Consider the following 56224-nt stretch of genomic DNA (forward strand, 5'->3'; position numbering starts at 1 on the left):
CATCGGGCAGCGGCGCGGTCGCGTCGGTCGCGTCGGTCTCGTCGGTCGTGTGGGCAAGAGACAGGTCGTTCATCGGCGTTCCATCGGTTCGTTCAGGAGCGCATCCGCGGCCTTCTGGCCGGAGCGGATCGCTCCTTCGATCGTCGCGGGCAGGCCGGTAGCCGTCCAGTCGCCCGCGAGCATCAGGTTATTCCAGCGAGTGCGCGTGCCGGGGCGGCGCATCTCTTCTTCAGGCAGCGCGGCAAACGTCGCGCACTTTTCGCTGACGATCTGCCAGGTCGGCATCGGCTCGACCGGCAGGTTCGCCGCCTGCGCCACCTCGGCCCAGACGATCCGCGCGAGTTGCTCGCGCGGCATGTCGATCAGCCGGTCCGCGCCGCTGATCGTCACCGACAGGCGGCCATCGAAGGCAAACAGCCACTCGGCCGTCGCATTCAGCAAGCCGAGCATCGGCGGGTGGCCGATGGGGGGATCGACAGCGAAATGCACGTTGACGATCGCCGTGAAGCGGCCGGGCGTCTGCACGCCGGGCACCAGCGTCTGCGCGACGTTCGGCGGTACCGCGAGCACGACCGCGTCGCCGTTCGCGAGTTCGACGCGCAGGTCGCCGAAATCGAGCGCGGCGGCCCGCCCCGTGTCGGCAAATTCAATCGATTTCAACTGCGAGCCAAGCCGGATCTCCGCACCGCCATGCTGCAGCAGGCGCAGCGCGGGATCGATGAAGGCGCTCGCGAGGCCGTTGCGCGCCACCAGCGGCCGGCATGCCTGGCCGCCCGCGACCAGCGTTTCGCGGACCACCGCGCCCGCCAGCTCAGCAGTACCGTCGCGCGGTTCGACGTTCAGCACCGCGAGAAACAGCGGCCGCAGCAGGCGATCCCACAACGCGCCGTTACAGCGCATCGTTTGTGCCATCGTGCGGCCCGGTCTGGCGAACAGCAGCGGCACGAGCGACAGATAATCGGCGGCACGCGTACCGGGCACCCGCGTGGCGCTATCGAAGATCCACAGCGGCACGCGCCCCGGCGAGAGTCGTACGGTCCAGCGCGCCTCGCTCGCCAGATCCATGAACGCATACTCGGGCTGTGCGGGTCCGACGAGTTCGTCGGCGGCACCGATCGCACGCACGTAGTTGAGCGTCGCGTGATTGCCGGACAGCACGAGGTGATTGCCGTTATCGATCGTCGCGCCAAGCGTGCGGTCGTAATACGAGCGGCAGCGCCCGCCCGCCTGGGCCGCCGCTTCGTGTAGCACCACCCGTGCGCCGCGCCGCTGCAACTGGACGGCGGCGGCGAGACCGGCAAGACCTGCGCCGATCACGTGTACGAGTTTCACCATCAGAAGAACGCGTAGCGGGCGACGATCCACAGTAGCCGCATGCGCGGCTTGCTGACCTTCGTACGCGGAATGTCGAAGCCGCGGTCGACCGTGCGCTCGAGCAGACAGCGATACACACCGGACATGATGCGCGGCGCGCGAACGTGGTTGCGCGAGGCGGCGTCCATGATCGCGTCGGCGGCTGCGAAATGCTGCTTCGCGCGTTCGACGAGCGGTGCGCAGACACGCGGGATCGCGGGATCGTCGGCAATCGAGGTCGGGCTCGCAGCCGCGATGCCTTCGCTCGCCAGCAATTCGCGCGGCAGGTAGCAGCGATTGATGCCCGCGTCTTCGTCGATGTCGCGCAGGATGTTCGTGAGCTGCAGCGCGCGCCCCAGGTGATGCGCGAGGTCGCGCCCCGGTTGCTCCTGCATCCCGAATATCCTCACCGATAGCCGTCCCGCCGAACTCGCGACGCGGTCGCAGTAGAGATCGAGCGTGGCTTCGTCGGGTGCGCAGATGTCTTCGGCGGCGTCCATCGCCATGCCGTCGATCATCGCGTGGAAGTCTTCGCGTTGTAGCTGGAACGTGTGAATGTGCCGCGTCAGCGCCGCCAGCGAGGCGGGCGGTGCACCGGCATAGCAGGCGTCGATGTCGGCGCGCCAGCGCTCGAGCGCAGCAGCGCGCTCGGCGCGCGGCAGATCGCCGTCGGCGATGTCGTCGACGGCGCGGCAGAACGCGTACACCTGATACATCGCGTCGCGCTGCGCGGCCGGCAAGATGCGCATGGCCAGATAAAACGAGCTGCCGGATGTGACGGCAGCGGCATCGGTTGTTTGTGTATCGTCCACGACGAGATTGGAAACGGCCAAGACAATCTCCGCTGAAGCGCCCAAAGGCGGTGAAGAAGTCATGCCTACCCGCAGGGCAAGCCGCCCGCGCGCGCGGACACGCGCGAAACCGGCTGGGATACCGGAAGCGGCGAAAAGTATACCAATCTTTGCCCTGACCCGCAGTTTGGGGGTGCCATCGACGGTTTTTGCGCCGACGACCCGCGCTCAGGCAAACGCGATCGAGCGGTTGCGTCCCTGCCGTTTCGCGCTATACAGCGCGGCATCGGCTTCGTTGATCAGCACCTCGTAGGTCGGCACACCCGCGCGCGCCGCCGCCCCGCCAACGCTAGCCGTGACCGGCACGCTCAGGCCCTGCACGTCGACTGGCGCATCGCCGATCGTATGGCGGATCTTCTCGGCGACCTGCATCGCGACACCCAGCGGCGTGCACGGCAACAGCAGCGCGAATTCCTCGCCACCGAAGCGGCCGAACGTGTCCTCCACGCGCACTACGTCCGCGACCCGCTGCGCCATTTCGCGCAATACCCCATCGCCGACAACGTGGCCGAACTGGTCGTTGATCGTCTTGAAGTGGTCGAGATCGAACAGCAGCACCGACAGATCGCCACCGTAACGCTGCCAGCGCGTGTATTCGTCGCTCAGCTTCGATTCGAAGAAACGCCGGTTCGCGATGCCGGTCAGGCCGTCGCGATCCGCGTATTCCTGCAGCTTCGCTACCGCTTCTTCGCGTTCGCGCTGCACGATGCTCACGTGCGTCACGTCGGATACCGTGACGCACACCGCCACCACTTCGCGCTCGCGCATGAGCGGCATGAAGGTGCAGTCCTGCTGCATGAAGTCGACGCCGCCGGTGATCGGCCGGTCGTGATCGAATCTGAACAGATACGGACGCTGCTCCCACGAACTGAACGCGAAGCTGCCCAGCTGGAACACGCTCTCGAGCTTGCGGCTCAGCCATACGCGCGGCAGCTCCGGGAAATGGTCGAAGATCGGGCGTCCGACGACTTCCTCCGCGGCGAGGCCGCTGTGGTCCTGCATGAAGCGATTCCACATCAGCACGTTCATGTCGCGGTCGAGTACGAAGATGCCGAAACCGACACGTTCGACGACCAGGTCGCTGAGGGAAAGCGCCGGCGCATTCATAAGCTGGACAGCAGCGCATCGAGCGCGAGGTTCATCTGGCGGATCGACTCTTCGGCCATCAGCATGACGAGGTGCGCGCGAAAACTCTGGTCCTCGAGCGCGAAATTCACTTCGACGAGCAGCGCGACTTCCCACGCGAGCACGCCGGGCTGAAACACTTCGTCGAGCGACAGCGCCAGGCCCAGCATGCCTGGCGCCGAAAACACCGGCGTCCGGCCCAGCTGATCGAGGATGCACGACACGCAGGCGCCGGTCAGCGCGTTCGCGACGTCGAAAGTCAGTTCTTCCTGGGTCGTCGCCTCGTAGGCCGAGCGCGGATAGGGATCATTGACGAGCCCGCACAGCTGCTCGATGCTGCCGCTGCGGCACAGCACCAGCGCCTCGCCCTTAATATCCGAACGAAAGCCCTGACGCACGGCCGTAACCGGCTCGTCGATACCGGTCATCTCACGCAGCGCGTCGGCCGCGTCGCTCACCGCCACCACCCGCACGCGCGGCACCGACAGCTCGATGAATGCATCGAGCAGCCGGGCAAGACGCGTCGCCGCCTGCCCCATCGCCAGGTTGGCGACCTCCTGCAGCGCGTCGCGCTGATCTTCAGTGAGGACTGGTTCAGACATACAACCCGTACTCCTTGAGGACGGGCAGTACCGCCTCGGGGCTCACCGGCTTCGCGATAAACGCCGCCGCGCCGAGTGCGCGCACGCGTGCCTGGGCCATCGGCTGGACGTCCGCGGAAACGACGATCACGAACGTATTCAGATCTTCGTGCTGCAACGCCTCGAGCACCTGGTAGCCGGTCATGTCCGGCATCGTCAGATCGAGAAACATCACCGACGCCTTGCCTGCGCGGTATAACGCCAGCGCTTCGCGACCATTGGCCGCATAGGTGATGTCGACGTCCCACTGCGGCGGCAGTGCTCTCGTGAGCACCTTGCGGGCAAGCAGCGAATCGTCGGCGATCACGATGGGCAAAGGCATGGCAGCAGATCGGAATACCAATTGGGTTGGCGCACTGGGTCGTGCACGTTAACGGCGTCGGGAGGAGATTTCTTTAGCTAGCCGCAGGAGCGGCGAGGAACGGCTTCCGTTAAGTCCAGACGGGAATACCGCTTGCGGCGGGTCAAAAGCAGCCCATGTAATATCCGGTGCCCTCGTGGCAGAGGCGTCCGGACACAACGGACGCGTTATTTTATGAGTAGAGGAGATTTTCAAAGCAAACTAGCGGTAATGCAACTCGTCGATTACTTTCTACGAATAGAATTGCCTTTTATCCGGTGCCTTCATGGAATTTTCAAATTAATCTGCCTGTTAAATACGCCGTTTATACTTTTGTGTACGTTTGCGCTTCTGGATTCGTCGCTGTTTCGCCGTGCTTTGCCTCGATACGCAAGGGGGTGGTGCGCTTCACCCGGCGCGATACGTACTGTAAGGACCTTCCGGTCCTTGCCGTAAGATGAAAACCGGCCATACTTCCTGTGGATTTCAGCGCTACTCACGATGACACCTGACCGGCCCGAACCGTCTCCCGCGAGCCGTCTTGCTTCTGCCAGGCAGGAGGACGCGCCGTTTCCGACGGTGCCCGAACACAACTTCGCCGTCCGGCGCGCAACGCTGATCGCCCTGCTGGTCGCCGCGATCGTGTTGCCGTGCATCTACGTCGCGACCATGGCCTTCAACGATCTGCGGGCACGCGAAGCCGATGCCACCGACGTCACATTGCGTACCGTGCGCGTCGCCGAAGAGCACGCGCTGAAGGTGTTCGACATGAACGAGGCGCTCGACGCGCGCGTCGTCGATCTGGTCCAGGACCTCGACGACAAAGGTATTCGCGAGGCCGAAGGGGTCATCCACGAAAAACTGCGCGTGATGGGCGGCGGCTATCCGCAGGTTTCGGCGGTTTCGATCTTCGGCAGCGACGGCGCGTTGCTCGCGAGCAGCCGCCACTTTCCGGTGCCGCCGGCGTCGATCCTCAACCGCGAGGATTTCACCGGTATTCGCGATGGCCACGTCCTCGACCATGTCTCGCGCGTGATGGTCGGCCAGGTCGCCGGCGAACAGGTGTTCAACACCGGGGTGGCGCGGCGCGACGACAACGGCACCTTTGAAGGTGTCGTATCGGTTGCACTGCGACCCGGCTATTTCAGCGCGTTCTATCGCGAACTGCTAGGCGGCAGCGACGCGCCGATGACCATGTCGCTGCTGCGCAGCGACGGCGCGATCCTCGCGCACTATCCGGCACACGTAGGCGCGTCCGCCACGGTCGAGTCGCAATCGCCGTTCGCCGCGGCGCTCGCGGAAGGCCGTCGCGATGGCGTGGTGCGAACCCGCTCGATCGCCAACGGCGACAATCTGATTCTCGCGTTCCGCCGCGTCGGCGCCTACCCGGTGTACGTGTCGTGCGGCTATCGCACGTCCGCGATCTGGGCCGACTGGTACCGGCACTTGAGCGTGCTGATCCTGTCGATGTTCACGCCGTCCATCGTGCTGTGGTGTGTGATCTGGCTGTCGCTCAAGCGCCTCGCCGCCGAAGAGGAAGCGTGGGAGCGCTGGCAGGCGGAAGCGTCGATGCGCCGCTCGATCGAATCCGCGTACCGTCAGTCGCGCAAGATGGAGGCGCTCGGCAACCTGGTCGGCAGCGTCGCGCACGACTTCAACAATCTGCTGATGATCGTCTCGGCGAACGTGCAGATCGTCCGGCGGCGCGGCGTGCAGGGGCTCGAACGCGAGCTGTCGGCGGTCGAGCGGGCGCTGAAGAGCGGCCAGTCGCTCACGCGGCAGTTGCTCGGCGTCGCGCGCAAGCAGCCGCTGCACAACGAGACGCTCGCCGTCGAACGCTGGCTGCCGTCATGCCGCGAGTTGCTGCATGCGTCACTCGGCGCCAAGGTCTCACTGGTGATGGATATCGGTATCGATGTATGGCCGATGCGCGTCGACGTTGCCGAACTCGAACTCGCGCTGATCAACATCGCCGTCAATGCGCGCGATGCGATGCCGAACGGCGGCCGCTTCACGGTGCGGGCTGCCAACATCAATTTCCGCCATGAAGACGGCTTTCCACTGATCGGCGACTTCGTCCAGTTCTCGCTGGAAGATACCGGCGTGGGCATGCCGCCGGATGTGCTCGCGCGTGCCTTCGAACCGCTCTTCACGACCAAGCCGAAGGGCATGGGCACGGGCCTTGGGCTACCGCAGGTGTTCGCGTTCTGCGAACGCTCGGGCGGCCTCGCGGCGATCGACAGCGCGATTGGCGCCGGCACGTCGGTGCGGCTCTATTTGCCGCGTGCGGCAGCTGCGCCGGAGCTCGAGCGGCCGCGCGAGGCACCGGTCGAGCACACCGGCGCGCCGCACGGTTTGCGCATCCTGCTGGTGGAGGACAACGACGAGGTGGCCGCCGGCACCGAAGCGCTGCTGCAGATGATGGGCCACCAGGTGACCTGGGTGTTCAACGCCGACACCGCACTGCGCCTGTTCGACGATGCGCACGCGAAGCAGGCCCGCACGGGCGAGCCGCTGCCGTTCGATCTGGTGATTTCCGACATCCACATGCCCGGCGCCATGAACGGCATCGATCTCGCCGAAGCGGTCCAGGCATTCGAAACGAAGCTGCCGGTGATTCTCGTCACGGGCTACGCGGAGGAACTCGACCGGGCCCGTCACGTGGATGTGAAGGTACTGTCGAAGCCCTTCGATATCGCGTTGCTCGAGCAGATCCTGCAGGCGATCCAGCGCGATCTGGCGCACGCTCATCCCGAGACCTGAGCAGCCCTGTCGTGCAACACGGGCCGTCGATTGTAGAAAATACGTCTGTCGTGCCCGGCGCTCTTTTGCTGTGTCATCGCACGGCCTTGCTGCGCAAGGCTTGCCGGGCCGGCGGCCGAAGCACCATGTAACCGGCACGATGATTGCAGCCCGCTACCGGAAGAGGCGCGCCTCGCGCTTCGTTCCATTGCCGGGAGACAGCCATGAAACACATCGTGATCGGCCTGTTCGACAGCTACGCCGACGCCGAAGGCGCACGCAATACCCTCGTGCGGACCGGCTTCGCGCAAGCCGATATCGAGTTACAGGCGAACCCCGAATCCACGCCCGGCGAAACCGCTACCTCCGGTGGCGGCGCGGGCGTGCTCGCGAACATCGAACGATTTCTGGCCAACCTGTTCGCCTCGGGACCACGCACGGCGCAAGCGGAGCGCTATCGCGATGCGGTGCAGCGCGGGGCGGTGCTCGTGTGCGTGAACGCCGCCAGCGAAGCGCATGCGGAACTCGCCAGCCGGCTGCTGACGAAGCTCGGCGCCACCGATGTCGGCGAACGTGCGCCGGGCTGGGAAGCGGCGCTGGCCGATCCGGACATCGGTCGCGAACATTCGGTGCTGGATGAGCTGGGGATCGGTGGGATGGTTGGCATTAGCAGGACGTCTGCTGTCGCGCCATCTGCGCGCTCGCCTTCCACCAACGATGCCGCCGCCGTCAGCGTTATCGCCGCTGGGGCCGCACCGGGTTCGGGCGCGGTGCTGCGGCCCGATCTACACGACAGCGAGCCGGCGGTACGCAGCGCAGTACCGTCGAGCCCCCCGGTCACCGCGACGCCCGACGAATTCATGGAGTACGAAGAGGACTTTCGCAGTCACTACGACGAGCAATACGCCAGCGAGAACGCGCGCTACGAGGACTACGTACCCGCCTATCGATACGGCGCAACGCTCGCGCGCGACGCGCGTTTTCACGACCGCTCATGGGACGAGCTGGAATTCGAGGCCCAGCACGATTGGGAAACGAACGGCACGCCCACCGCCACCGACGAACCCGGCGAAACATGGGACCGGGTCAAGGCAGCCGTGCGCCACGGCTGGGAACGCGTGACGGGTCATCATCACGTGTGACGCACGGGAGCGGGCGGATGCCGCCCGCCCGCTTCAGCCTGCGTGATTAGCCTGCATGACGCGCGACCCACGCGACATAGCGATCCACGAACGACTGCAGGTACGCGCGCGTGTCGTCGTTGAGGATCGCGCCGCTCTCGTCGATCCGCGAGGCATCGTGCTTGATGAACATTTCCGGTTGCCCCAGCGTGGGCACGTCGAGATAGGCAAGCACATTGCGTAGATGCTGCTGCGCCAGCGCCGTGCCGATCGCCCCCGGCGACGTACCGATCACCGCGCCGGGCTTGCCCGCCCACACGCTCTTGCCCCACGGGCGCGAACCCCAGTCGAGCGCGTTCTTCAGCACGCCCGGCATCGAGCGGTTGTACTCAGGCGTGACGAACAGCAGGCCGTCGGCGGCTTCGATGCGTCGTTTGAAGTGCTGCGCCACCTCGGGGAAATCGGCGTCGTAGTCCTGGCTATAGAGCGGCAGCGCGCCGATATCGAGGAACTCGAACGAAAGATCGTCGGGGGCCAGCGATGTCAGTGCGTGGGCGAGCTGCCGGTTGGTCGAGTCGCGGCGCAGGCTGCCGACAATAATCGCGATGTGGTGAGCCATCTTCGTTTCCTTGAGGGTGGAGCGCTCGAAGCGCGGGAAGGCGAACTGTAATCATAGGCAAAGACAACCCGGATCGGGCGGTCGACGATGCGGGTTGAGTTGCCTCGGTGGATAACCTGAATGCCACTGAAGATATCCACAATTTCGCTGAATAACCTTGTGGATAAGTTAGTGCGCGACCTTGTCCATCAAGCCAGGCTCCGGCCTCCACAGGTTTGCAGCACGGGGATTGATTCGTGGCGATGGCGTGACAGTCCTGTGAAAAACGGGCTTCTCGAAGCCGCCCTAAGGGAAATTGAAAGAAAAACTGCCGTCGCTGTCATCTGGACGCCCGAAGCCCGACCAATCACAGAAGCTTTCAGGAAAACAGACTGAACGCGGATGGTCGAAAGCGGCAACGTGCGGGAAAATGGGTGACGAACCGGAAACAGGCACCTCACCCACCCCGCCATGAACACGATTGATCATACGAAGCATCCGTCCGGACACCACGACATCGGCGCGGCGTCGTCACGCCGACTCTTTCTGCTGGAGTCCGCATGACCGCCGCTGCGGGTCTGGCATTCGACGATCCGGTCTATCTGGCGCAGTTGCGGCGCGATCTGTTGCGCTTTGCGCGCCTGCAGCTACGCGACGCAGCCGCGGCCGAGGACGCGGTCCAGGAAGCGCTGGCCGCCGCGTGGACGCAGGCCGACCGGTTCGCCGCGCAATCGGAGCACAAGACATGGGTATTCGGCATCCTGCGTCACAAGCTGGTCGATACGCTGCGGGCCCGTCAACGGACGGTCAATCTGTCGTCGCTGGAATCCGAGCTCGACGGCGAGTCGGTGCTGGATCGTGAGCTCTTCAAGGAGAACGGGCACTGGTCGCGCGAAGCGAAGCCCCGTCCGTGGCCGACGCCCGAGCATGCGTTGCGTCAGCAGCAGTTCTGGACGCTGTTCGAGATGTGTCTCGATCATTTGCCGGAACAGATCGGGCGGGTGTTCATGATGCGCGAGTTCCTCGACCTCGAGACCACCGATATCTGCAAGGAGCTGCAGATGTCGGCGAACCACTGCAGCGTGCTGATTTATCGTGCGCGTCTACGATTGCGCACCTGTCTCACCGAGAAAGGTCTTTCCAGCGAGGATGCGAATGGGGAAGTGTAAGAACATCACGCGGCTACTGTCCGATGCGCTGGATCGACCGCTGGGGGTCGGCGAATGGCTCGCGATCAAGGTTCATCTGCCGACCTGCAGCGGCTGCCGTAATTACCGCAGGCACATTGCGCTGCTGCGGGCGGCGGCGCGGGAAGCGAGTGGTATTGGCAGTGCGGGTGGTGTGCAAGCCGATGAGTGATGCCCGGGAACGAGCCGCGTGACGTCAGCGCTCGGCAGGCGGTGTCGTGCGATAGCGCTCGAAGAACGCTGCGTGTGTGTCCTGATTGATGGACGCAGGATGCCGCTGCGTGGCTGCAGGATGCTTCGCGAGCATGGCGCGTGGGCGGATCGGTCGATGCTGGAAATTGCCGCCGCAGTTCGGACACACGTTGCGTAGCGTGCTCAACGCACAGACCTCGCAAAATGTGCATTCGTAGCTGCAGATCATCGCGTCGGGCGCATCCGGCGGCAGCGATTTGCCGCATCCTTCACAGGACGGTCTCAGTTCGAGCATCGTGGGCTCCGGGTGGGGTTTTTGACTCTGACGCACGTTCGCGTTGCGAGCCAGTTTACCTCGCTCATGCGTGGCGACTGCGCCATCACGCCATCAATTGCTGCCAGTTGCGGCGCCCATGCCGGCGTCAGCGTCAGGTCAATAGCCCCCACAGCGCGAGTGTCATCACGAGTCCGACAACTGAGACGATGGTCTGCAGGATCGACCAGACGAACACCGTCTGCTTCAGTTGCAAACCGAAGTACTCGCGCACCATCCAGAAGCCCGCATCGTTCACGTGACAGAAGAACACCGAACCGGCACCGATCGCGAGCGCCATCAGGGAATTGTGCGTCACGCTGAGACCGGCGACGACGGGCGCCACGATGCCCGCCGTCGTCGTGGTCGCGACCGTGGCCGAGCCGGTGGCCTGGCGCAGGGCGACGGCGATCAGCCAGGCGAGCAGGATCAGCGGCAGATGCGCGCCGATCGCGATCTTGCCGATCGTCGTACTGATACCGGCGATGACGAGAGCCTGCTTGAGGCCGCCGCCGGCGCCGATCGTCAGCAGCAGCGCGGCGATCGGCGGCAGGCTCTTGCGCAGGATGCCGCCGACGCGCTCACGCGGCATGCCGCGCGACCAGCCCAGCGCAACGATCGCGAAGAGCACGGTCAGGCCGAGGGCAACCAGCGGCTCGCCGAGAAAGTCGAGCGCGTTGGAGAGGAAGGTATCGGGTGCGAGCCACAGCTTCGCGACCGTGCGGCCGAGCATCAGGACGACCGGCAGCAGGATCGTGATCAGCGAGATCGGAAAGCCTGGCAATTCGCCATCTGGCGCTTTCGCCGCGAACAGCTTGCCCATCTCCTCCGGCTCGACGACATGCATCCGCTTCGACAGCCACATACCGTACAGCGGACCGGCCAGAATGACGGCCGGCACCGCGACGATCAGACCGAGGCCGAGCGTGACGCCAAGATCGGCGTGCAAGGCGCTGATCGCGATCAGCGGACCTGGGTGTGGCGGTAGCAGCGCATGCAACGTCGTCAGGCCGGCCAGCGCGGGAATCGCGATACGCAGGACGGGCTGTTGCGAACGGCGCGCCATCACGAAGATGATCGGCACCATCATCACGAGGCCGACCTCGAAAAAGAGCGGCAAACCGATGATGATCGCGACAAGCGCCATCATCCACGGCAGACGGCGCGGTGTGGAGTGATCGAGGATCGTCGATACGAGCCGGTCTGCCGCGCCCGATTCGGCCATCAGCGCGCCAAGCATCGCACCCAGCGCGATGATGAGGCCGACATCGCCGAGCAAGGCACCCGCCCCTTTGCTAAACGCGCTCGCAATGGCTTCGAGCGGTAGTCCCGCGCTGAAACCGGCGGCGAACGTGCCGACGAGGATCGACAGGAACGGTGCCAGCTTCAGTGCGCTGATGAAAACGATGATCAGCACGAGCCCGAGCGCGCACGAGAGGATCAGCCGGGTATCGTGGGAGGACCACGGAGTGAGTGTTGTCGTCAGATGCACAGCGTCCCTTTCTGGTCGATCTTGTTGTGAATTCGATTGTGTTGCTTGCGGATTGCGAACTGCGGATTGCGGTCTGCGGTGGTTCGTGGTGGTTCTGCTTCATGCAGGCGCGCGCTTGGCGCAGATTGTAGCGGCACGTCGTGTCGTTGCGGCGGCGAACCCGGCTGTGGCGAATGCGTGATTCTTCGTGTGGCCTTTGCGCTTGCCGTAGCGGTGCGTTGGCTGCGGGAAAGGCGGTTGTGAAGAGAACAAAGGTCTGTCGGCGCAACGCCTCGCGGAGAATCCTGGCAGTTGGTGAAGCGGCTGCTTGACGAGCGGACCTTTGGGTTTGAAGATTTCGGAGTTCTTTTCGATTTTTTAGTCGAATAATATTTTTATGTTCTCCGGCGGTCGGCCGATCACGGCACGGCCGTCTCGTACGACGATGGGACGTTGCAGCAGGATCGGATGTGCTTCGATCGCCTGGTATAGCTGGTCGTCCGTGATATCCGGATATCCAAGATTCAGCGTCTTGTATTCGGCCTCGGTCGCTCTCAGCAGATCACGTGGCGAACCGTTCAGCATCCGGACGAGCTTCTTCAACTGAGCGGTCGTCAATGGATGCTTCAGGTACTCGACGATTTCGACCGGTTCATTGGTCGCGTTATGGGTCTGCTCGACCAGCTGGCATGCTTCTCTGGATTTCGAGCAGCGGGGGTTGTGATAGATCGTGATCATCGGCGTCGGTGGTTCTTTTGTCGGATTTTCGGTGAGAGGCGCTGCGGGCTCGTGCGAAAGCGTGAGTTAGCGGGTGGGTCGGGCAAGTAGGCCCTTTGCTGAGTAAATCGAGCTGGATCTGCCGATCAGCGACTGGGGCTTTGATCAAGCACACGGGGCCGTTGCGACAGTTGGCTCTGCTTCACTCGGGTCCACTCGAGCCGAATCGGGCCTTGCCCCAGCCGGCGAGCTATTTTCTCACTTTCCCGCAAATGCCTTCCGTTAGCCAGGGCGCTGCGACTTTATGCGCATAAAACCCTGCCCCCGAACAGGCATCCGTCGCTACCCGACGTGGCGCAAGAAATCCCATTCCACGATCAGATTGACTTCACAGAGCCTGCGTAGCCTCTGGGCCGGGGCACTTTATGCGCATAAAACCTCCCCCGAATGGCCAGTTCGTCGTGTCCTGGCGACAAAAAGATTGATATTGAAAATCCTCACGGTAAAATCCATCAGCTTCTAAAAACGGAGGTGAACATTGGCTGCAGAAATCATCGCGGTAACTCAGCAGAAGGGCGGGGTCGGGAAAAGTACAATCGCGATGCACCTTGGCGCTGCCTTCCATGAAAAAGGTAAGCGAGTCCTTGTAGTAGATGCCGATGGACAAAACACCCTCATCCATTGGGCTAGTGCGTCATCTGACGGCGAATCCGGCATTCCATTCCCGGTCGTCAACCTCTCTGAAGCCGGTGGCCAGATTCATCGCGAGATCAAGAAGTTCGTCGGCGATTACGACCTGATCGTTGTCGACTGCCCTCCGTCCATCACTGAAAAAGTCTCTGGCGTCGTCCTCCTCGCCGCCACCATCGCCGTTATTCCCACTTCTTCATCCCCAGCGGATTATTGGTCGAGCGTGGGTCTCGTCAAACTGATCCAGCAGGCACAGGTGATGAACGAAGACCTGAAAGCCGTTTTCCTGCTGAACAAGACCGAAGAAAAGCGGATGTTGACGCGCGAACTCAAGCGTGCGCTCGAAGAATTAGGCTTCCCTCTGCTTAAAACACAAATCCCCACCCGCGAAGCCTACAAACAGGCGATGGCGCTCGGCCAGACCGTTCTGCAAATGAACGACCGTGGCGCAAAACTCGCGAGCCTTGAAATCCGGGCATGCGCCGACGAGATCGCCGCCTTGCTCCCCTGAATTTATGCGCATAAAGGACCCTGAATGAAACCCTCCCAGTTCGCCAAAGGCTTTCAAGCGCGTCCGGACACGACCAGCAGCGAGAAACGGACCGCACTCGATCGTCTGAATGCAATCGACGGCCTCGTGCAGCCAGGTTCGACAAAAAACAATGAAATCGCTGGTCGCTCGAGTCAGCCGGCCAGCGTCTCCGCTGTTGCCGCTATATCCAGCGACGCAGCCGAGTCCGCCGAGCATGCTAATGAATCATCCGCCTACCGGGCATGGCGTCTTGAGCACGGTTATCGTCCTGGGCAAGTTATCGAGCTTGCACTCAAAGCAATCAAACCGAGCCCGTTTAACCCGCGGCACTTCTATTTGAAGTCGTCGATTGCAGAGCTGGCGGTCAATCTCGCCAAGCAGGGACAGCAACAGGCCATTCATGTCATCCCCGACTACGACAATCCCGGCAGCTATTTCGTCAGCGATGGCGGCCGCCGCGTACGCGCGCTCAAGGAAGCCAACAAGGAAACGGTGAAGGCGATTGTCGTAGATCTGCCTATCGGCATAGAAAGCTACAAACTCGGCTACGACCTCAACGTCCAGCGCGACTCGCAAACGGTCTTCGATAACGCCGTAGTCTGGAAACGCTTTCTCGATGACGGACATTTTCAAAGCCAGAAAGAACTGGCCGAACATCTGGGTCTCGATGAATCGACGGTCGCGGTCGCACTGTCGATCGCCAAGTTACCCGAAGTCGTGATGCACGAAATGGTCTCGCGGACAGACCGGTTCGGTTCGAACATGGCCTATCAAGTCGGCCGCTACCACTCGGCACGCGGTGCCGACTCGACGCTCCGTCTGATCAATAAGATCCTCTCCGACGATCTGAGCACGCGTCAGGTCGCCGATATCGTGAAGGGCAGGGCGAGCCCGCAGGAAAGCACCAAACCGGCCGGCCGCCAGCGCTACGCGCAGCGGCTCGAAATCAAGCTGGAAGGGGTGTCGGTGGGGGATCTGAAGTCGTATGGCGACGATCGCCTCGAACTGCGGCTGCGCGGTCTGTCGAGGGAGAAACGGGATGACATCCTGAAGCAGATCGAACAGATTCTGCTACTCAAATAGACGTGGGGGCCGCCGCGGTCAGCGATAACCGCGGATTCAGGCCACCCGGGATTGACTCAAGGTGAACGCGAGCAGATCGCCGTCGGTCGGCTCACCCCACGTCCTGCGCGCCAGCCAGTCGAAAAAGGCGGTCTCGCCGAGCTTCGAATCCAGACCGCGCCGGCGCCAGTCGTCACGCATGTGGCCACCCAGCGTCGGCAGTTCGTCCTCTTCGAACGACTGCCGGGCTATGTCCCGCTCCGATTCACCCTGTTCGTCATACAGCGCCCGCGCTTCCTTGCGGCGGTAGGCCGAGTATTCGCCGAGCAGGCGCGCCTTCAGATCGTCGGCAGGTGCGCCGGTCAACGCCTTGGCGCCACCACCGCTGCTCACCGCCTGCAGTTCCTCGACCGGCGGCGCATAACCCTTCTTCAATGCGTCCTTGAAGAGCGCCGGGGCACTGCGGACCGGCGGCAGCGCGGTACTGCGCATCCGCTGCTCGGTCATCTGGAGCGCCGCACGAATCCGGTTCTCCTCGCTGTCGGCGTACAGGCTCTGCGCTTCCTTCAACGGAATACCGATCTTCACCATCCGGTCGACGAGCGTACTGTCGAAGACATTCGGGTGCTCGTCGAGCGCGAGCATCGGCTGTTTGCGCTCGGTGACGCGGAACTGGATCTCGGCCACCCGGCGGCCTTCGCGGTGCTCGATCAACTCGACGAAGATGTTGGTCACCGCGTTCACCTCGGCGATGGCCGGCCTCAGGTAGTCGCGCTTGAAGTACTTGTACTCGCGCTTGGCTTCGTCGCCAGCTTCCGTATCGGGCGTACCGGACAGGATCGGGCGCCACCATTCCCACGATTCACGCATCGTCAGATGGCTGGGATTGGTCAGGTAGCGTACGCAGATTTCGTAGAGCGCGAGGCCCGCGCTGCTGCGCAACTGGCTCTGGAACTGCAGGCTCAGACGCGCGTACTGGACCGGGTCGAGCAGCTTCTTCTTGATCTTCGGGGCAAACGAGAACTCAACCCAGACGCGGCGTGTAGCGGGATCTTCGAGAATTTCCGCGTCCGCGATCAGCGTCGAGATGCCCCACTTGCGGCCCGGCTTCTGGCTCGATGTCCCCGTGCTCCATTCGACCTGCACCGACACCATGCGCCGCAGGTGTTCCTTGACGAGCGCCGTATCGTTCGAATCGAATGCCGAATTGGCCACGATGTCCGACAGCAGCGCCCGGTAGGTATCGCCGGACTCATCGGCCTGCTGGGCAACGGCGAGCAGCACGTTGAACAGCTTTCTGGTCAGCAGCGTGATCTTGCCGCTCTTCGGCTGGATGGCGATCGCCTCGACGGCCTTACGCAGTTCCGCCGAACTCGGACTCACCACATCGGTTTTCTTCGCGCGCTTCGTAGCCATACCGTCGGGTCGAGGAGAGATTGTTCGAGAGAATACCGACTGGGGTGATGTGCGTCTATAGGGCTGATCTCACCATTTCGGGTGAAGCGGGTTTACGGATCGTCACTCACCTCGACCGTCTCCCGAAGATCCTCACCTTCAGGATTTTGAGTGGTCCGCCGATTCCGTTGTGCCTCGGACATTCCGCAAATTCCGCATCGATTACCAATGCGCCCGACCTCGTTATGTCCATCCCGTATCGGCTCACCGATCGATTTGTCGTAATTCTGCGACGGAAAATGCGAACGGAAATGGCGGCGTTTTCCTGGCAGCGTTCCGGAGGGCTGCCCTGGAGGCAAAACCGTGAGATATATCGAAGTCGCGCGCAGGCCGACGTCGCATGCCGGCTCAGCCACCTGCGTCAAAGGTCCCGCCAGACAGGACGCAGCCGCCCCAGACAGCCACCGGGCGCCACTGCCCGGGCGCTGTCGGGAATTCAAAGGGGATCCCCTCTCTCGCCATTTCCAGAGCAGTCAAGGCGCCTCAGTGATCACGTTTCTTCGGTGCCTGCCGGGAGAAATCTCGATCACCAACCCCGAACCCGCTGCAGGCAGATAGCACCTCTCCCGCAAACCCTCACCTTAAGCATCCAGAAGTGCGAGACGGCACGAAGGAACGATCCCGTGTTCACAATGGATAGACCGCGCAGGGGTCCCGAAAACCCTCACCTGATGCGCAATCGACCGGTCTCGCCAGAGCGCCGCTACCAGGAATCCGTGCTCCCGGAAACGCTCACCATTCGAGATACCTGGGAAAATATCCAGTCATTTCCGGGACTTATGAAGGAAACGCAACACGCAACATGAGCCCTTCGATCCCGAAAACTCTCACCTTGAGCGCATTCGAGTGCGCAGAAACGATCATTTCGCTGCCCCCGCAAAGCCTCACCTCAGCGGATTCATGTGTTCGTAGCCGACCCTCACCATCCAGTTTCCAGCGTGCTTTCCCCGTAAGTGACCGCAAACTTGTTCCCGTATTCGCTCACCCTTGAGCCTTCACAGGACCAAAACACCTCCCGAAAAGCCTCACCAATCGCCCGTTTTCAGCCATTTCGATGCAATCGAATCGCGTCAATGGTGCTCCCGAAATCTCTCACCTTTGGCATTTCAGCATCGCCATCGATGAACGACCCTTTGTCAAACCCGAGCCCGGCAGAGAGCGCCAGCTCCCGAAAAACCTCACCTGAACCTCTGAAACCCTTGTTTTTCGGGCCTTTCAGCCCATCGACTCCCGAATAGCCTCACGTCCGTGCCCCGTTTTGTCCCGGTAAGGCTCACCTTGACTATCCAGGACCTCCCATTCACGGCCAGAATGGAACCAGAAACACCTCCCGAAAAGTCTCACCGTCAGAACTCGATGCATCGAGACGAGGATTGGACAGCTCAAGGGAGAGCGGGAGCCAGGTCCCGCAAAACCTCACCTTTAGAAATCAGGATCACCCAGACCACCCCTGAACCCGCTCACCTGGTGTCCCGGAGTGGCTCACCCACACTCCTGAACCTCATCACCCGCCCATCCCGGATGGACTCACCATCTGTCCCGCAAAGCCTCACCTCATGTCGCTGGAACCCTTACCAGGTAAGGGTTTGCCATGGCGTTAACGTTTTTAACTAGGTTCAAGGGTGTTTACTTTTATTACTCTCAAGCAGTAGAGAACCGTGCTTCAGTAAGAAAGCACTCCCTGCTGCGTGAAACAGTGTCAAAGCATTGGGAAGTCATAAAAATCAAACCAAAACAAATACTTAACTGCCATACTTCGCTTTGTTTCACGGAAAACCTTAGCTCAGAGAGGTATAAGGTGAACCGCAGCCACGGTATATGACACGTATCCAGGATAGATCGCACTATCACCGTAAAAAGTAGCATTTACTACGTAATTTGTTATAATTCATCATGACCGAGCACGGGAAAGGCATATGAATCTAGATCAGGAACGTCAGGCAATCCGCGAAGAACTCAAATCACTACGCGAAAGCGGAGCCCGGCGGCAGGATCTTTCCCTGCACGCGTGCAAACGCCTCTTTTTCGATCTGGGCATCCGTCCGTCCATGGCGGCAGTACGAGATCTGACCCAGACCGGCAGTGCCAGCGATATTCCCAAGGACATCGACAGCTTCTGGGAACGCATTCGTTCGACATCACAGACTCGCGTCGGAGCCGGCGCCATTCCCGAAGCGCTTGAGGCCCGCGCCGGCGAACTGCTCGGCGCGCTGTTCGACGAAGCCCTCAATCAGGCCCGAGCGACGCTCGACACTGAGCGCAGCGAAATGCACGCCGAGCTTGCCGCCGCGAAACAGGCTGTACGCGAAGCGGAGATTCGCCGCGAAGCGTCTGATGAGGCGGTGCAGCGCAGCGAAGACCGGGCGCAGGCCGCGAGCGAACGGATCCGGGCGCTCGAAGCCGGCATCGCTGCCGCCAATACACACGGCGCGGTCCACCACGAAGGGCTGCAGACCGCAGTACGCCGGCTGGAAGCCGAAAACGAAACGCTGCAAAAGCGCCTGGACACCGAACAATCGACAAATGCAGCCCTGCGCGACCGAATCGACGCTTTACACGTCGAAATGCGCCAAAGTACCGAGCATTATGCGCAACAGATCAAGGACGCGATCGCCGAAGCGGAACGCCGCGTCAAGCCGATGCTGGTCGAACTGGATTCGTTGCGCAGCATGGCCGCGACCTATCAGGCGGGCGTCAGGGACAACAGCCGGAAAGAATTCGATTTCATCCAGCAGCTCGCAGCAGCGAAGGCGCGCGGCGATCGGCTCGACGCCCAGTTGCGCGAGCAGTCGGATGAAATCGATCGGTTGACCCAGGAGACTGTGCAGTTACATGCGCAGCAAGGGATCGACGCGAATGTTGGCGGACTGCTCTGGTCGCTCGCGTCAGCGGGACGTTTGAGCGCCGGGGAGCTTGCCCGGATTGGGACCGCGGCCGATGGGCACGTTGCGCTTCCGCTGCATTGCCCAAAGTGTTCGGAGGGTGAGCCGGAGCTGTCGCAGGTCGATCACCGGTACGAACTCTTCTGTCCGGAGTGCGAGCATACCTCCGGGCCCGGCGATTCCCGGCTGGAGGCGGTTACCCGCTTCATTTCCGCTGCTATCGATACCTCTGCAGCCTGATTTTTGCCCTGCTTGACTATCCGGAACCCTCAAAGGTGAGGGAATTCGGGACCTGGAAGGTGAGGCAGTTCGGGACGCGAATCAGGCCGGTGGTTTGACTGACGGGGCATCGGCGGGAGCGCCTGGGTTCGGTTCACTGGCGCCACCTTCCACTGATTCCTGCTTTTCCGCCCACGCTTTCCACGCCCGATGCAGCCGGTTTGCGGAAACCGCCTGCGCGAACCCCAGCCATTGCCCGACCAGTTCCGGCGCAACCCCGCTTTCGAAAAGATCGGCGGCAAAAGTATTGCGCAGCGTATGCGGACTTGCCCGCGCGGCTCTTGCCTCTGCGATTCCAGATGCTTCGACCTGCGCATCCACCGCGCGGAGCATGGTTGCCTTGTGCATCGGCCGGCCGGCCGGCGACGCCGGAAAGACCAGATGCCCGGTCTGACCGGAAAGCCGACGCTCCGCCAGCCACGCATCCAGAATGGCTACGGCAAACGGCGACAGCCGGGTGCGTCGCGTCAATGATGGATCGGGCGAGTCGACCGTGACCCATGGCGAGCCGGGATTCACGCAACTAACCGAGAGCGTCGCTGCTTCCCCTGTCTTGATTCCACCGCCGAGAAAGAGCGCAGTGAGCGCGCGGTCGCGGTGTTCGCGCCAGCGTTGTGTGCCCGACAAGGTCACGACCGGTGAGAACAGCTGGGCGATCAGCGTTGCCCGTTCGGCGGCATTCAGAAAACCGGTGGGTTCATTGTCGCGTGCATCGCGCCACGCGGCCTCACCGTCCTGCGCGATGAAGCGTGCGGGATTGGTTGATGCCAGCTCGATCGAACGCACGTGATCGAGAACCCGCTCGATCAGTCGTAAATAGCGGACACGCTGTGGCTTTCGTACCGGCAACTGCGCGACGAATTCCGCGATGGTTGGTGTATCGACAGTAACCAGATGCGTGTGCCGAAGTTTGAGCCAGTCGAGGAAGAAGCCCCATTGGGCACGATACACATCGGCGGATGAACGGCGCAGATGCTGACTGGCAAGCCATGTATCGAATGCGGTGTGTGGATCGCGACGCCACGCCTCACGTTCCTGATCGAAGAGATCGGTTGCGTGCGGACGAGGGTGCCCGGTGTTCGAGGCGGTCGGCGAGGACATGGTCTCTATTTCAGTTAGTTGCGTAATGTTAGGCGATCCGTGGGACGTAAACCAAGGAGCTCAACAGATATCGCCATCAAGATGAGCTGACCGGTGAGACTTTCCAGGAGATCGCTCACATGCGTCGTCCGCACGCAATTCGTAGGTAATTTGCACCGCATCCGACCGTACGCTAACCGCCCCAGGGCCGGCCACGCCTCGGCTGCTTCGGGCGACCCGCTTGTGACGACGCCAGTTGCGTCGCCGCCCGGCGCTCCGCTTCCTCATAGGCCGTGACCGCAAACGCAAACACCGCGGGCAGTGCATTCGACGCGCCGAAGCTCACCGGATCGTCCGTTTCGGGGTAAGACAGGCCGCTTGGCCGCTGAAACAGGCTCAACATGATGTCGTCATGCCGGCTAGCCAGGCCGAGATCGGCGAGCGCTTCGGCTTCGATTGCATGCAGCAGCCGCCACGTGAGCGGCACGCCGCGCACAATGTAGCGTGCTGAGATATTGCGGACGATATGTTCGAGGTCGCGCGCCGCGGTCTGGAAGCGCCGGGCGGCCAGGTCGTGATCGGTGGGGTTGTTCATGTTCGGCTCCGGTCGTCGGGCATATACTGTACAAACATACAGTGATTGCCGCAACCTCGGCTTATTGGCTAATGCATGATGCGTGACCGGCCCTGCTCACTGGAGATGCTTATCCATGGATCACGATCAGCAACGCCTTGGCCTCCCCCTTGCCGGCATTGCGGATCGCATGCGGTTCGTCCGCGACATAACGGGCGGTGTCCGCCGTTTTCAGGCGCTTCGTCGTGCCGGCCGCTTCTACCTCGATCGTGCCGTGCAGGACCGTGAGATGCTCGCGGGTGCCCGGTTCGTGTGCGTTCGACACCAGCGCGCCCCCGGCCTGCAGCGTCAACTCGTACCATTCGAACTTCCCCGCCAGTTCGATTGGCCCCCACACGCGCAGCTGGTAGCCAGCATCGTGGCCGCTCAAGGTTGGGATTTCGTGCGGGCCGGACACAGCAATCGCTTCGGGCGCCTTCTGCACGGCGAACAGCGAATCGAGGCTGACGCCGAGCGCATGGGTCAGTCGCCAGGCGACGGCGATCGTCGGATTGGCCTTGTCGCGCTCGATTTCCGACAGCATCGATTTCGACACACCCGCCGCGCGCGACAGATCGTCGAGCGTCATGCGGCGCTCGCTGCGCAGGCGCTGGATCTGCTCGCCGACGCGCGGCGGCGCCGCGAGCGAAGCAGCGGCTGTTGGAGCGGCGGGCGATGCCGGACGTCGGCTTGCCGAACTTGCCATTTGCTGACCTATCGTTTAGAGTTGTTCGATATACCGGATTTGCGTTCGGAAAACCGAAAAAATTCGATAAAACCGACAGCCGACTATAGCAGGACACGACGCGGACGAATACGCTCACTTTCGCCATCGCAGGTCCAACCTGTCGTGCCGCCGGCCCACCCTTTCAGGAGCCCGATACATGCGTGACGCCTATCTTTCCCATTTGCGCGGGACACTCGAACAGATCCGCGCAGACGGTTTTCACAAGACTGAACGCGTGATCGCGAGCCCGCAGTCGGCGGAAATCCGGCTGGCCGCGGGCAACGGCGTACTGAATTTTTGCGCGAACAACTACCTCGGTCTTGCCAACGACGCACGTCTGATCGAAGCCGCCAAAGCCGGTCTCGACAACGATGGTTTCGGTATGGCGTCGGTGCGTTTCATCTGTGGTACGCAGACCGTGCACAAGCAACTGGAACGCGCACTCGCGGATTTCCTCCATACCGACGACTGCATTCTGTATTCGAGCTGCTTCGACGCGAACGGCGGTCTGTTCGAAACGTTGCTCGACGAATCCGACGCGATCATCAGCGACGAACTGAATCACGCGAGCATCATCGATGGTGTGCGTCTGTCGAAAGCGAAACGCTTTCGCTACAAGAACAACGATCTCGCCGATCTCGAAGCGAAGCTGCGCGAAGCCGATGCAGCGGGCGCGCGCTTCAAGCTGATCGCCACCGACGGCGTATTTTCGATGGACGGCATCATCGCGGACCTCGCCGGCATCTGCGATCTCGCCGATCGTTACGGCGCGCTCGTGATGGTCGACGATTCGCATGCAGTCGGCTTTATCGGCGAGCACGGCCGCGGTACACCCGAGCATTGCGGCGTGCTGTCGCGCGTCGACATCATCACCGGTACGCTCGGCAAGGCACTCGGTGGCGCGTCCGGTGGCTACGTTGCCGCGCGCAGCGAAGTCATTGAACTGCTGCGCCAGCGCTCGCGTCCCTACCTGTTCTCCAACACGCTAACGCCGAGCATCGCAGCCGCGTCGCTGAAAGTGCTCGAACTGCTCGCCAGCGATGAAGGTGCGCAACTGCGCGAACGCGTACGCGCGAACGGTGCCCACTTCCGTGATGCGATGAGCGCACTCGGCTTCACGCTCGTACCCGGCGAACACCCGATCATTCCCGTGATGCTTGGCGACGCGCAACTTGCGTCGCGCATGGCCGATGCACTGCTGCAGGAAGGCGTCTACGTGATCGGCTTCTCGTACCCGGTCGTGCCGAAAGGCCGCGCGCGCATCCGCACGCAGATGAGCGCGGCGCATACGCCCGCACAGATCGACCAGGCTGTCGATGCATTCGCCCGTGTTGGCCGCTCGCTCGGCATCATTTGAAGAATCAGAGGCACATATGAAAGCACTTGCAAAACTCGAACGCGGGCCAGGCCTCACGCTCACGCGCGTGAAAAAACCTGAAGTCGGCCACAACGACGTGATGATCCGCATCACGCGCACGGCGATCTGCGGCACCGATATTCATATCTGGAAGTGGGACGACTGGGCGCAGAAAACGATTCCTGTGCCGATGCACGTCGGTCACGAATACGTCGGTGAAATCGTCGAGATGGGCCAGGAGGTACGGGGCTTTTCGATTGGCGACCGGGTGTCCGGCGAAGGACACATCACGTGTGGTTTTTGCCGCAACTGTCGCGCGGGCCGGCGTCATCTGTGCCGCAATACGGTTGGCGTCGGTGTGAATCGTGAAGGTGCATTCGCCGAGTTTCTGGTGATCCCCGCGTTTAACGCGTTCAAGATTCCCGCCGATATCTCCGACGATCTCGCCGCGATTTTCGATCCGTTCGGCAACGCGACGCACACGGCGCTGTCGTTCAATCTTGTCGGTGAAGACGTGTTGATTACCGGTGCCGGGCCGATCGGCATCATGGCTGTCGCGATCGCCAAGCACGTCGGTGCGCGCAACGTGGTGATCACCGACGTCAACGACTACCGGCTCGAACTCGCGCGCAAGATGGGTGCGACCCGCGTGGTGAACGTACTGCACGAATCGCTGCGCGATGTGATGGACGATCTGCACATGACCGAGGGCTTCGATGTGGGCCTCGAAATGTCCGGTGTGCCGAGCGCGTTCACGAGCATGCTCGAGGCGATGAATCACGGCGGCAAGATTGCGCTGCTCGGTATTCTGCCCTCGCAGACCGCGATCGACTGGACCCAGGTGATCTTCAAAGGCCTTGAAATCAAGGGTGTTTACGGTCGGGAGATGTTCGAGACCTGGTACAAGATGGTCGCGATGTTGCAAAGCGGGCTCGATCTTTCGCCGATCCTCACGCACCGCTTCCCCGTCGACGACTATCAGCAAGCCTTCGCCACGATGCTTTCGGGCGAAAGCGGCAAGGTGATTCTCGACTGGACTGCCGCGTAATAGCCATTTGGCCGCGGGCTGGTTTAGTTGCCAGCCGGCGGCCGCACGAACTCCGCCTGAATCCGCACGTGCACATCGTCGCCGACCGCGGGGTACCAGGTCCCCAATCCGAACTTTGAGCGGCTAAAGCGGCCTTCCGCCGAAAAGCCCAATGTGTCCTGCTTCGTCAGCGGATCGGGTGAGAAGCCGTTGAACGTGACATCGAGCGTGACCGGTTGCGTCACGTCACGAATGGTCAGATTGCCGGTGAGTGTGCCGCGCGCGTCGCCGGTGCGCTCGAACCGCGTGCTGACGAAGCGGATCTGCGGATGATTCGCGGCGTCGAACATATCCGCGCCTTTGACGAGCCGGTCGAGAATCGGCACATTCGTATCGACGCTATTGGCATCGATCGCGACCGTCACCTGGCTCTTGTCCAGTCCACCCTCATTCCAGTCGAGTTGCGCGTCCACACGATCGAACCGCATCGTGAAGCGCGAATATTTCAAATGGTCGACGTCGAAGATCACGCTCCAGTGGTGCGGATCGAGTGTGTATTGCCCGGCAGGCACGCGGGCTTCCGTCTGGCTGACCGAATGCGTCACGACCTGGAGCGGCGTGCAGGCCGCGAGCGCAGCCACTGCGGCCACCACGGCCGCTGAAAACGTGCGTGCGAAAACAGCGCGGACTGAATGCGGGCTCATGAACGGGTATCCGGTGAAGGGGGCGATGCCACGATAACCGATCTGGCGCAATCGTGACGGCACCGCGCCAATGTGCACCTGCACGCAGCAGCAAGACACTACGTCGAACATGGGTTGCTTGACATGGTGGAATGATCGTTCTACCGTTCGCACATGACGACTTCCACTGACCCACAAACCACCGCCGGCGCACGCGAACGGCTGCTCGACGCAGCTGAAGCGCTGATTTACGCAGACGGCATCCATGCCACCGGTGTGGACGCGATCGTCCGGTTGTCCGGTACCGCACGCAAAAGCTTCTATACGCACTTCGAATCGAAGGACGCGCTGGTAGCGGCTGCACTGGAGCGACGCGACGAACGTTGGATGAAGTGGTTCATCGCCGGTACCGAACAGCGTGGGCGTACCCCGCGCACCCGTCTGCTCGGCATGTTCGACGTGTTGCGTGAGTGGTTCGCCTCCGACAACTTTCATGGCTGCGCCTTCCTGAATGCATCCGGCGAAATCGCCACGGCAGACGACCCGATCCGCGTCGTCGCGCGCGAGCACAAGGAGCGCCTGCTCGATTTCGTGCGTTCGGTGTGCGATGAGTACGCGGCGTCAGGTGGCGTGAGCGGTAGAGGTGCCGCGCGCCTGTCGCGTCAGTGGTTGATCCTGATCGACGGGGCGATCGGGGTGGCGCTCGTCAGCGGCGAGCCCGATGCCGCACTCGATGCCTGCGCCGCTGCCGAACAACTGCTCGATGCCGCGTCTGCTTCTGTGGCAACGCGCTCGCACACGCGACGCGAATCAACCTGATCTCTAGTGACTTCATCGACCTTAGCCACAACCCAAGGACCCACCATGAGCAACCCCATCGAAACCCGCCCCCCCGTTCCACCATTCACACGCGAAACCGCGATCCAGAAAGTGCGAGCCGCCGAAGACGGCTGGAACACCCGCGACCCCGAGCGCGTATCGCTGGCCTACACGCCGCAGAGCGCGTGGCGCAACCGCGCGGAATTCGTCACCGGGCGCGCGGAAATCGTGGGCCTGCTGCGCCGTAAGTGGGCGAAGGAGCTGGACTACCGGTTGATCAAGGAGCTGTGGGCGTTCACCGACAATCGCATCGCGGTGCGCTTCGCCTATGAATGGCACGACGATTCCGGTAACTGGTTTCGCTCGTATGGCAACGAGAACTGGGAGTTCGACGAGCACGGCCTGATGGCGCGTCGCCATGCGAGTATCAACGACCTGCCGATCCGCGAAACCGATCGCCTGTACCGCTGGCCGCTGGGGCGTCGCCCCGACGATCATCCTGGTCTGTCGGACCTCGGTCTCTGAAACACGCTGCGCCATCAGACACTGATCCCGCTTGCGGTGAATGCCCGTGCGGCATTCACCAGCTTGCCATCAGGCTCCGCTATTGTTCCCTCTCCTGATTGCCGGCCGCGGTTTGCTTGCCGTCGCAGGTCGCGTACCCGTCGTCCAGAGTAAGCCCTCCACCGTGCCCGCGGCCCGTTGAGGTACAGTGCGACGGGCACCGCCCAACTCAATCGACATCACCATCGTGACACCGGCGCTCGACCGGTGACGGAGAAGACATGCGCTTTTGGCACACGAGAAACAGAACAAGGCGCGTGGTTGCGCTTGCCGCATTCGTCGCCGGCCTGGCGACGACCTCGATGGCTCATGCAGCCGACTGGTGCAGCGGCGGCGTCTGGGTCGACGCGATGCTCGGCTCGTATCACATCGATCCCGATCCCGGTAAGCACTTCGAGCAGTTCAATCCTGGCCTCGGCGTCGAATGCTGGCTCGGTAACGAATGGGCGGTAACCGGCGGCGGCTTTCGCAATTCGCTACGTCGTCCGTCGTGGTACGGCGGTGGTGTCTGGGCACCGGAGTTTCTGCACTGGGGCTACATCCGGCTCGCCGCGATGGGCGGCATCATTTCCGGCTACAACTACGGCAACTGGGGCCTCGGCCGCAATCACACGATCGGCCCTGTCGCTGCGCCGATCGTGATGGTGGAATACAAGCGCGTTGGGGCAAACTTCATCGTCATCCCACCGATCCCTTCCGACGATCTCCCGTTCACGATCGGCTTTCAGGTGAAGGTGCGGTTCTAGCGCACATGCGTGCCTGACGACTCGCGAGGCAACCACTCCGCGCGATTGCCACCGAGCACCGGAATCGTCTTGTCCCAGCGAGGCGGTGTTTCGGACATACGGATGACTGGTCCCAGGCTGCGCAGGTCGCCGAACGGCGTGCCGAAGTCGTCCACGGCGTACTGGTTGAACACCTCCGGCGATAAACGTCCAGGCGCGTTCTCAAAACGGTCGATCAATCCCTGCCGTTGCAACAGCATCGCGGACTGACATAGCGACACCTGCACGTGATAACTGCCCCCTTCCCGTGCCCGACGGGCCAGGGCCAGCATCGTACCGAAGGCCGCCAGGAAGCCGGTGAGGAAATCGCACAGATACACGGGCGTCAGCTTCGGTTGCCCCGCTTTCGTTGCCGTGCCCTGGATGTCGCAAACGCCTGTCACGGCCTGAGCCACCTGATCCCAGCCGGCCCGGTCCGCGAACGGGCCGCCGGAGCCATAGCAGTTCACGCTGACGTGGACGAGCCCTGGACGTAGCTTCACCAGGTCATCGATACCCAAACCGTGTGAAGCGAGACGATGCGGCCGGTAACCGTCGATAAACACATCGGCATCGCCGGCAAGCTCTCTTAACCGGGCGGCATCTGTTGGAACATTGATGTCGAGGAAGCAGCTTCGCTTCCCATGACTGGTGTCGCGTACGAAGGGCGGCACCTGAGGCAGTTGCGGCGCCGTCACCATCAGGACATCGGCACCATGCTCCGCCAGACCGATCCCGGCCGTCGGCCCCGCGAGGATGCGGGTCAGGTCGAGCACCCGGATGCCAGAAGCTGGCTGCGCACCGCCAGCCGGTAGCGGCAACGGCTCGCTGTCGGCCACCTTCGTAATTTCGACGACAGGTCGGGCCGCGAGCCAGGCACCGTGTGGATGCGCGAGCCATTCCTCGGGCGTGCGCACGATTCCGCCGCAGGCATTCGCCGCAGCGATCGCCTCTTCCAGATCGTCGGCTTGCCAGCGGCGCACCGCCTCAGCCACCGACCCCGGCGTTTTCTCGCATTTCAGGACGTCGAGTACACGACGCTCGAGATGCGGCAGGTTGAAATGTGGCAGGAACCAGCGGCCATCGGCGGTCTGCCAGGGCTGGGTCAGCGACACCATCTGTTCAAGGGAGTCCGCGATCGGCGCGGGTCGATATTCCCCGTCACTTCCCCTGACGAGCGTCATATCTTCCCCGCCCAGGGACGTGGCGGCCGCCGCCATGACATCGACACCAATCGACTGTCGACGCCCGGTGCGCAATTCCCACAGATCGTTTGCCGCAACCGCTCGTGCGGCGAGCGCGCTCGCCAACGTCTCGCCGATCCGAAAAGGCGACGCAAACATCGGGTCAGCACCCGTGATAGCGACTTCGTTTTGCGAAATGTCCTTGCCCGCGCGGATCGCCATCAGTTCGCGGAATGCTTCCGGTTTTTCTGTCATCGTCATGATCCATATCCTTTGTTTGATCTTCGATCGCGTCCGATACGCAACCAGCACTTGCAGAATCGACGTACTGAGCTTAGCATCTCGATTAGAGAATAACAAAGTTAACTTGTTCTTAATTTGAGAAATACATGGATCACTCGACTCTGGAAATTTTTTGCGCCGTTGCGGAGGAGCTCAGCATCACCCGGGCAGCCCAGCGGCTCGGCCGGGTGCAGTCCAACGTCACGACGCGCGTTCAACAGCTCGAAGAAGAACTCGGGGTGACGCTGTTCGTGCGGGAAAACAAGAGAATGCAGTTGTCACCGCAGGGTGAAAAATTTCTCGGCTATGCAAAAGGGATGCTGGCGCTGGCAGAAGAAGCGCGTCAGATTCTTCGCCCCGGACAACCCGAAGGTCTGCTGCGCATAGGGGCAATGGAAAGCACGGTCGCGAGCCGTCTGCCGGAGCCGCTCGCGCGCTATCACCAGATGTGGCCTCGCGTGCAGCTTCGGTTGAGTACCGCCCCGTCTCGTCAGCTCGTCGATGCATTGAAAGATCGCACGCTGGACTGCGCATTCGCGGCGCTTCCGCTCTCAACCGGCGAAACGCCGCAAGACCTGGCCGAACTGGGACTGACGGGATTGCGCGTCTACACCGAACAACTGGTGCTGGTATTGCCGCCGGATCACCCCCCGGTGCGAGCGGCGTCTGAGCTGAGAATCCATTCTCTCGCGGCGTTCAAACAGGGCTGCACCTATCGATCGATCGCAGAAGACTGGCTGCGTTCGCAACCGAGCGATGCCGTTATCGATGTCCAGGAGGTCGGTTCGTATCACGCCATGCTTGCTTGTGTTGCGTCGGGGTCGTGCATCAGTTTTATCCCGCGCAGCGTGATCGAACTGGCGCGCGAAACAACCCGGTTCCGCCAGAAGCCAATCGGCAACGCCGATACATGGATGATCTGGCGCAACGGCTATGAAACACCTGCGCTTAACGCATTCCGTGAAGCGTTAGCGTTGGCCCATGACTGAAGGTGAGATTTTTCGGGAGCACTGTATCGAGCGATTGAAGACGCTGACGCACCGGGACGCGCCACAAACGCATGAGTCACGCGACCGATGCCAGTTGCATGATTTCATTATTTGCGAAGCCGCAAATATCCATTTCCAGATCCAGCAATTTACGAGTATTACGCGCCGCTGGTTGCTAATCGACCGGATCGATCTGCGTCGCATGGGGATTAGTCGATATACGGCGATACTTTCGTTTAGTGAAACGGTGTCCACATTGCATTGCCAGGTCATCGCACCGAAGATAAAAAACTTGCAATGTTCATGACATGCCTGTCGATGCCATGCGCGGTTTATTCTAGGGCCGCTTCAACCGATTCAACCGACTCTCCGGTTAGCCCCCAACCTCACGCAGATCACTGTGAAGAACGCCACTTTGCGTCAACTCAAGACTTTCGAAACCGTTGCACGTCGCCTGAGTTTTTCCCGTGCGGCCAATGAGTTGCACCTATCACCGCCGGCAGTCTCGACGCAGATCAAGCATCTCGAAGAGCACGCGGGCGTTGCGCTCTTCGAGCAGCTTGGAAAGAAGATTTACCTCACGCCCGCGGGGCAGGAAATGCTCCACCACAGTCGCGCGATCATTCACTGCTTCCGCGAAGCGGAAGAGACCCTGGCGAAGATCAGGAGCCTCGCTGGAGGTAACCTGAGCGTCGGTGTCATCAGCACGGGGGGTTATCACTTGCCGCGGCTGCTGGCCGGGTTTTCGAACCAGAACGAAGCGGTCGAACTGGATCTGAGGGTGGAGAATCACGATGGTCTGTTATGTCGTCTCGAAGAGAACCGGATCGATCTTGCCATCATGGTCGACGCGCCAGCGGAATCGAAATTCATCAGCACGCCCTTCGCACCGCACGCGTTTTTCATCGTTGCGTCGCCGCAGCATTCGCAGGTTGGCAAGCAGCACATCGACCTTTCTGATCTGAGGAACGAACGATTTATCGTGCGTGAAGAAGGTTCGGACACGTGGTATGCGATGCAGCAGTGCTTCAACGGTCGACTCGCACTGAATGATCCACTCGAAATCAGCAATACCGAGGCCATCAAGCAAGCCGTGATCGCCGGAATGGGCATCAGTTTTCTGTCTGCCCACACCGTCACGCTGGAACTGCAGGCCGGTGTGCTTGCTGTGCTCGATGTCGAGGGTTTTCCGGTGCTTCGCAAGTGGCATGTCGTTCACCGGGCGGACAAGCAACTGGCACCCGTCGCGCAGGCCTTCAAGGCGTTTTTGCTCGCAGAAGGCGCAACGCATGCCAGTTGATGAGGTGCCGCCGGTCAGCGATCTGCTGTGTGAGCATCCGCATCTGCAACGGTTGCGACCGGCGATTGCGGCCCACCAGCCGTTTCAGCATTCACCGCGTCCTTGAAGCCACGAATCGCCGCACCGAGATCGCCACCCGCGGTGCGCAGCTTCCTGGTCCCGAAGACCAGCGACACGATCAGCGCGACAATCAGCCAGTGCCAGATGCTTATCGAACCCATGATGTTGCTCCTCGAATCATTCCACTCATTCCACTCAGGACAGCACCTGCTTGAGCAGGTCCAGGTTCAGCGCGACGATCAGGATCGTGGCAAGCGTCGCAATGACGATCGTCGTTTTGCCGGCCGCGAATGTACCCATCACACTACGTCGCGATGAGAGCACGACGAGGGCGATCAACGGGATCGGTAGAAAGAAGCTGAGCGCTACCTGGCTGATCACCATCGCATTGACCACGTTGAAATGCAGGCCGATCACGAAAGCCGGCGCCATGGTCATGATGCGGCGCGCCCAGACAGGAATCCTGAAATCGACGAAGCCTTGCATGATGACTTGACCGGCCATCGTGCCGACCACCGAGCTCGACATGCCCGATGCCATGAGCGAGATCAGAAAAACGGTCGCGGCTCCCACGCCAAGCAGCGGAATCAACGAGTGATACGCGACGCTGATATCCGAAATGCCGTCTGCGGAGCGCGGAAAGACAGCCGCCGACATCATCACCATCGCGAGATTCACGAAGCCTGCCATGCCGAGCGCGATCAGGACTTCGCGGTTCGAAAACCACAGGAGCCGACTGCGTTCCGCGTCATTGCGCGCAGGGGTACGGTTTTGCGTGAGCCCCGAATGAAGGAACAGCGTGTGCGGCATGATCGTGGCGCCGATGATCCCGACGGCGAGCGTGATCGCATTGCTTCCATGCAAACGCGGCACGATGCTGCCGATCAGCGTCGCGTGCCAGTCGGGCGGAGCAATGAAGAGTTCGCACACGTAGCTCAATCCGATCACGGCGACGAGCGCCGCGATGACCAGTTCGAGCGGACGAAAACCTCCACGGTCGAGCAGCAGGATGATCATCGTTACGACGCCGGTGACCATCAGACCGCAGAGCAGGGAAACGTGAAACAACAGCGATATGCCAAGTGCGCCGCCCAGAAACTCGGCGATATCGGTGGCCATTGCGGCGATCTCCGAGCCGACCCACATGGCCAGCACGGTGGGCTTCGGGAATTGCTCGCGACACAGTTCGGCCAGGTTGCGGCCCGTGACGATGCCGAGTTTTGCGGACATGGCCTGAAACAGCATCGCGACGACGTTTGCAACGACGACGACCCACAACAATTCATACCCGCAGGATGAGCCCGCCTGAATGTTGGTTGCAAAGTTGCCCGGGTCCATGTAGCCGACCGATGCAATAACCGCAGGACCGACGAACGGCAGAAAGGCGAGTAGACCTTTGCGACGTCCCGTCAGTACGTCGCGCACAGCGAGCTTAGTCTGTTGTGTCGCGCCCGATATCGACGCGGCGCTCGCTTGAAATAGTTTGAGTGGAAACATCGTGTGACCCTGGACTCATCGAAAGGGAACCCGGAACAGGCAACGCCCCGGGTGGCGACGCAATAAGACGTTGATCGAACCCGTCAAACCGGCAGGACGTCGGGCCGACTGTTCGGGAACTTCGCGAGTGTCTCGGCCGTGATGTTCAGATGCTCCATGACCATCTTCGGCGGCGTATGAGTCAGCCAGTCCGATAGCGACACTTCAGCGAAGTGATCGGCCTTGAAGATCTCGAGGAAGACCAGGTCGGTGTTGCCGGTGTTCTGCACGTAGTGGCCGAGGCTCTTCTTCACATAGCCGATGTCGCCCGCGCGGAAATCTGCGGTCGCCGCTTTCGGGCCCGTATCGAACACGGTCATGCGTGCTTCGCCCTTGATGTAGTACTGCCATTCGTCGGCGTTCGGATGCCAGTGCAACTCGCGCATGCCGCCCGGATGGATCGTGACCAGTGCGGCGGCGACGTTGGCCGATGCCGTGAAATTCCGGCTGTCGGCGATCTGCACCATGCCGCCCTTGGTGCGCTTTGTCGGTGGCAGATCGCCAAGCGAGAAGATGAACGGATGAGCCGGCTGGCCGAGCGGCGATTGCACCGCGCGTTGTGCGGCATTCAACGGTCCGGGGTCGTCGCCCTGGAAGATCCATAGATTGTCGACGGGGATGTTCTTGAACGCGTCCGCGGTGACGTTGAAGTTGGCAGCAAGCACATCGGGCGGCGTATGGGCGATCCAGTCGGTCAACAGCAGCGTGTTGAATTCGGAGGCATGGCCGTTATCGAATGCGAGCAGGAATTCCGCACCTGTCGGCCCCAGGCCCTGCAGCGAATGTGGCAAACCCGGTGGGAAGTACCACAGGTCGCCGGTCTTCACGTCGGCCACCTGCGGGCGGCCTTGCTCGTCGAGGATGGTGATGCGGCACTTGCCGTCGAGCATGATCGCCCACTCGGCTTGCTGGTGCCAGTGCATCTCGCGAATGCCGTTAGCGGCAAGGCGCATGTTGACGCCGGAGATGTCTTCGGAAATCGCGAAGTCGTCCTGTGTGACTTCGCGCGCCCAGCCACCATTCTGAAAGCGCGTATGCGCATTGTTGAACGAGGCCCAGAAGAGCGGCATGCCGTTGATGTCCGTGGCTGGCGGATTCTGAAACGAAGGAAACTGACCAGCTAGCGCGGGATTCTGCGGGCCGGGATCGTTCAGGCTCGTCGGACTCTTTGCGTTGATCTGGCCTTCGGGCGGCCGGTCCGGATTGCCGAAGGAAGCGGCCTTGGCCGTGGCGGCCACGCCGAGCGCCGCAGCGGATGCGGCTGCGCCCACCAGTATTTTGCGTCGTGACAGGTCAGTCATGATTCGTTAGCTTCCAGAGTTGAAGTTTTAAAGTGAAACCGCACACGAGTTGTGTCGCCAAACGATGCGAATGGACATCGGCCTGATTGAACGGATCAAGAGGGTGTTAGTGCGGCTGTGTCTGGGCGACGATGGCCGGAACGGAAGGCGTGATGCGCCGATCTCGAGGATGGAATCGCCGGTTCGGATGCGGCTTTATCGAGCGGCATCCTTGAGGAAATACTAGTGAGATGCGTGGCGTTACGACAGTCAAACTTCTTGAACGAAACGATAAGTCGAACGTTAACGTTCTGGACTGAGAAGTGACGAATTATCGAAAGCAGCGGATGAATATTCTTTTAATTTTCGCTGCTGGGGTGCACTACGCAGATGCAGATTGCAGGGGCAATCTAGAGCGCGGTGTTTCCTGCGAGGCCCGCACCATCCTTGCTGGCTTCGATGCGCGGCAAACTCACGCGAATCCCTGTGCCATGCGTAGACGGTTCGAAATAAGTCGCGCGACCGCCGTGCATCACGGCGATCTCCCGCACGATACTGAGGCCGAGGCCGGCTCCCGAGCCATGGCGTGTGTAGCGTGAGAAAGACTCGAACATCTGGTCTCGCCATGCGGGCGGAATGCCTGGGCCGGTGTCGACGAATTCCATCAGAACCTGAGTGGCTTCCGCCCTGACCGTCACCGTGAGCGTAATCGCATCGCCACCGTGCTTGATCGTGTTTTGCACGAGATTGACGATGACCCGTCTTAGCGAAGCGGCATCGCCGGAAACATCGAGTCGCTCGGCGTCGCAGACAAATTCGACATCGTGGCCCGCAGCCAGGACAACGGGCGCGAGATCGGCCAGTGTTTCGCTGACGAGTGCGACGAGGTTTAGCGGTTCCATCCGCGGGATGGTGCTTTTGAGCGCCTGGAGATCGAGTAGCGCGTCGGTCAGCTCGCCGAGGCGCTCGACGTCCTGCTCGAGCTTCACCTTCAGCGGTCCGCTCTCCAGTGCATCGAGACGCGCCCGGATGATGGCGACCGGCGTGCGCAGTTCGTGCGCGGCGTTTGCAATGAAACGATCCTGCTGGGTGCGTCCGGCGTCGAGACGTTCAAGCGCCGCATTGAATGCGCGCACCAATGGCGCGATTTCGCGTGGCAGTCCCTCTTCGGGCAGACGCAGACCCTGACGGTTGATGTCGACATAGCGTGCGAGTTGCACGACGTCCTTCAGCCTGCGCAAGGCCAATGCGACGACAACCGGAATGGCCACGATATTGACGAGCAGCAGGGGCAGAAAAAACGGTGCTTCCAGATACTGAAGCACGGCGATGCCGGCGCCTTTCCACATGGGCATCAGTGGGCCGCCGCCATAGACGATCTGCGCTTCGCCTAGGTGGGTACGCATCGTCTTGAATCGGCACGAGAGGTTGTTGTGCTCGCTGATATCCGTGACGTCTCCGCTAAAGAGACGCGGTAGCGTGGCGACTACCGATGCGCATGGAGCAGAGACCTGCCCCTGGCTTACCTGATCGCCGCTCTGGTCACGCACGACGAACCATAATCCAGGTGCCTTACGCCTGAGCGCTTCGAATTCCGCGGTGGGTTTCAGAACGAGATGACCGTCGGAGGTGCGCGACACCGCCGCGACGATGGTGCTGTCGATACGCCCATCCATCACGTAGCCGGACAGATCCCACTGCAGAAAATTCGTCAGCGTCAGCAATCCCGATGCAATGGCGACAGTAAGCAAGGTCCCGATCAGCGTCACCGAAATGCGCTGGGTGATGGACAGATTCCGCAGATATTTCATTCTGTCGTGGACAACAGATAACCGATGCCGCGAACCGGCCGGATCTCGACACCGGCACCGCGCAGCGCAAGTTTGCTGCGCAGGCGGGAGATGTGCGTGTCCAGCGCGTTCGAATGGATGTCTTCGTTCAGGCCGTAGACGCGTGCGACGAGTTGATCGCGTCGTACCGTTTTACCCGCGCTCTCGACGAGCGCCTGTAGTGCGAGCAATTCGCGCCTTGGCAGGTCGAGTGGTTCGCCATGAATGGTGGCGGTCAGTGAAACAAGATCGATTTCGAGTTCGCCCACGGTGATCTTATGCGTCTGGATGATCGGTGATCGTCGCGCGAGTGCTCGCAGGCGCGCGGTCAGCTCATCCATCGAAAAGGGTTTGGCCAGGTAGTCGTCGGCGCCTGCATCGAGCCCTTCGACGCGTGCCGTGATCTCGCTTGCCGCGGTCAGGACGATCACGGGAATGCCCGGAACCGCTGCACGCAGATCGGGAATGACAGTCAGTCCGTCGCCATCGGGCAAGCCCCGGTCGAGCAGGACCACCTTGTACTGACACTCGCGAATCGCGTAGCGCGCCTGGCTTAGCGTCGACACGCAATCGACGGCAATGTTGCGCTTGTCCAGCGCATTCTCGATTGCCGAGGCCAGTTCGAGTTCGTCTTCGATGAGCAGGATGCGCATGGGTGGCGGGTGGATTGCAGCGAAATTGCAGTGGAATTGCAACGAAAGGTCGATGGCATTGTGAGTCGTCGGCGAGCCGATGGCAACCGCACATTCGCGCATTCGTGCCTTCTGCAAGGCACCGGGACAGGTAATGTTCCCACAATGTTGGGTCTGTAGAATCCGCAGCGTCGTCGCACCATCACTCTCAGACGCCGGCCGTCACGGCTGAGCGCCTCGTCGTTTCACGCTCGTTCGTTCATGCGCATCGAGTAGATTGATTGTCTCCGGATATCTCTGATGAAGTTACGTTCTGCTTTTTACCTTGTCCTGGCGTTGGCTGGATTTTCTGCTTCGTCGGTGGCTTTTGCCGACGGTTACGACGTCACGGTAGGCGCCGGTGTTGATCTCGCTCCGCGGTATCTCGGCAGCAACGAGTATCACTTCACACCGATTCCGTACCTCAACGTGTCGACGCCGCTAGGTATCTACATCGATACGACGCGCGGCGTCGGCTACACGCTGGAGCTGCCGCACAATTTCTATATCGACGCTTCGTTGAATTACGCCGTCGGTCGCAAGGATAGCAATGAGTCGTTCGGAAGCGGTTCGGACACGCTGCGCGGCATGGGCGATGTACCGAATGCACTGATTACGTCGGTGACGGCGGGCTATCGTTTCGCGAACGTGGGCACGGTCAGCGTCGGTGCGGACATACCGCTCACCAATCGCAGCGTTGGCGATTCCTATCGCGTTGCTGTCGAGGTGCCGTTGATGATGACGGCGTCGGATGTGCTGACGACGAAGGTGGTCGCGCATATCGGCTCGTCGGATTACAACCAGACGATGTTTGGTGTGACCGGGTCGCAGAGCGCGGCCTCCGGCATCCGGAAATACAGCGCGGGCGGCGGTTTCAATGCGGTCGATGTCGGCCTGACCTGGACGCACATGTTCAACAAACACTGGTCGGTCTCGACGTCGGGCGTCCTGACGCGTTTCGTCGGCGATGCCGCGGACAGTCCGATTGTGCAAGGTCGCGTGTCGGCGAATCTGGCGACGATTGCGAGCTACAAGTTCTAGGTTTTTCTTCGGTCAATCGCTGCGGACAATTCGGAACCTCCACCTGATCTTGCCGATCAGGTGGAGGTTTTCTTTTTTGCCGAACAGACGCGACATCCGAGTTTCGTGTGTTTAGGTAAACAAACAAAAAATGCGCGAAACTACGCATTGAAAATACCCCCTCGCTAATACACTCTTGTATTGCTGTTTATTCTCACCTCCCGCTAGCAAGAACTTCTACGACTACAGGCAGGCAAGCACTGACCATGAGGGACAGCCAGATCTGCCCGGCTGGCGGCTGCATGCAGAATCAGATATCAAAAAATGCTCTAGAAAATCGATCAAATAATCGAAAGAAATTCTGACGGAGACACACTATGACAACGATTGTGCGTGGTTCTGCGAAGAACAGTGTGATGCAGGCAATCAGGTATGTGATGTCCGGAGTGGTTTTTGTTTTTCTTGCTGCGTGTAGCGGCTCTTCCGTAGATTCATCCCCGCCCGACATCGCCGGGACGGCTGCTCAACGATCGAACGTTGCCGGCCTCAGCTCGGCAAAGTATGCAAACGCCTTTGTGACGCGGCAAGGCTCGCAGTTGATGATCGCTGGACATCCTTTTCGATTCTCGGGCGGAAACATCGAGTACCTGGGACTGAAGAACTACGGCCCCATACCATCGACGTCGATACCCGTCGGGAGCTATAGCTATCCGACGCAATACGAAGTAGACGATGCGCTCGCAACCATCCATGAAATGGGCGCCACCGTGGTTCGTGCGCAGACACTCGGCGATACGGTTGGATGTCCGCTGTGCATCGAACCGGCTTTAGGCGTGTTCAACAACGCCGCATTCGCGCAAATGGATAGGGTGGTGGCCGAAGCGCGAAAGTACGGGATCAAGCTGATTGGCGAGTTCGATGGCGATGCGAACGGGAGCGGATCGGGCAATCAGAGTCATAACTGGTGGTGCACCTGGCGCAACATCTCCGCTGCCAGTTGCGCAGCGGCGTTCTTTACCAACGCGGACGTAATCGGAGATTACGAGCGGCACATGCAGGCGGTACTGAACCACGTTAATCCGCTGACGGGTCTCGCCTATAAGGATGACCCGACGTTCCTCGGATGGGTGGATGGCAATGTGATCAACGTAGGCGGGGTCACGGCGTCCAGCACCGGCCTTACGCTTACGCCAGCGGTATCCGATCAACAATTTACGGCATGGCTGGGCAACGTATCGGGCTATTTCAAGTCGATCGATGGCAAGCAGCTATTCATCGACAACAGCGGGGACCTGTTCAACCTTCCGGCGTCGTCGATACTCACGGTGTCCAGTGTCGATATGTATGGTCAGGAATGGTATCCGCACTGGTTTTCGGTGCCGGCGTACAACGAGAAGGCCACAGGCAATTCGCCAGGCATTCATTCCATTGCGGCACAGGTCGTAGCCGCGGGTAAGGTCTATGCGCTGATCGAGTACGGTTGGGACAATACCGACTATCAAACCACGACGGCGCTGCAGACATTTCTGGGCGGCGTTGCTTCCGATCAAAACATAGCGGGAAACAATTTCTGGGCACTCGTCGGGCACGCCAGTGGCCAGGGATGGCTGCCGATTCCAGCGAATGAGGAATGCCAGCCGAATTGCGAAACCACTGAAGACGGCAACTGGTGGGCGCTCTACTACACGGGCATCACCACGCTTTCCAATACCGCTGCGGACATGGCTCAACGCGCTCAGATGCTGCGCAATTACAGCTATACAGTGAATGGATTGTCTGCTTCGCCCGCGCACGAACTCGTGGGCGCACCGGTGATTACGTCTACCGCCGGTGGGCACGTCGTATTTCAGGGCGCGGCAGGTTCTCCCACCTACTCGGTCCAGATGCAGCAACCCAATGGCAGCTGGTCCACACCCTGCACGAACTGCACAACCGATGCGGCAGGTGGCTGGGTCGATACGAGCGCAACGCCCACGCCGTGCTATCGCGTCGTCGGTGTGAATCTGGATGGTGTTCCGGGCACACCGTCGGCGCCTGCGGGCAGTGGATGTCCGGCATCGGTGGCAAACCGCCAGCAGCCGACTAGTGGAACGTAGTCTTTGCGTGACTGTGTCGAGCGCCGGTGCCGGGTGAACTCACCCGGCACCTTGATCACGCTTCTACCCGCTATTTCAGCGCCTGGTGCAATGTTTTGTATCCCCCGTACGACCGGATACATTACGACACAAAACCCCGCACGGCTTGCGCTATAAAGCAGCCATTGCCTGATGCGGAGAATGAAATGAGTGCTGGATTGCTGCTGGGATCGTGCCACTGCGGGGCGGTCAAATTCGAGGTGCGCACGGCCGCCACACCGGCGACGCGCTGTAATTGCAGCCTGTGCCGCCGCAAGGGCGCCGTGATGTCGCCGCTGTTCGACGCGGACCACCTGAGCGTACTGAGCGGCAGCGAAGCGCTCACGCTCTATCAGTTCAATACGCACGTGGCGAAACACTACTTCTGCCGCCACTGCGGCATCTATCCGTTCCACCAGACCCGCAAGTGGCCAACGATGTGGCGCGTCAACCTCGGTTGCCTTGAAGGCGTCGATCCCTATGCGCTCGAAGCGGCTGTCGCCGACGGTGCGAGCCTGTCCGTCGTGGAGGATGCATGAAGCGCCTGCTTGCCATGCTGGCCCTGATCGCGGGCGGTTTAGCGACCGAGGCCGTGTACCCGCTCAACTGCACGCTGATCGACGCTGCGCGGGTGCAGGTCAAACGGCGAAGGGTATGATTGACCGATGGAAAAGACCGACCACGTCCTGATCGTCGATGACGATCGCGGTATCCGCGAACTACTCGCTGGCTACCTTGAGAAAAACGGCATGCGCGTATCGCTGGCTGCGAACGGCCGCGAAATGCGCGCCGCGCTCGAGTACGGCGCCCCCGATCTGATCGTGCTCGACCTGATGCTGCCGGGAGACGACGGGCTCGTGCTGTGCCGCGAACTGCGCGCGGGCAAGTTTCGCTCGGTGCCGGTGTTGATGCTGACTGCTCGCGGCGAAGAAACTGATCGTATCGTCGGCCTCGAAATGGGTGCCGACGACTACCTGGCCAAACCATTCGCAGTACGTGAACTGTTCGCGCGGATTCGCTCGGTGCTGCGCCGCGCGCGCATGCTGCCGCCTGGCATGGAGGTCAGCGAGACCGTGCAGTTGTTGAGCTTCGGCGAGTGGCGGCTCGATACGACGGCCCGCCATCTGCTCGACGCGGAAGACACGATGGTTGCGCTGAGCGGTGCGGAATACCGTCTGCTGCGCGTGTTTCTCGACAATGCGCAGCGCGTGTTGACGCGCGACCAGTTGCTCAATCTGACCCAGGGTCGCCAGTCCGATCCGTTCGATCGCTCGATCGATCTGATGGTGAGCCGGCTGCGTCAGCGTCTGCGCGATGTCGCGCGCGAGCCGCGCTACATCAAGACGCTGCGTAGCGAAGGGTATGTGTTCTGCGCGGCGGTGACGACGATCGAAGGTCCGCAATGAACTGGCAGTCGCTGCGGGCGGTCTGGCGCGGACCACGTACGCTGTTTGCGAGGCTGGCGTTGATTCTCTGCGTCGGGCTCGCACTGGCGCAGGCCCTGTCGTTCTGGCTCACGATGACCGAGCGCGATCAGGCGACTACCAACATGATGATGGGATACATCGAGCGCGAGGTGACGAGCTCGGTGGCGTTGCTCGATCATCTGCCGCCATCCGAACGCGCCGCATGGCTACCCCGGCTCGCGCGGCGCAGCTACCAGTTCATGCTTGAACCCGGCGCCACCGGAGCGCCGCCGGACGCACGTCTGTCGGCGCGCGTGGCGGCGTCGATCGAGGACGGCATCGGCAAGCGCTATCAGGTCAGTGCTAACGCCATACCCGGTGACCGCGAGCATTTGCAGGTTCATCTGCGGTTGAGCGACGGCACGCCGCTCACCATCGACATGCATCCGATGTCCGGCGTGCCGCTATCGCACTGGTTACCCCTTGTACTGATCCTTCAACTGATCGTGCTGGCGGGTTGCTGCTGGCTGGCCGTGCGACTCGCGACGCGACCGCTGCACGATCTCGCGGAAGCCGCCGACACGCTCGGTCCCGATCTGAAAGCGGCGCGTCTCGCGGAGAGCGGACCCTCCGAAGTGGCGCGCGCCGCGCGCGCGTTCAACGCGATGCAGGACCGTATCGCGACTTACATGACCGAGCGCATCCAGATTCTCGCGTCGATTTCGCACGATCTGCAGACACCGATTACGCGCATGCGTTTGCGCATCGACGTGATGGACGATCGCGAACAACACACGAAACTGCGGCAGGATCTGCAGGAAATGGAGAACCTCGTGAAGGAGGGCGTCACGTATGCGCGCACGTTGCACGGTTCCGCGGAAGTACCGTGCCGCACCGATCTCGACGCGCTGCTCGACAGCATGGTGTTCGACTATGTCGACGCGGGCAAGGAGGTGTCGCTGGACGGGCGCATCGACACCGCGCTTGTGACACGGCCGCAGGCGTTGCGACGTATCGTCGGCAACCTCGTCGACAACGCGTTGAAGTTCGGCGGCTCAGCCGCGATTCACGTTACGACGCAGCAGGAGGGCGCGGTGACGATTGCCGTACTCGATAACGGCCCAGGTATTCCGCCGGAGTCGCTCGAGGCGGTGTTCGAGCCGTTCTATCGGGTCGAGACATCACGCAACCGCCACACCGGCGGGACAGGGCTTGGGCTTGCGATCGCCCGGCAGCTGGCTCTTGCGCTCGACGCGACGCTAACGTTGCAGAACCGTCCGGAAGGTGGGCTCGAAGCACGGCTGACGATGAAGCGTGCACGCTAGTCGCTGCGTGCGCGTATTAAACTGCAGGCCGCGCATCGTCCGTCGATTGACAGCCTTCGCAGGAGTCCAGCCTTGAACTCACCGCACACCTGTTTTCCCCACCGCCTGTGTGCAGCGCTCGCGCTGTGCATCGCATTGCCGTGCAGCGCCGCCTACATCATCGTCGACACCGGCCACACGCCACAGCATCCGGGCGCAACCGGTGCGAGCGGTCGTGTCGAGTATCGCTACAACCTCGACCTGAGCGCGGCGGTGACGAAGGATCTGGAAGACCACGGCGACCGCGTGCTGCGCACGTCCGCGGACGGCCGGGAGATCGCACTGCAGGACCGCTCCACGGCTGCACCCGATGCGAACTTCTTCATCTCGATTCATCACGATTCGATCCAGCAGGCGTGGATCGATGCGGGACGTCAGCGCGAATTCCGCGGTTATTCGATTTTTGTTTCGCAGCGCAATCCGCACTACGAGCAAAGCCTGCGCTGTGCGAAAGCGATCGGCGAGCGGATGTTATCCGCCGGCGAAAAACCGTCGCTGTATCACGCAACGCAGATTCATGGCGAGAACCGCCCGTTGATCGACGAGCGGCTCGGCATTCATCGCTTCGACGATCTGATTGTGCTGAAGACCGCGCCGATGCCGGCCGTGCTGGTCGAAGCCGGTGTGATCGTCAATCCCGAAGAAGAAGCGCGGCTTGCGCAACCCGACACGATTGCGCACCTCGCGCATGCGATCGCCGACGGCGTCGATGCGTGTCAGGCGCACTGAGAACGAGCCGCCGCTACGCCAAAGCGGAATGATTCCCCTGCGAGAGCAACCACTCGAACATCTGCGTCACGATCGGCGAGCGTGAAAGTCCGGCAACCCGTGACAACCACCATGTCGTGCCCGGTAACCGCGGATAGTCGGCCAGCGTGACCAGTTCTCCTTGATCGATGCTGCCTTGCGCGACCAGACTGGAAAGACAGGCAATCCCGCGCCCACGCAATACAGCATCGAGCACCAGCCGCTGATCGTCGTAAATCGCGTTCGTGCGATATGACGACAACTGCTCGCGGAATATCGGCGCATTGCTCTCGCTGGTCAGATTTTCTTCGAGGTAGATCACGCCGGTATGCAGATGCCGCTTCGCTTGCGGCACGCCGTCCAGTTGCGCAGCCAGCGCGGGGCTGCAAACGGTCACCCACTCATCCTGCAGAAACGGCACTTCGAATAACCCAGGCTGCTGCAGCGGTCGTGCGCCGATGGTCATGTCGACGTCGATTTCATCCACGTAGCGCGCGCTTTCGTCGGTGGACAGCAACGGACAGAGATCGGGCAACGCCTGTTGCAGTTGCTCGAGACGCGGTTGCAACCAGCCGTGCAGCAACGAGGCCGGGCAGACCAGCACCACGAGCCCTGGGTCCAGATAAGTCGCGATGCGCCCAAGCCCGCTGCGCAGCGTTTCCATCGAACGCAGCACGCTGCGCTGCAGAACCTTGCCCGCTACGGTCAGCTCGACCCCGCGCCCGATTCTGCGGAACAGCGGTTGCCCGAGCTGCTCTTCCAGTTGCTGGATCTGATGACTGATCGCCGACTGCGAGAGGTTCAGCTCGCTCGCTGCCCGCGAGAAATTACCGAGCCGGGCGGCAGCTTCGAAACCCATCAACAGCTTCAAGGAAGGGATACGCGGCATGGAGATATGAGGAAAATTGATTAATTAGACCAATAAACATCATTTTTCATCAAGTATAACCCGCGTCAGAATACTCCACGTGTCGCAGCTACCGCTGTGCCCCTATGCACGAGGAGATTGAGAGATGAGCCGTTTTGACGCCCGCAACCAACGCTATCGCATGCCCGCGGAATGGGAAACCATGAACACGACGTGGCTCGGTTGGCCTGTCCTGAAGGATCGCGAGATGCTGTGGGGCGATCACTATCAGCGGGTTTGCGAGGAATTCGCGCTGGTCGCCCGGACGATTGCCCGCTACCAGCGTTGCGTCGTGACGGCTCACCATAGCCAGGCGGACGTAGCGCGTGCGCTCGTTGGGGAAACGGTCGAAGTGCTCGCGGTCGCGGCGGAAGACAACTGGGTGCGCGATTGCGGGCCGATCTTCCTGCAGGGCGATCAAGGCCAGCTCGGTGCGTCGGTATTCCGCTTTAACAGCTGGGGCGAGAAGTACCAGCCCTACGATGGTTGTCAGCAGCTGGGCCAGGACATTGCCCGCGCGGCAGGCGCGCAGATCTTCAACAGCCACATGGTGCTGGAAGGCGGCGCTTTCTATGTCGACGGACAGGGCACGCTCGTCACGACCGAGAGTTGCCTGCTGCATCCGAACCGCAACCCGCACATGAACCGCTCGGAAATCGAAGCGGAACTCAGGCGCATGCTCGGGGTAGAGAAGATCATCTGGCTACCGGGCAATCCGGACGAGGTGGAAACCAATGGACACGTCGACGGCATTGCCTCGTTCATCGCGCCAGGCAAGATGCTGTGTCAGACGGCGAGCCCGGACCAGGGCGAGTACTTCCACGTGATGCGTGAGAACCGCCGCGCGCTGGAACTGGCTACCGATGTCACCGGCCGTCGCTTCGATCTGCTGGATCTGCCGTCTCCGATCGTGACCGAACGCTATGGCTCCGAGCGCTACTGCGATTGCTACGCGAACTACATCCTCGTCAACGGCGCGGTGATTTCGACTGCGTTTGGCGTGGAGCAGGATCAGGCCGCATCCGATGTATTCGCCCAGGCGTTTCCCGGGCGCCGTGTCGAACTGCTGCCGATCCCGACGCTGTCGATCGGCGGCGGCAGTATCCATTGCTCGACGCAACAGCAGCCTGCCGTTACCGCTCGTTCTGTTTAAGCCGGCTAGAACCGGGTCAAAGGAAACTTCATATGTCGTCGCGAAACATCACCGTCGCATCCGTGCAGATGGCATCGGGCAGCTGGTCTCTCGAAGAAAACATGGCGACTGCCGAGCGGCTGATCCGCGATGCGGCGAGGCAAGGAGCCAATCTGGTGCTGTGCCCGGAGCTTTTCATGACGCCGTACTTCTGTCTGGACCAGAACGTGCGTCACCTGGAACTGGCCGAGCCGTTCGAGGGCAATCCGCGTATCGCGCATTTTGCGAGGCTGGCTGGCGAACTCGGCATCGTGCTGCCCATCGGGTTTTTCGAGCGCGCGGGCAACGCCGCGTACAACTCAGTTGCGGTCGCTGATGCTGACGGCAAGGTGCTCGGCCTCTATCGCAAGACTCATATTCCAGATGGCCCGGGCTACACAGAGAAGTTCTATTTCACCCCGGGTGACACCGGCTTCAAGGTCTGGGACACGCGCTTCGGCAAGATCGGTATTGGCATCTGCTGGGACCAGTGGTACCCGGAGACGGCACGCAGCCTCGCATTGATGGGCGCGGAAATTCTTTGCTTTCCGACCATTATCGGTTCCGAACCGTTTAGCACGGACTTCGATTCCGCGGGCCATTGGCAACGCACGATGCAGGGCCACGCTGCGGCCAACATGGTGCCGGTGGTGGCCGCGAATCGCATCGGTCGTGAAGTGGGCTTTGGCAACGACAATCCACAACAGAGCGCGCTAACTAGCGTGTTCTATGGATCGAGTTTCATCGCCGATCACACGGGCGCGAAACTGGCGGAAGCCAATCGCACCGACGAAACCATCCTGCTGCATACGTTCGACCTGAACGCGATCCAGGCGGACCGGCAGTCGTGGGGCTTTTTCCGCGATCGCCGCCCGGAGATGTATCGCACCTTGCTGACGAGCGATGGTGCTTCGTCGTGCTATCGCTAGGGAGATCACGATGAAAAAGCATTGGCTCGCCGTGGCCACCGGGTTAGGACTCAGCTTGTGTCTGTGTGCAGGCCGCACCTGGGCGGACGAAGAGAAGGTTCTGAATCTATACAACTGGAGCGAATACTTCGCACCCGACACACTGACGGAGTTTCAGAAGGAAACCGGCATCAAGGTTCGCTACGATTCGTACGACAGTGACGAGACATTGCAGTCGAAGCTGATGACGGGAGATAGCGGGTACGACCTGGTCTGGCCTACCAACGACTTCATGGCCAAGCAGATCCAGGCCGGCGCATTTCGCAAGCTCGACAAGAGCAGGCTGCCGAACCTCAAGTACCTCGATCCCGCGTTGCTGAAGCTGGTTGCGAAGTCCGATCCGGGTAACGAGTATGGCGTGCCGTATATGTGGGGCACCGTGGGCGTGGGCTACGACCGCACGAAGGTCAGCGCGATCCTCGGAAAAGACATGCCCGCGAACAGCATGGAACTGCTGTTCAACCCGGCGATTGCTTCGCGCCTCGCGGCGGCGCACTGCGGGTTGGGATTGCAGGATTCCGCGAGCACGGTGTTGCCGCTGGCGCTTCGCTATGTCGGTCGCGACCCGGTGCATCCCACCGCCGATGACTACGCCGCCGCCAAAGCCATGTTGATGAAGATCAGGCCGTATATCACCGTGTTCGTCAATTCGTCCAACGCGAACGAACTGATGGACGGCGAGCTATGCGTGATGGTCGGGTACTCGGGAGCGATCAATCTGGCGTCGCAGAAAGCCAGGGAATTGGACAAGAAGCGCGACGTCGTCTATGACATACCTAGTGTGGGCACGCTAATGTGGTTCGACGGCATGGTGATTCCCAAGACTGCAAAGCATCCAGACAATGCTCATGCGTTTATCAACTACATCCTCAGACCGGACGTGATTGCGAAGATCTCCAATGCGACGCGCTACGCGAATGCCAATCAGGCCGCATTGAAGTTGATGGACCCGACGCTCGTGAACAATCCGGGCATCTATCCGGGGGAGCAGAGGAGGCAAACCTTGTTTACCCCGGTAGTTGAATCACCGGCGACCAGTCGCCTGGAAGGCAGGACATGGCTAGGCTTCAAGGTGAGCAAGCCTTGATCAGTGAGTGGGCACGCGCCCGACAAGACATATGAGGTATTGGCATGACAACGAGACGTAACTTTCTGAGGCGAGGGCTGGCGGCCTCGGGAGGAACCTTGATGATGGGCGTACTAGGCAGCGGTTTTAGCAAGGTGGCGCGGGCGGCTGGCGACGCATGGCATATGCCGGATGAAGGCGCCGCTCACGCTGCGACCTGGATGGCCTTCGGCGTGAGCGAAGACATCTGGGGCGACGACATGGTGCCGGTGGTCAGACAGAATCTGGCCAATATCGCCAAAGCGATTGCGGCGCATGAGCCGCTTAACATGCTGGTGCGCGAAGAGGACCATGACGTCGCGGCGCGACTGTGCGGCCCGTCGGTCAACCTCGTGGTTCAACCGATCGACGATCTGTGGATGCGCGATACCGGACCGGTCTTCGTCAAGGGACAGTCGGGCCAGCTCGGGGCAGTGGGTTTCAATTTCAACGGCTGGGGTAACAAGCAGGAACACGCACAGGACGCGGAAGTCGCAGGGTTTATCGCGCGTCACGCCGGTGCGCAATTTATCGAAACGCATCTGGTGCTGGAAGGCGGCGGCATCGAAGTGGACGGCGAGGGCACGGCCATCATCACCGAGAGCTGTGTGCTGAACGCAAACCGCAATCCCGGTCTTGGCAAAGCGCAGTGCGAAGCGGAATTGCAGCGCCTGCTTGGCGTGCAGAAGATCATCTGGTTGCCGGGTATCAAGGGCAAGGACATCACCGACGGACACACCGATTTTTATGCGCGCTTTGCGAGCCCTGGTGTCGTCGTTGCCGGACTGGATCAGGATCCCTCGTCTTATGACTATGCAGTGACGAGACGTCATCTGGACATTTTGCGGAAGGCGACCGACGCCAAAGGCCGCAAACTGAAAGTCGTGGTACTGGATGGACCGTCGACGGTACGCAAGGAGTATGAGAGCGAAGACTTTGCGGCCGGATATATCAACTTCTACGTATGCAACCACGCGGTCATCGCACCGCAGTTCGGCGACAGGAAAACGGATCGCAATACGCGCGATGTGCTCGTGGACCTGTTTCCTGGGCGCGATGTCATTCAGTTGAACATCGATGGTGTTGCTGCCGGTGGTGGAGGAATCCACTGTACGACCCAGCAGCAACCCAGTTGATTCACGGCTTAAGCGGGGACTTCCCGGGTGACGCAATGTATTCCTCCCCCGCCTGCTGCAATACCCAGAATGTCGACCTGGACAATGGTGCGGGAGCCAGCGTAAGGCTGGATGGCCGAGATTGCAGCAGCGTCTGCCGCTGAGTCGTTGAATTTCGGCACGATGATGGCGTTATTGCAGGTGTAGAAGTTGACGTAGCCGGCTGCAAAGTTTGTCAGCTGGCTATTGTTCAATGTCGTGCCGTTGGACGCTCCGTAGTATTGGGGCGTTGTCAGTTCGACCAGTTGCAGCACCCTTCCGGTTGCATCCGTCTGATTGTTCAGATGCTGCCAGTTGGCTTCGGTCAACGCGCGCTCACCGGTTGAGTTCGATGCGTCGTATGCGTAGGCGACGACGCCCGGCGCCAGGAATCTCGCGTAAAAATCGACGTGTCCGTTTGTGATGTCGGTTTCGTCTGCTGGCCTGGCGGCGCCGCGTCCTCCACCTGATCCGCTGTTTGCAGGGTAGATTGCGGTCCCCGGAATCCAGATGATCTTTTGCACCCCAAGCGTTCGCTGCAATTCCGCCAGTACGGTGCTTTTGGCGGTGGGCAACAACGTTGCGTTCGCAATGACTCCGCCTGGAATGTTGAATAACTGCGGGTTGCGGTTGACATGCAATACCGACGATTCAGTCAGGATGGCCGTGCCGGCTCCGTCGAATTCGATGGCCCCGCCTTCAAGCGTCAACGAACTCTGAACGACGCTTGCGTTATTCGCATTCGCCATCCAGCCGGCTACCGTGTGATCGTGCGAGAACGGCTGGAAGAATCTGCCGGCCTTTGACTTGTTGCTAGTTGCCGCCACCGATGGCGGCACCGTCATCCCCGCGTTGAGATTGCGACCATCCGTGTTGGCATTCCCCCAGCCGTTGAAGTTGAAATTCACGGTGCATTGCGCATTGCCGTTTGCCGTGTCTTTCACGAACAGGCAACCCGTGTCGCGGGTCCAGATATCGTCGAACCCGTCGACGACCGCGGTCAGCGTGACACCGCCTACACCCGCAGGTCGGGCGACGTAGCCGGCATGGATATCCGGATTCGCACCGCTCGGCGCGCTCAGCAAGCTCTGGGCGATGCTCAGGTCGCCAGGTAAAACCAGCATCGTGACCGGTTCATACGTACCAATGGCTTTGGCGACATCGATCAGATCGGCGCGGATACGGTCGATACCGGCATCGGTGCTCCGTGGGGTAACAGGTGTCCAGATGCCTTCCGAGCCCGAGGCAAAGGCCATGTACGTCGCTGCGTGTGGGGCATCTTCGCTGGGAAGCAGATACGACGATGGATTCGCAAGCGGCCGCGGGCTTGATCGCGCCACCGCGGCACTACCGGGTGAATCGCCTCCACCGCAAGCAGACAGGGTGCCCACGAGCGACAGTCCAAACAGCGTCGCTGATCCTTTGATAAAACTGCGACGCGTCACCTGCGAATGGCTAGGCGCCACCGCGTTCATTTGATCTTTCATCGTATCTCCGACGGCTATGCAGAGCGGGAGGCGATGTGACAGCTAGGAAACGCTATTGAGGCCACCACATCGCTGTGTGCGGAACCATCGTTGTTCGTGGCGATGGGTGGCTCATTGTGTGTCGAACGGTATGGGGTGAAAACTGATGTTTCTTGTTAGAACCGGCCAGGTTGGCTCATACCTTGTCTGAGTTCGCTAGCGCTTCGGTTTCTTGGCTTTGGTCGCGGGAAAAAACTCAAGCCCGTGCGACGACAGAATGTCCTGCAAACGACGCAACTGGCCGAGGCTTGTCGCACCGCGCCGTAACGTCACACCGACGATCAGGATGTCGATGATCGCAAGATGCGCGAGACACGCGTCACTACCGACATAGACGTTCACCGATGGCGGCAGCGAAAAGGTCAGCGCGATGTCGGACGCATCCGCGAGCGGCGTGCCGGGCTCGCAGATACCGATCACGATCGCGCCACGCTCTTTGGCCACGGCGACGGCCTCGAGAAGAAACGGCATGCGGCCAAAGTGCGAAATCGCAATGACGACGTCGCCGGGACTGAGCGTAGCCGCCGAAAAGAGCTGCATGTTGGCATCGGTATAAGCCTGCGCATGCAGACCCATGCGGACTAGCCGCGATTGCGCGTCTGTAGCGATGAAGCCGGAGGTGGTGCCCACACCATAACAATCCACTCGCACCGTATTCACGAGCGCGGCGATGGCACGCTCGACGCGTTCAAGCGGCAACTGCCGTTCTACATCGAGCAGGCTGTCGGCGGAACTGCGCAACACCTTCGAAATGATCTTGCCCACCGAATCTTTAGCGGTCACCGTGCGATGCAGCGCGGCGCTGCCACGCGCGATCTGCTGCGCGACCTGCAATTTGAACTCCCGCAAGCCTTCGTATCCGACAGCACGGCAAAAACGTCCGACCGTCGGATCGCTCACACCGGAGCGTGCGGCGATATCGGAGACATGGGCCTGCATGGCCCATTCGGGATCGTCGAGAAACACCTGGGCAACGCTGCGCTGTGCATCGGCGAGGTCGGGAAGACGCGCGCGGATAAGCGCAAAAAGGTCGGAGTCGGTTTCCTGTTTTGCCATGGTCAAGTGATCGCGGTTGTTGGTGTAAATAATATACGTGAATGATCAATTCAAGCTCAAAGATCACATGCGGGTCATACAGTGAAAACCCTGGAATTAGCGCTGTTTCCGCATAATTTTCCACTAACACGACCTGGTGCGAGTGACATCCAGAATTTAACGATGTAATGTATTTACACATACCGACCGGCAACCGACAAGTAACGAACACGCCGGTAGCCACATTTGATCTGTCTGATTTCCGTCTCGCACCTGCTCGTATCGGTATGTAACCCGAACATAAAAAACGGTCCGCCATTCTTGATAGCGCGGACTTCTCAAATATTGAACCATTCAGAGGTGTCGCGATGTCGAGAATAGCTCTGGTTAGATTCGGTTTAGTGTTAGCGATGGTGCTCCGGCTCTTCTGCCAGGATGCGCATGCGCAGCAACAACCTGTGCCGCTCGCTCAGGTGCCGCCCATGGGATTCAACGACTGGGCCCGCTTTCAATGCACACCGCAGGCACCGCTCAATGGCGGCAACCAGGCCACGTATTCGTTCCAGCAGTTCATGGAGGACCAGGGGCAGGCGCTGTATGACTCCGGCTTGAGTGCCGTCGGCTACCGGACCGTCGTCGTGGACGACTGCTGGATGGTGCGCAATTCGGCGGGCTACCTGCATGGCGATCCCAAGTGGGCCGGGTCTTCGCAACCCGGTTTCGATTACGAACTGACTTCGTACATGAGCACGCTGCACAACCTCGGGTTGCTCGGCGGGGTGTACAACACGGCGGGCGCCGCGACCTGTCAGGGTGCGCAAGCGGGTGCGCAAGGGCATCAGCAGGTCGATGCGAATTCCTACGCGTATTGGGGTGTCGATTTTCTGAAGCTCGATAACTGCGGCGCTACAGGTAATGTCGACGTAGGTACGCTCGACAAGCAGATGCAGGCGGCCCTGAAAACCGAGAAACGCCCGATCCTCTTCGATCCGTCTCTGCCGGCGGGATACTCGCCCGATCAGCCTGAAAAATACCCGGCTTTGGCGCTGGCCAAACAGCTTGGGCAAATGTGGCGGGTGTCGGCGGACATCAAGACGACGAATCCGTCGAATCTCGTCGACCCCTGGGATTACTACAGCGCCAATGCATACGAGGAAGGGGTGTATCAGTCCTATGACGACACGATTGCGTTGTCGCGTTACATGGCGCCGGGTAGCTGGAACGATGCCGATCAACTGGTGATTGGCGACAACGGCCTGTCGACGGCGGAAGAAAGAAGCCAGCTCGGCCTCTGGTCAATCATGGGCGCACCGCTGATTCTCAGCACCGATGTCCGCAAGCTGGTCAATCCCACCACGACGCATCTGCGCAATTCACTCGAGATTCTCAGCAACAAGAGCGTGGTCGCCATCAATCAAGACCCGCTTGGTGCAGGCGGCTATCGCGTGATGCGCGACAACCCGGCTGCAAACGCCGGGTTCGATGTGATCGTCAAACCGCTCAAGGACGGCAGCCTGGCGGCACTGGTCCTGAACAAGGGGAGCAGCGAGCAGGCCTACACGCTGCAGCTCGCCTCATTGGGTCTTTCGCCGGCGGCAAACGGCCGTTATTCGGTGCGTGACCTGTGGAACGGTACGACGCAATCGTCGGTGACGTCTGTGACGCAAACGATCGGTTCGCACGACAACCTGATGCTGCGCATTCAGGGCGGCGGCAAGCTCGTTCCGACAGGTCAGATTCAAACGACTCAACCGGGGTTCGCGACGCCTGCACTGTGCCTGTCGGTTGCCGGTGGAGCGAAGAGCGGTGCGGGCGTTGTCGTCGACACCTGCTCGAACGCGGCGGTTCAGCAGTGGCAGCGTCAGGCTAACGGCACGATCTCGCTTGCCGGTACCTCGCTCTGTCTCTCGGCGAATGCAACAGCAGCGCCCGGTTCAATCAACCCTGCTTCCGGGCTGTGGGCCACGCTGAATTCGTGCAACGCGCGTGATACGAAGCAGGTTTTCGGCTACACGCTCACGGGCAATCTGAAGAACAGCCAGGGGTGCCTCGATGTTTTCGAAGGCACGGTGTCGACTGCGGGAACGCCGGTCGACATCTATCAATGCGCCGCCGATGCAACCCCGCAAGTCAATCAGATCTGGTCGGCGCCTCACGGTTCCAAGCTATAAAGCGCGCCTCACGTTGTGACTGGCCTGCTTCGGCAGGTCAGTCCGATGGCTGCAAACATCACACAGACTCACTTCACGTACAGATAACGCACAAGATGAAAGAACACCGGCGCCGCAAAACAGATCGAGTCAACGCGATCGAGCGCGCCACCGTGACCCGAGATCATCGAGCCCCAGTCCTTCGCACCGAGCGAGCGCTTGACGGCCGACAACACGAGACCACCGACAAAGCCCGACAACACGATTGCCAGCGACATCAGGAACGCCGAGCCAAAACTGAACGGCGTCACGCGATAAAGCAAAGCACCGCATAGCGTCGCGAGCAGCCCACCGCCGATAAAACCTTCGACCGTCTTCGACGGACTCAATTGCGGCGCGATCTTGTGCTTGCCGAACAGCTTGCCGACGACATACTGGAACACGTCGCTAATCTGCACGACGAGCAGGAAGAAGAACAGCAGCAGGGCGTTTTCTCCCTGGTAGTGTTCGATGTCCAGAATCAACAGTGCGGGCGCGTAGCTGAGCCCGTAGACGCAGACCATTAGCGCCCAGTGGATTTTCGCGCTGCGATTGAGAAACTCCTTTGTGTCCTGCGTCAGCGCGGATACCAGCGAAAGCGTGATGAACAGATGCACCGGCACGAAGATCGAGAACATCCCGTACCAGTTCACCCATAGCAGGATGTACTGCACCGGAATCGCGATGAAGAACGCGATAAACAGCGTGGTGTGATCGCTCGGCGATGTCGGCGTCAACGTGATGAACTCGCGCAACGTCAGGTACGACGCAATCGCGAACACGATGTAGGTCGCGCCTGACCCGAGGCCGATTGCGATCGCCATGATCGCGATCATTCCCCACCACGCGCGGATGCGCTGATTCAGGTTGGCGATCGTCGTGCTCTTGCCGCCGTCGCGCCACGCGAGGAGCGCACCGATGACCGACGCGATCGCGAGAAAGCCGGTTACGCCGGCTACGAGTTCCCAGAACACGGTTCGCATGATTTGTCTTGGTGGTTCTTGGTGGTTTAAGGGAAGCGGGGTGCCGGTCCGTCAGTGGGCCGGTGCGAGTTCAATCACGGCGTCGCGCGCACGCTGCAGGAAATCCGCCTTCGCTTCATCGGCACCGAGCGATAGCGGCGCGCCGAAGTGCACCTTGCAGATCAGCGGCACGGGCCAGATCGCGCCTTTCGGCATGATGCGCTGCAGGTTCTCGAGATAGACGGGGCACAGCTCGATATCGGGGAATTCGGTGGCGAGCCGGTACAGGCCGCTCTTGAACGCTTGTGGCAGCGTTTCGGCGCTGCGCGTGCCTTCGGGAAAGATGATGATCGAATGACCGAGCCGCAGCGCTTCGCGCACCGGGTCGAGCGGATCGCTGTCGCCTTCGTGCTTGCGATCGATCAGTACGACGTTCAGCAGATTGCGCGCGATGTGAATCTTGGTCTTGCTGGTCTGCCAGTAATCGCGTGCGGCCACCGGCCTGATCTGCGAGCGCAGCTCGCGCGGCAGTGCGGTGAGAATGGCCAGTGTGTCGACGTGACTCGTGTGATTCGAGAAGTAGATGCGCTGCGCCGCGCTCGGGCCGCCCTTGTGCCACACCGGATAGGCGCCCGCCACGAGATGGACGATTCCCAGCAGACCATCGCGTTGCCATTCGTGCCAGATGCTCATCGGATTCGCCTCTCGACGCTGCTGGTCATAGCTTTGTCCATATCAGGGAGCGTTAACATTTTTTCTTCATGTTCCCGTTTATCGCGACGCCAGAACGGCTGCCTGAATATATTGAAGCGAACCCGTTAAACCGCGATCGGCAAGATCGTGTGTTTCGCCCGATGGATTATGACGATTTTCCTTAACGTGCACCATCATCGGCCGGTAGTCCATAAATTGTCACGCAGGGGCACGATCCGATACTGGCAGTGTCGGAAAAGGCGCTAACCCACGCGGTTGTTGACCTTTGCCGCGGTTTAAATGACGATAATGCCACTTTGAATAATCGATAAATTCCGCTGCGGCGCCGTCGATATACGATTCCGATACGCAATCCGCGTAAAGCGTATAACCGGCTGATAACGCGGCTGTCGCGTCGACCTGGGGCGAGAAATAGACCATGAGCGTATACGCACTGAAGCCGAAATTTCAGAACCTGTTGCGCCCGCTGGTGCGCGTGCTGGCGAAGTCCGGGGTGACCGCCAATCAGGTCACGGTTTTCGCAGCGGCGGGCTCGATTCTGGTCGGCCTGATTGCCGGGCTGGGCGCACATCGCTCCTGGTTTCTGCTGATCCCCGTGTGGCTGTTCTTCCGCATGGCACTTAACGCGATCGACGGCATGCTGGCCCGCGAATTCGGCCAGAAAAGCGCACTCGGCGCGTACTTCAACGAACTGGGCGACGTGGTGTCGGACATCGCACTCGCGCTGCCTTTTCTGGCCGTTCCGGTTTTTCTTCCCGCCCAGATCTGGGCGTTCGCGCTCGCGGCTGTGGTTGTCGAATGCGCGGGGCTGGTCGGGCCGCTTGCTGGTGCGAGCCGACGCTACGACGGGCCGCTTGGTAAGAGCGATCGGGCCGTGGCGGTCGGTGCGTTCGGCCTGTGGGTCGGTCTCGGTTTGCCGCTCACACCGCTCGCAGGGTGGATCTGGTGGGCGCTCGTCGCGCTGGCTGCGATCACGACGATCAAGCGCGTGCGCAATGGTGTAGCGGAAGTGCGTTAAGTGCCGCACGCCCTGAACAACAGGCGCTACTGCGCAGCACACCCGTGTGTGTGGTCCAGCACCGCGCGTCCCGACTCGGTCTTGTCGGTCACGAGCGTGCCCGCCACTGGCCGCGCCGCACAAGCGAGCGCCCGCGCATTGTCGCCACGGCCATAGCGATCCTGATAGCGGATCACCTCGACGACCTGCGCGAGCGCGTTCTCCATCCAGCCATTGTTCAGATCGGTGCGCCCATGAACCTGCTGCAGATCATGCAGAGCGACGCGACCCGCTTCGCGTGGCTCGTCGAGTTGCAGCAGCGCGTGAATCCGGTTCTCCTGCGTATCGATCTGCGTACGCGTAACGGCCGATTGCGACGAAGCGTCGATCGACAGATCGGGTATCGCATCCGAGTATCTGCGCCCGAGCATCCGGTGATGCGCGCGCTGCGTGTCGTCGTTGCTGGCCTCGTATGACTGCACGGCGACGAGCAGTAACGGCGCCGGCCAGTCGGTAGTGAGCATGCCGT

The 56224-nt window shown here is 61.0% G+C and carries 55 protein-coding genes (2 of these 55 only partly in view); 27 read left to right on the forward strand and 28 right to left on the reverse strand.

The genetic code is table 11. The annotated features are described in order from the left end of the window. The 6 genes from shc to BWP39_RS27200 all read right to left on the reverse strand — a co-directional run. Positions 1-73: the beginning of a squalene--hopene cyclase gene (gene shc / locus BWP39_RS27175; protein ID WP_096725323.1), read on the reverse strand. The gene continues 1952 nt to the left of window position 1, outside the view; only the first 73 of its 2025 coding nucleotides appear in the window; its start codon is at positions 71-73; its stop codon lies beyond the left edge, outside the window. Further along, positions 70-1335 carry a hydroxysqualene dehydroxylase HpnE gene (gene hpnE / locus BWP39_RS27180; RefSeq protein ID WP_096725324.1) on the reverse strand — a complete coding sequence of 422 codons (1266 nt, stop codon included), beginning with the start codon at positions 1333-1335 and terminating at the stop codon, positions 70-72. The genes shc and hpnE overlap by 4 nt, the downstream gene beginning before the upstream one ends. Further along, entirely contained in the window at positions 1335-2186 is an 852-nt protein-coding gene (hpnD, locus tag BWP39_RS27185; protein ID WP_096725325.1) for a presqualene diphosphate synthase HpnD, read from the reverse strand. The genes hpnE and hpnD overlap by 1 nt, the downstream gene beginning before the upstream one ends. A 186-nt stretch (positions 2187-2372) precedes the next feature. Beyond that, positions 2373-3311, reverse strand: a complete 939-nt coding sequence (locus BWP39_RS27190; RefSeq protein ID WP_096725326.1) for a sensor domain-containing diguanylate cyclase — start codon at positions 3309-3311, stop codon at positions 2373-2375. Further along, entirely contained in the window at positions 3308-3931 is a 624-nt protein-coding gene (locus BWP39_RS27195) for a chemotaxis protein CheC (RefSeq protein WP_096725327.1), read from the reverse strand. The genes BWP39_RS27190 and BWP39_RS27195 overlap by 4 nt, the downstream gene beginning before the upstream one ends. Then, positions 3924-4292 (reverse strand): response regulator, encoded by a 369-nt coding sequence (locus BWP39_RS27200; RefSeq protein ID WP_096725328.1) that lies wholly within the window; start codon positions 4290-4292, stop codon positions 3924-3926. The genes BWP39_RS27195 and BWP39_RS27200 overlap by 8 nt, the downstream gene beginning before the upstream one ends. Positions 4293-4811: 519 nt before the next feature. Between BWP39_RS27200 and BWP39_RS27205 the strand changes: the two genes are divergently transcribed. Both BWP39_RS27205 and BWP39_RS27210 read left to right on the forward strand, forming a co-directional pair. Further along, positions 4812-7073, forward strand: coding sequence for a hybrid sensor histidine kinase/response regulator (locus BWP39_RS27205; RefSeq protein ID WP_096725329.1), 2262 nt, complete (start codon positions 4812-4814; stop codon positions 7071-7073). 203 nt (positions 7074-7276) lie between these two features. Then, entirely contained in the window at positions 7277-8194 is a 918-nt protein-coding gene (locus BWP39_RS27210) for a hypothetical protein (RefSeq protein WP_096725330.1), read from the forward strand. Positions 8195-8240: 46 nt separating this feature from the next. On the opposite strand, the gene BWP39_RS27215 is transcribed toward BWP39_RS27210, so the two are convergent. Together BWP39_RS27215 and BWP39_RS31600 are read right to left on the reverse strand one after the other, a co-directional pair. Continuing rightward, positions 8241-8792, reverse strand: coding sequence for an NADPH-dependent FMN reductase (locus BWP39_RS27215; RefSeq protein WP_096725331.1), 552 nt, complete (start codon positions 8790-8792; stop codon positions 8241-8243). A gap of 285 nt (positions 8793-9077) precedes the next feature. After that, positions 9078-9260 (reverse strand): hypothetical protein, encoded by a 183-nt coding sequence (locus BWP39_RS31600; protein WP_133116948.1) that lies wholly within the window; start codon positions 9258-9260, stop codon positions 9078-9080. Positions 9261-9331: 71 nt separating this feature from the next. Between BWP39_RS31600 and BWP39_RS27220 the strand changes: the two genes are divergently transcribed. Together BWP39_RS27220 and BWP39_RS27225 are read left to right on the forward strand one after the other, a co-directional pair. After that, positions 9332-9940: an RNA polymerase factor sigma-70 gene (locus BWP39_RS27220; protein ID WP_096725332.1), complete on the forward strand. Its 609-nt coding sequence runs from the start codon at positions 9332-9334 to the stop codon at positions 9938-9940. Beyond that, a complete protein-coding gene (locus BWP39_RS27225) occupies positions 9921-10130 on the forward strand; it encodes a zf-HC2 domain-containing protein (RefSeq protein ID WP_235851479.1) in 210 nt (69 codons plus the stop codon). Before BWP39_RS27220 ends, BWP39_RS27225 begins: the two co-directional genes overlap by 20 nt. A 24-nt stretch (positions 10131-10154) precedes the next feature. Here BWP39_RS27225 and BWP39_RS27230 read toward each other — a convergent pair whose 3' ends face one another. The 3 genes from BWP39_RS27230 to arsC all read right to left on the reverse strand — a co-directional run bounded on the left by BWP39_RS27230 (position 10155) and on the right by arsC (position 12672). Further along, positions 10155-10445 (reverse strand): DUF1272 domain-containing protein, encoded by a 291-nt coding sequence (locus tag BWP39_RS27230; protein WP_096725334.1) that lies wholly within the window; start codon positions 10443-10445, stop codon positions 10155-10157. 133 nt (positions 10446-10578) lie between these two features. Beyond that, the gene (locus BWP39_RS27235; RefSeq protein WP_096725335.1) at positions 10579-11955 is read right to left on the reverse strand and encodes a GntT/GntP/DsdX family permease; all 1377 of its coding nucleotides are present in this window, start codon (positions 11953-11955) and stop codon (positions 10579-10581) included. 357 nt (positions 11956-12312) lie between these two features. After that, entirely contained in the window at positions 12313-12672 is a 360-nt protein-coding gene (gene arsC / locus BWP39_RS27240; protein WP_096725336.1) for an arsenate reductase (glutaredoxin), read from the reverse strand. Positions 12673-13189: 517 nt separating this feature from the next. On the opposite strand from arsC, the gene parA reads away from it, so the two are divergent. Next, positions 13190-13852, forward strand: a complete 663-nt coding sequence (gene parA / locus BWP39_RS27245) for a ParA family partition ATPase (RefSeq protein WP_096725337.1) — start codon at positions 13190-13192, stop codon at positions 13850-13852. Positions 13853-13876: 24 nt separating this feature from the next. Beyond that, positions 13877-14956: a ParB/RepB/Spo0J family partition protein gene (locus BWP39_RS27250; protein ID WP_096725338.1), complete on the forward strand. Its 1080-nt coding sequence runs from the start codon at positions 13877-13879 to the stop codon at positions 14954-14956. Between the two features lie 36 nt (positions 14957-14992). On the opposite strand, the gene BWP39_RS27255 is transcribed toward BWP39_RS27250, so the two are convergent. Beyond that, positions 14993-16351: a replication initiation protein gene (locus tag BWP39_RS27255; protein WP_096725339.1), complete on the reverse strand. Its 1359-nt coding sequence runs from the start codon at positions 16349-16351 to the stop codon at positions 14993-14995. 1955 nt (positions 16352-18306) lie between these two features. Between BWP39_RS27255 and BWP39_RS27260 the strand changes: the two genes are divergently transcribed. Further along, positions 18307-19512: a DNA-binding protein gene (locus tag BWP39_RS27260; RefSeq protein WP_096725340.1), complete on the forward strand. Its 1206-nt coding sequence runs from the start codon at positions 18307-18309 to the stop codon at positions 19510-19512. A gap of 81 nt (positions 19513-19593) precedes the next feature. Here the strand turns inward: BWP39_RS27260 and BWP39_RS27265 are convergent, their stop codons facing one another. From BWP39_RS27265 to BWP39_RS27275, 3 genes are all read right to left on the reverse strand, one after another. Next, positions 19594-20652: a tyrosine-type recombinase/integrase gene (locus BWP39_RS27265; RefSeq protein ID WP_096725341.1), complete on the reverse strand. Its 1059-nt coding sequence runs from the start codon at positions 20650-20652 to the stop codon at positions 19594-19596. A 172-nt stretch (positions 20653-20824) separates the two neighbouring features. Then, positions 20825-21226: a DUF2471 family protein gene (locus BWP39_RS27270; RefSeq protein WP_096725342.1), complete on the reverse strand. Its 402-nt coding sequence runs from the start codon at positions 21224-21226 to the stop codon at positions 20825-20827. A 109-nt stretch (positions 21227-21335) separates the two neighbouring features. After that, a complete protein-coding gene (locus BWP39_RS27275) occupies positions 21336-21950 on the reverse strand; it encodes a helix-turn-helix domain-containing protein (protein WP_096725343.1) in 615 nt (204 codons plus the stop codon). A gap of 178 nt (positions 21951-22128) precedes the next feature. Between BWP39_RS27275 and BWP39_RS27280 the strand changes: the two genes are divergently transcribed. Both BWP39_RS27280 and tdh read left to right on the forward strand, forming a co-directional pair. Beyond that, positions 22129-23328, forward strand: a complete 1200-nt coding sequence (locus BWP39_RS27280; RefSeq protein WP_096725344.1) for a glycine C-acetyltransferase — start codon at positions 22129-22131, stop codon at positions 23326-23328. 16 nt (positions 23329-23344) lie between these two features. After that, complete coding sequence (gene tdh, locus BWP39_RS27285) at positions 23345-24376, forward strand: L-threonine 3-dehydrogenase (RefSeq protein WP_096725345.1); 1032 nt, start codon at positions 23345-23347, stop codon at positions 24374-24376. A gap of 23 nt (positions 24377-24399) precedes the next feature. Here the strand turns inward: tdh and BWP39_RS27290 are convergent, their stop codons facing one another. After that, positions 24400-25059: a YceI family protein gene (locus tag BWP39_RS27290; protein WP_096726207.1), complete on the reverse strand. Its 660-nt coding sequence runs from the start codon at positions 25057-25059 to the stop codon at positions 24400-24402. A 153-nt stretch (positions 25060-25212) separates the two neighbouring features. On the opposite strand from BWP39_RS27290, the gene BWP39_RS27295 reads away from it, so the two are divergent. From BWP39_RS27295 to BWP39_RS27305, 3 genes are all read left to right on the forward strand, one after another. Then, positions 25213-25857 carry a TetR/AcrR family transcriptional regulator gene (locus BWP39_RS27295; protein ID WP_096725346.1) on the forward strand — a complete coding sequence of 215 codons (645 nt, stop codon included), beginning with the start codon at positions 25213-25215 and terminating at the stop codon, positions 25855-25857. Positions 25858-25902: 45 nt separating this feature from the next. Further along, complete coding sequence (locus BWP39_RS27300) at positions 25903-26382, forward strand: nuclear transport factor 2 family protein (protein ID WP_096725347.1); 480 nt, start codon at positions 25903-25905, stop codon at positions 26380-26382. 260 nt (positions 26383-26642) lie between these two features. After that, positions 26643-27167: a hypothetical protein gene (locus BWP39_RS27305; protein WP_096725348.1), complete on the forward strand. Its 525-nt coding sequence runs from the start codon at positions 26643-26645 to the stop codon at positions 27165-27167. Here the strand turns inward: BWP39_RS27305 and BWP39_RS27310 are convergent. After that, entirely contained in the window at positions 27164-28630 is a 1467-nt protein-coding gene (locus BWP39_RS27310; RefSeq protein ID WP_207557133.1) for a CoA transferase, read from the reverse strand. The two genes, BWP39_RS27305 and BWP39_RS27310, sit on opposite strands and share 4 nt — an antisense overlap. Positions 28631-28758: 128 nt before the next feature. Here BWP39_RS27310 and BWP39_RS27315 point away from each other — a divergent pair, with 128 nt between their 5' ends. Both BWP39_RS27315 and BWP39_RS27325 read left to right on the forward strand, forming a co-directional pair. Continuing rightward, complete coding sequence (locus BWP39_RS27315) at positions 28759-29640, forward strand: LysR family transcriptional regulator (protein ID WP_096725349.1); 882 nt, start codon at positions 28759-28761, stop codon at positions 29638-29640. A 394-nt stretch (positions 29641-30034) separates the two neighbouring features. After that, on the forward strand, positions 30035-30940 hold the full coding sequence (locus BWP39_RS27325; RefSeq protein WP_096725351.1) for a LysR family transcriptional regulator: 906 nt from the start codon (positions 30035-30037) through the stop codon (positions 30938-30940). A 14-nt stretch (positions 30941-30954) separates the two neighbouring features. On the opposite strand, the gene tatA is transcribed toward BWP39_RS27325, so the two are convergent. The 5 genes from tatA to BWP39_RS27350 all read right to left on the reverse strand — a co-directional run bounded on the left by tatA (position 30955) and on the right by BWP39_RS27350 (position 36298). Continuing rightward, on the reverse strand, positions 30955-31161 hold the full coding sequence (gene tatA, locus BWP39_RS27330; protein WP_096725352.1) for a Sec-independent protein translocase subunit TatA: 207 nt from the start codon (positions 31159-31161) through the stop codon (positions 30955-30957). Positions 31162-31195: 34 nt separating this feature from the next. Continuing rightward, positions 31196-32497 carry an Nramp family divalent metal transporter gene (locus BWP39_RS27335; RefSeq protein ID WP_096725353.1) on the reverse strand — a complete coding sequence of 434 codons (1302 nt, stop codon included), beginning with the start codon at positions 32495-32497 and terminating at the stop codon, positions 31196-31198. Between the two features lie 83 nt (positions 32498-32580). Next, positions 32581-33837 (reverse strand): oxalate decarboxylase family bicupin, encoded by a 1257-nt coding sequence (locus BWP39_RS27340; RefSeq protein ID WP_096725354.1) that lies wholly within the window; start codon positions 33835-33837, stop codon positions 32581-32583. 389 nt (positions 33838-34226) lie between these two features. Then, entirely contained in the window at positions 34227-35627 is a 1401-nt protein-coding gene (locus BWP39_RS27345) for a sensor histidine kinase (RefSeq protein WP_096725355.1), read from the reverse strand. Beyond that, a complete protein-coding gene (locus tag BWP39_RS27350; protein ID WP_096726209.1) occupies positions 35624-36298 on the reverse strand; it encodes a response regulator transcription factor in 675 nt (224 codons plus the stop codon). Before BWP39_RS27350 ends, BWP39_RS27345 begins: the two co-directional genes overlap by 4 nt. A 279-nt stretch (positions 36299-36577) precedes the next feature. On the opposite strand from BWP39_RS27350, the gene BWP39_RS27355 reads away from it, so the two are divergent. The 7 genes from BWP39_RS27355 to BWP39_RS27380 all read left to right on the forward strand — a co-directional run bounded on the left by BWP39_RS27355 (position 36578) and on the right by BWP39_RS27380 (position 42949). Beyond that, a complete protein-coding gene (locus BWP39_RS27355) occupies positions 36578-37357 on the forward strand; it encodes a MipA/OmpV family protein (protein ID WP_096725356.1) in 780 nt (259 codons plus the stop codon). A gap of 578 nt (positions 37358-37935) precedes the next feature. Next, positions 37936-39432, forward strand: a complete 1497-nt coding sequence (locus BWP39_RS27360; protein WP_133116949.1) for a glycoside hydrolase 5 family protein — start codon at positions 37936-37938, stop codon at positions 39430-39432. A gap of 185 nt (positions 39433-39617) precedes the next feature. Further along, complete coding sequence (locus BWP39_RS27365) at positions 39618-39989, forward strand: GFA family protein (RefSeq protein WP_096725358.1); 372 nt, start codon at positions 39618-39620, stop codon at positions 39987-39989. Next, the gene (locus BWP39_RS32515) at positions 39986-40108 is read left to right on the forward strand and encodes a hypothetical protein (protein WP_266253833.1); all 123 of its coding nucleotides are present in this window, start codon (positions 39986-39988) and stop codon (positions 40106-40108) included. The genes BWP39_RS27365 and BWP39_RS32515 overlap by 4 nt, the downstream gene beginning before the upstream one ends. Positions 40109-40115: 7 nt before the next feature. Beyond that, entirely contained in the window at positions 40116-40856 is a 741-nt protein-coding gene (locus BWP39_RS27370; RefSeq protein ID WP_096725359.1) for a response regulator, read from the forward strand. Further along, the gene (locus BWP39_RS27375) at positions 40853-42181 is read left to right on the forward strand and encodes an ATP-binding protein (protein ID WP_096725360.1); all 1329 of its coding nucleotides are present in this window, start codon (positions 40853-40855) and stop codon (positions 42179-42181) included. The genes BWP39_RS27370 and BWP39_RS27375 overlap by 4 nt, the downstream gene beginning before the upstream one ends. Positions 42182-42286: 105 nt before the next feature. Beyond that, positions 42287-42949, forward strand: coding sequence for an N-acetylmuramoyl-L-alanine amidase family protein (locus BWP39_RS27380; protein ID WP_235851519.1), 663 nt, complete (start codon positions 42287-42289; stop codon positions 42947-42949). Positions 42950-42962: 13 nt separating this feature from the next. Here BWP39_RS27380 and BWP39_RS27385 read toward each other — a convergent pair whose 3' ends face one another. Beyond that, complete coding sequence (locus BWP39_RS27385) at positions 42963-43826, reverse strand: LysR family transcriptional regulator (RefSeq protein WP_207557135.1); 864 nt, start codon at positions 43824-43826, stop codon at positions 42963-42965. A 154-nt stretch (positions 43827-43980) separates the two neighbouring features. On the opposite strand from BWP39_RS27385, the gene BWP39_RS27390 reads away from it, so the two are divergent. The 4 genes from BWP39_RS27390 to BWP39_RS27405 are packed head-to-tail and all read left to right on the forward strand — an operon-like array spanning position 43981 to position 48254. Further along, complete coding sequence (locus BWP39_RS27390) at positions 43981-45027, forward strand: agmatine deiminase family protein (protein ID WP_096725363.1); 1047 nt, start codon at positions 43981-43983, stop codon at positions 45025-45027. A 32-nt stretch (positions 45028-45059) separates the two neighbouring features. Beyond that, positions 45060-45974 carry an N-carbamoylputrescine amidase gene (gene aguB, locus BWP39_RS27395; protein ID WP_096725364.1) on the forward strand — a complete coding sequence of 305 codons (915 nt, stop codon included), beginning with the start codon at positions 45060-45062 and terminating at the stop codon, positions 45972-45974. A 10-nt stretch (positions 45975-45984) separates the two neighbouring features. Further along, the gene (locus tag BWP39_RS27400; protein ID WP_096725365.1) at positions 45985-47100 is read left to right on the forward strand and encodes a polyamine ABC transporter substrate-binding protein; all 1116 of its coding nucleotides are present in this window, start codon (positions 45985-45987) and stop codon (positions 47098-47100) included. A 44-nt stretch (positions 47101-47144) separates the two neighbouring features. Next, positions 47145-48254, forward strand: coding sequence for an agmatine deiminase family protein (locus tag BWP39_RS27405; RefSeq protein ID WP_096725366.1), 1110 nt, complete (start codon positions 47145-47147; stop codon positions 48252-48254). A gap of 8 nt (positions 48255-48262) precedes the next feature. Here the strand turns inward: BWP39_RS27405 and BWP39_RS27410 are convergent, their stop codons facing one another. Beyond that, a complete protein-coding gene (locus BWP39_RS27410) occupies positions 48263-49759 on the reverse strand; it encodes an agmatine deiminase family protein (RefSeq protein ID WP_096725367.1) in 1497 nt (498 codons plus the stop codon). A gap of 195 nt (positions 49760-49954) precedes the next feature. Next, the gene (locus tag BWP39_RS27415; protein ID WP_207557136.1) at positions 49955-50854 is read right to left on the reverse strand and encodes a MurR/RpiR family transcriptional regulator; all 900 of its coding nucleotides are present in this window, start codon (positions 50852-50854) and stop codon (positions 49955-49957) included. Between the two features lie 389 nt (positions 50855-51243). On the opposite strand from BWP39_RS27415, the gene BWP39_RS27420 reads away from it, so the two are divergent. Continuing rightward, complete coding sequence (locus BWP39_RS27420) at positions 51244-53004, forward strand: hypothetical protein (protein ID WP_170043907.1); 1761 nt, start codon at positions 51244-51246, stop codon at positions 53002-53004. 68 nt (positions 53005-53072) lie between these two features. Here BWP39_RS27420 and BWP39_RS27425 read toward each other — a convergent pair whose 3' ends face one another. Then, the gene (locus BWP39_RS27425) at positions 53073-54005 is read right to left on the reverse strand and encodes a phosphatidate cytidylyltransferase (RefSeq protein WP_096725370.1); all 933 of its coding nucleotides are present in this window, start codon (positions 54003-54005) and stop codon (positions 53073-53075) included. A 51-nt stretch (positions 54006-54056) separates the two neighbouring features. Then, complete coding sequence (locus tag BWP39_RS27430; protein WP_096725371.1) at positions 54057-54677, reverse strand: lysophospholipid acyltransferase family protein; 621 nt, start codon at positions 54675-54677, stop codon at positions 54057-54059. 439 nt (positions 54678-55116) lie between these two features. Between BWP39_RS27430 and BWP39_RS27435 the strand changes: the two genes are divergently transcribed. After that, positions 55117-55716 (forward strand): CDP-alcohol phosphatidyltransferase family protein, encoded by a 600-nt coding sequence (locus BWP39_RS27435; protein ID WP_096725372.1) that lies wholly within the window; start codon positions 55117-55119, stop codon positions 55714-55716. Between the two features lie 26 nt (positions 55717-55742). Here the strand turns inward: BWP39_RS27435 and BWP39_RS27440 are convergent, their stop codons facing one another. Next, positions 55743-56224, reverse strand: the final stretch of a protein-coding gene (locus tag BWP39_RS27440) for a hypothetical protein (RefSeq protein WP_096725373.1). The gene runs 1339 nt beyond the window's last position; only the last 482 of its 1821 coding nucleotides appear in the window; its start codon lies beyond the right edge, outside the window — the gene reads right to left on this strand; the stop codon is at positions 55743-55745.

This window comes from Paraburkholderia acidicola (genome assembly GCF_002362315.1).
In the GTDB taxonomy this organism is placed as follows: Bacteria; Pseudomonadota; Gammaproteobacteria; order Burkholderiales; family Burkholderiaceae; genus Paraburkholderia; species Paraburkholderia acidicola.

What these genes read in the sequence shown, in the direction of transcription:
- BWP39_RS27305 (WP_096725348.1), top strand. Translation starts at nt 26,643, where the DNA reads ATGCGCTTTTGGCACACGAGAAACAGAACAAGGCGCGTGGTTGCGCTT.
- BWP39_RS27300 (WP_096725347.1), top strand. Translation starts at nt 25,903, where the DNA reads ATGAGCAACCCCATCGAAACCCGCCCCCCCGTTCCACCATTCACACGC.
- BWP39_RS27340 (WP_096725354.1), bottom strand. Translation starts at nt 33,837, where the DNA reads ATGACTGACCTGTCACGACGCAAAATACTGGTGGGCGCAGCCGCATCC.
- BWP39_RS27295 (WP_096725346.1), top strand. Translation starts at nt 25,213, where the DNA reads ATGACGACTTCCACTGACCCACAAACCACCGCCGGCGCACGCGAACGG.
- BWP39_RS27425 (WP_096725370.1), bottom strand. Translation starts at nt 54,005, where the DNA reads ATGCGAACCGTGTTCTGGGAACTCGTAGCCGGCGTAACCGGCTTTCTC.
- BWP39_RS27220 (WP_096725332.1), top strand. Translation starts at nt 9,332, where the DNA reads ATGACCGCCGCTGCGGGTCTGGCATTCGACGATCCGGTCTATCTGGCG.
- tdh (WP_096725345.1), top strand. Translation starts at nt 23,345, where the DNA reads ATGAAAGCACTTGCAAAACTCGAACGCGGGCCAGGCCTCACGCTCACG.
- BWP39_RS27365 (WP_096725358.1), top strand. Translation starts at nt 39,618, where the DNA reads ATGAGTGCTGGATTGCTGCTGGGATCGTGCCACTGCGGGGCGGTCAAA.
- tatA (WP_096725352.1), bottom strand. Translation starts at nt 31,161, where the DNA reads ATGGGTTCGATAAGCATCTGGCACTGGCTGATTGTCGCGCTGATCGTG.
- BWP39_RS27345 (WP_096725355.1), bottom strand. Translation starts at nt 35,627, where the DNA reads ATGAAATATCTGCGGAATCTGTCCATCACCCAGCGCATTTCGGTGACG.
- BWP39_RS27225 (WP_235851479.1), top strand. Translation starts at nt 9,921, where the DNA reads ATGCGAATGGGGAAGTGTAAGAACATCACGCGGCTACTGTCCGATGCG.
- BWP39_RS27415 (WP_207557136.1), bottom strand. Translation starts at nt 50,854, where the DNA reads ATGGCAAAACAGGAAACCGACTCCGACCTTTTTGCGCTTATCCGCGCG.
- BWP39_RS32515 (WP_266253833.1), top strand. Translation starts at nt 39,986, where the DNA reads ATGAAGCGCCTGCTTGCCATGCTGGCCCTGATCGCGGGCGGTTTAGCG.
- BWP39_RS27230 (WP_096725334.1), bottom strand. Translation starts at nt 10,445, where the DNA reads ATGCTCGAACTGAGACCGTCCTGTGAAGGATGCGGCAAATCGCTGCCG.
- BWP39_RS27310 (WP_207557133.1), bottom strand. Translation starts at nt 28,630, where the DNA reads ATGACGATGACAGAAAAACCGGAAGCATTCCGCGAACTGATGGCGATC.
- BWP39_RS27360 (WP_133116949.1), top strand. Translation starts at nt 37,936, where the DNA reads ATGATCGCTGGACATCCTTTTCGATTCTCGGGCGGAAACATCGAGTAC.
- BWP39_RS27420 (WP_170043907.1), top strand. Translation starts at nt 51,244, where the DNA reads ATGGTGCTCCGGCTCTTCTGCCAGGATGCGCATGCGCAGCAACAACCT.
- BWP39_RS27315 (WP_096725349.1), top strand. Translation starts at nt 28,759, where the DNA reads ATGGATCACTCGACTCTGGAAATTTTTTGCGCCGTTGCGGAGGAGCTC.
- BWP39_RS27200 (WP_096725328.1), bottom strand. Translation starts at nt 4,292, where the DNA reads ATGCCTTTGCCCATCGTGATCGCCGACGATTCGCTGCTTGCCCGCAAG.
- BWP39_RS27215 (WP_096725331.1), bottom strand. Translation starts at nt 8,792, where the DNA reads ATGGCTCACCACATCGCGATTATTGTCGGCAGCCTGCGCCGCGACTCG.
- BWP39_RS27255 (WP_096725339.1), bottom strand. Translation starts at nt 16,351, where the DNA reads ATGGCTACGAAGCGCGCGAAGAAAACCGATGTGGTGAGTCCGAGTTCG.
- BWP39_RS27190 (WP_096725326.1), bottom strand. Translation starts at nt 3,311, where the DNA reads ATGAATGCGCCGGCGCTTTCCCTCAGCGACCTGGTCGTCGAACGTGTC.
- BWP39_RS27250 (WP_096725338.1), top strand. Translation starts at nt 13,877, where the DNA reads ATGAAACCCTCCCAGTTCGCCAAAGGCTTTCAAGCGCGTCCGGACACG.
- BWP39_RS27435 (WP_096725372.1), top strand. Translation starts at nt 55,117, where the DNA reads ATGAGCGTATACGCACTGAAGCCGAAATTTCAGAACCTGTTGCGCCCG.
- BWP39_RS27210 (WP_096725330.1), top strand. Translation starts at nt 7,277, where the DNA reads ATGAAACACATCGTGATCGGCCTGTTCGACAGCTACGCCGACGCCGAA.
- BWP39_RS27335 (WP_096725353.1), bottom strand. Translation starts at nt 32,497, where the DNA reads ATGTTTCCACTCAAACTATTTCAAGCGAGCGCCGCGTCGATATCGGGC.
- BWP39_RS27375 (WP_096725360.1), top strand. Translation starts at nt 40,853, where the DNA reads ATGAACTGGCAGTCGCTGCGGGCGGTCTGGCGCGGACCACGTACGCTG.
- BWP39_RS27390 (WP_096725363.1), top strand. Translation starts at nt 43,981, where the DNA reads ATGAGCCGTTTTGACGCCCGCAACCAACGCTATCGCATGCCCGCGGAA.
- BWP39_RS27385 (WP_207557135.1), bottom strand. Translation starts at nt 43,826, where the DNA reads ATGGGTTTCGAAGCTGCCGCCCGGCTCGGTAATTTCTCGCGGGCAGCG.
- arsC (WP_096725336.1), bottom strand. Translation starts at nt 12,672, where the DNA reads ATGATCACGATCTATCACAACCCCCGCTGCTCGAAATCCAGAGAAGCA.
- aguB (WP_096725364.1), top strand. Translation starts at nt 45,060, where the DNA reads ATGTCGTCGCGAAACATCACCGTCGCATCCGTGCAGATGGCATCGGGC.
- BWP39_RS31600 (WP_133116948.1), bottom strand. Translation starts at nt 9,260, where the DNA reads ATGATCAATCGTGTTCATGGCGGGGTGGGTGAGGTGCCTGTTTCCGGT.
- BWP39_RS27355 (WP_096725356.1), top strand. Translation starts at nt 36,578, where the DNA reads ATGAAGTTACGTTCTGCTTTTTACCTTGTCCTGGCGTTGGCTGGATTT.
- BWP39_RS27195 (WP_096725327.1), bottom strand. Translation starts at nt 3,931, where the DNA reads ATGTCTGAACCAGTCCTCACTGAAGATCAGCGCGACGCGCTGCAGGAG.
- BWP39_RS27400 (WP_096725365.1), top strand. Translation starts at nt 45,985, where the DNA reads ATGAAAAAGCATTGGCTCGCCGTGGCCACCGGGTTAGGACTCAGCTTG.
- BWP39_RS27275 (WP_096725343.1), bottom strand. Translation starts at nt 21,950, where the DNA reads ATGGCAAGTTCGGCAAGCCGACGTCCGGCATCGCCCGCCGCTCCAACA.
- BWP39_RS27405 (WP_096725366.1), top strand. Translation starts at nt 47,145, where the DNA reads ATGACAACGAGACGTAACTTTCTGAGGCGAGGGCTGGCGGCCTCGGGA.
- BWP39_RS27265 (WP_096725341.1), bottom strand. Translation starts at nt 20,652, where the DNA reads ATGTCCTCGCCGACCGCCTCGAACACCGGGCACCCTCGTCCGCACGCA.
- BWP39_RS27270 (WP_096725342.1), bottom strand. Translation starts at nt 21,226, where the DNA reads ATGAACAACCCCACCGATCACGACCTGGCCGCCCGGCGCTTCCAGACC.
- BWP39_RS27260 (WP_096725340.1), top strand. Translation starts at nt 18,307, where the DNA reads ATGAATCTAGATCAGGAACGTCAGGCAATCCGCGAAGAACTCAAATCA.
- BWP39_RS27205 (WP_096725329.1), top strand. Translation starts at nt 4,812, where the DNA reads ATGACACCTGACCGGCCCGAACCGTCTCCCGCGAGCCGTCTTGCTTCT.
- BWP39_RS27370 (WP_096725359.1), top strand. Translation starts at nt 40,116, where the DNA reads ATGGAAAAGACCGACCACGTCCTGATCGTCGATGACGATCGCGGTATC.
- hpnE (WP_096725324.1), bottom strand. Translation starts at nt 1,335, where the DNA reads ATGGTGAAACTCGTACACGTGATCGGCGCAGGTCTTGCCGGTCTCGCC.
- BWP39_RS27350 (WP_096726209.1), bottom strand. Translation starts at nt 36,298, where the DNA reads ATGCGCATCCTGCTCATCGAAGACGAACTCGAACTGGCCTCGGCAATC.
- BWP39_RS27290 (WP_096726207.1), bottom strand. Translation starts at nt 25,059, where the DNA reads ATGAGCCCGCATTCAGTCCGCGCTGTTTTCGCACGCACGTTTTCAGCG.
- BWP39_RS27410 (WP_096725367.1), bottom strand. Translation starts at nt 49,759, where the DNA reads ATGAAAGATCAAATGAACGCGGTGGCGCCTAGCCATTCGCAGGTGACG.
- BWP39_RS27430 (WP_096725371.1), bottom strand. Translation starts at nt 54,677, where the DNA reads ATGAGCATCTGGCACGAATGGCAACGCGATGGTCTGCTGGGAATCGTC.
- BWP39_RS27280 (WP_096725344.1), top strand. Translation starts at nt 22,129, where the DNA reads ATGCGTGACGCCTATCTTTCCCATTTGCGCGGGACACTCGAACAGATC.